The sequence below is a fragment of the Geodermatophilus sp. FMUSA9-8 genome, assembly GCF_037034165.1.
In the GTDB taxonomy this organism is placed as follows: Bacteria; Actinomycetota; Actinomycetes; order Mycobacteriales; family Geodermatophilaceae; genus Geodermatophilus; species Geodermatophilus nigrescens.
Genome location: NZ_JBAGKE010000001.1, coordinates 511375 through 568174, shown reverse-complemented (window position 1 = coordinate 568174; position 56800 = coordinate 511375). Strand labels below are relative to the sequence as shown.

The 56800-nt window shown below is 77.4% G+C and carries 51 protein-coding genes and 1 pseudogene (2 of these 52 running past the window's edge); 24 read left to right on the top strand and 28 right to left on the bottom strand.

Features of this window, described 5'->3' with window-relative positions; all coding sequences use genetic code 11:
* Positions 1–915, bottom strand: the 5' portion of a protein-coding gene (locus tag WA616_RS02745; protein WP_336027102.1) for a M1 family metallopeptidase. It extends 525 nt beyond the left edge of the window; only the first 915 of its 1440 coding nucleotides appear in the window; it begins with the start codon at positions 913–915; its stop codon lies beyond the left edge, outside the window.
* 143 nt (positions 916–1058) lie between these two features.
* On the opposite strand from WA616_RS02745, the gene WA616_RS02740 reads away from it, so the two are divergent.
* Both WA616_RS02740 and WA616_RS02735 read left to right on the top strand, forming a co-directional pair.
* Positions 1059–1724: a QsdR family transcriptional regulator gene (locus WA616_RS02740; protein ID WP_336027099.1), complete on the top strand. Its 666-nt coding sequence runs from the start codon at positions 1059–1061 to the stop codon at positions 1722–1724.
* Positions 1721–2827 carry an alpha/beta hydrolase fold domain-containing protein gene (locus WA616_RS02735; protein WP_336027097.1) on the top strand — a complete coding sequence of 369 codons (1107 nt, stop codon included), beginning with the start codon at positions 1721–1723 and terminating at the stop codon, positions 2825–2827. Before WA616_RS02740 ends, WA616_RS02735 begins: the two co-directional genes overlap by 4 nt.
* Before the next feature lie 18 nt (positions 2828–2845).
* On the opposite strand, the gene WA616_RS02730 is transcribed toward WA616_RS02735, so the two are convergent.
* Complete coding sequence (locus tag WA616_RS02730; protein ID WP_336027095.1) at positions 2846–4561, bottom strand: GAF domain-containing SpoIIE family protein phosphatase; 1716 nt, start codon at positions 4559–4561, stop codon at positions 2846–2848.
* A gap of 164 nt (positions 4562–4725) precedes the next feature.
* Here WA616_RS02730 and WA616_RS02725 point away from each other — a divergent pair, with 164 nt between their 5' ends.
* Positions 4726–5880, top strand: coding sequence for a glycerophosphodiester phosphodiesterase (locus WA616_RS02725; protein WP_336027094.1), 1155 nt, complete (start codon positions 4726–4728; stop codon positions 5878–5880).
* A 24-nt stretch (positions 5881–5904) separates the two neighbouring features.
* Here the strand turns inward: WA616_RS02725 and WA616_RS02720 are convergent, their stop codons facing one another.
* Complete coding sequence (locus WA616_RS02720; protein WP_073420060.1) at positions 5905–6495, bottom strand: peroxidase-related enzyme; 591 nt, start codon at positions 6493–6495, stop codon at positions 5905–5907.
* A gap of 75 nt (positions 6496–6570) precedes the next feature.
* Here WA616_RS02720 and WA616_RS02715 point away from each other — a divergent pair, with 75 nt between their 5' ends.
* Positions 6571–7722 (top strand): DUF4185 domain-containing protein, encoded by a 1152-nt coding sequence (locus WA616_RS02715; RefSeq protein ID WP_336027092.1) that lies wholly within the window; start codon positions 6571–6573, stop codon positions 7720–7722.
* Positions 7723–7859: 137 nt separating this feature from the next.
* Here WA616_RS02715 and WA616_RS02710 read toward each other — a convergent pair whose 3' ends face one another.
* The 5 genes from WA616_RS02710 to WA616_RS02690 form a co-directional block, all read right to left on the bottom strand.
* Complete coding sequence (locus tag WA616_RS02710; RefSeq protein ID WP_336027089.1) at positions 7860–9455, bottom strand: diguanylate cyclase; 1596 nt, start codon at positions 9453–9455, stop codon at positions 7860–7862.
* 76 nt (positions 9456–9531) lie between these two features.
* Complete coding sequence (locus WA616_RS02705) at positions 9532–11076, bottom strand: ATP-dependent DNA ligase (protein WP_336027087.1); 1545 nt, start codon at positions 11074–11076, stop codon at positions 9532–9534.
* 59 nt (positions 11077–11135) lie between these two features.
* Positions 11136–12101, bottom strand: a complete 966-nt coding sequence (locus WA616_RS02700) for a patatin-like phospholipase family protein (protein ID WP_336027084.1) — start codon at positions 12099–12101, stop codon at positions 11136–11138.
* Positions 12102–12210: 109 nt separating this feature from the next.
* Positions 12211–13086: an acyl-CoA thioesterase gene (locus tag WA616_RS02695; RefSeq protein ID WP_336027083.1), complete on the bottom strand. Its 876-nt coding sequence runs from the start codon at positions 13084–13086 to the stop codon at positions 12211–12213.
* A 9-nt stretch (positions 13087–13095) separates the two neighbouring features.
* A complete protein-coding gene (locus WA616_RS02690; RefSeq protein WP_336027082.1) occupies positions 13096–14289 on the bottom strand; it encodes a GAF domain-containing protein in 1194 nt (397 codons plus the stop codon).
* A gap of 106 nt (positions 14290–14395) precedes the next feature.
* Here WA616_RS02690 and WA616_RS02685 point away from each other — a divergent pair, with 106 nt between their 5' ends.
* The 6 genes from WA616_RS02685 (at position 14396) to WA616_RS02660 (ending at position 20693) form a co-directional block, all read left to right on the top strand.
* The gene (locus WA616_RS02685; protein ID WP_336027079.1) at positions 14396–16231 is read left to right on the top strand and encodes an NAD(P)/FAD-dependent oxidoreductase; all 1836 of its coding nucleotides are present in this window, start codon (positions 14396–14398) and stop codon (positions 16229–16231) included.
* A 116-nt stretch (positions 16232–16347) separates the two neighbouring features.
* A complete protein-coding gene (locus WA616_RS02680; protein WP_336027078.1) occupies positions 16348–16734 on the top strand; it encodes a DUF6394 family protein in 387 nt (128 codons plus the stop codon).
* 13 nt (positions 16735–16747) lie between these two features.
* Positions 16748–18532, top strand: coding sequence for a potassium channel family protein (locus tag WA616_RS02675; protein ID WP_336027077.1), 1785 nt, complete (start codon positions 16748–16750; stop codon positions 18530–18532).
* A gap of 33 nt (positions 18533–18565) precedes the next feature.
* On the top strand, positions 18566–19774 hold the full coding sequence (locus WA616_RS02670; protein ID WP_336027076.1) for a low temperature requirement protein A: 1209 nt from the start codon (positions 18566–18568) through the stop codon (positions 19772–19774).
* Positions 19775–19870: 96 nt separating this feature from the next.
* Positions 19871–20407, top strand: a complete 537-nt coding sequence (locus WA616_RS02665; protein ID WP_336027074.1) for a universal stress protein — start codon at positions 19871–19873, stop codon at positions 20405–20407.
* Positions 20376–20693: a hypothetical protein gene (locus tag WA616_RS02660; protein ID WP_336027072.1), complete on the top strand. Its 318-nt coding sequence runs from the start codon at positions 20376–20378 to the stop codon at positions 20691–20693. Before WA616_RS02665 ends, WA616_RS02660 begins: the two co-directional genes overlap by 32 nt.
* Before the next feature lie 33 nt (positions 20694–20726).
* Here WA616_RS02660 and WA616_RS02655 read toward each other — a convergent pair whose 3' ends face one another.
* Positions 20727–21254, bottom strand: coding sequence for a putative immunity protein (locus WA616_RS02655; protein WP_336027070.1), 528 nt, complete (start codon positions 21252–21254; stop codon positions 20727–20729).
* Between the two features lie 262 nt (positions 21255–21516).
* On the opposite strand from WA616_RS02655, the gene WA616_RS02650 reads away from it, so the two are divergent.
* Positions 21517–22185: a hemerythrin domain-containing protein gene (locus WA616_RS02650; RefSeq protein WP_336027068.1), complete on the top strand. Its 669-nt coding sequence runs from the start codon at positions 21517–21519 to the stop codon at positions 22183–22185.
* On the opposite strand, the gene WA616_RS02645 is transcribed toward WA616_RS02650, so the two are convergent.
* Entirely contained in the window at positions 22155–24485 is a 2331-nt protein-coding gene (locus tag WA616_RS02645) for an ATP-binding protein (protein WP_336027067.1), read from the bottom strand. The two genes, WA616_RS02650 and WA616_RS02645, sit on opposite strands and share 31 nt — an antisense overlap.
* Positions 24486–24577: 92 nt before the next feature.
* On the opposite strand from WA616_RS02645, the gene WA616_RS02640 reads away from it, so the two are divergent.
* Positions 24578–26116 carry an APC family permease gene (locus WA616_RS02640; RefSeq protein ID WP_336027066.1) on the top strand — a complete coding sequence of 513 codons (1539 nt, stop codon included), beginning with the start codon at positions 24578–24580 and terminating at the stop codon, positions 26114–26116.
* Here WA616_RS02640 and WA616_RS02635 read toward each other — a convergent pair.
* Both WA616_RS02635 and WA616_RS02630 read right to left on the bottom strand, forming a co-directional pair.
* Positions 26082–27290: a lycopene cyclase family protein gene (locus tag WA616_RS02635; RefSeq protein WP_336027065.1), complete on the bottom strand. Its 1209-nt coding sequence runs from the start codon at positions 27288–27290 to the stop codon at positions 26082–26084. The two genes, WA616_RS02640 and WA616_RS02635, sit on opposite strands and share 35 nt — an antisense overlap.
* A gap of 92 nt (positions 27291–27382) precedes the next feature.
* Positions 27383–28804, bottom strand: coding sequence for a cation:dicarboxylate symporter family transporter (locus WA616_RS02630; RefSeq protein WP_336027064.1), 1422 nt, complete (start codon positions 28802–28804; stop codon positions 27383–27385).
* Positions 28805–28931: 127 nt separating this feature from the next.
* On the opposite strand from WA616_RS02630, the gene WA616_RS02625 reads away from it, so the two are divergent.
* Together WA616_RS02625 and WA616_RS02620 are read left to right on the top strand one after the other, a co-directional pair.
* Positions 28932–30554: a sensor histidine kinase gene (locus WA616_RS02625; RefSeq protein ID WP_336027063.1), complete on the top strand. Its 1623-nt coding sequence runs from the start codon at positions 28932–28934 to the stop codon at positions 30552–30554.
* Positions 30551–31258, top strand: a complete 708-nt coding sequence (locus WA616_RS02620) for a response regulator (RefSeq protein WP_336027061.1) — start codon at positions 30551–30553, stop codon at positions 31256–31258. Before WA616_RS02625 ends, WA616_RS02620 begins: the two co-directional genes overlap by 4 nt.
* A gap of 60 nt (positions 31259–31318) precedes the next feature.
* On the opposite strand, the gene WA616_RS02615 is transcribed toward WA616_RS02620, so the two are convergent.
* Positions 31319–31702, bottom strand: a complete 384-nt coding sequence (locus WA616_RS02615) for a YchJ family protein (RefSeq protein WP_336027060.1) — start codon at positions 31700–31702, stop codon at positions 31319–31321.
* 71 nt (positions 31703–31773) lie between these two features.
* The gene (locus tag WA616_RS02610; protein WP_336027058.1) at positions 31774–33414 is read right to left on the bottom strand and encodes a glycoside hydrolase family 13 protein; all 1641 of its coding nucleotides are present in this window, start codon (positions 33412–33414) and stop codon (positions 31774–31776) included.
* A gap of 201 nt (positions 33415–33615) precedes the next feature.
* Here WA616_RS02610 and WA616_RS02605 point away from each other — a divergent pair, with 201 nt between their 5' ends.
* The gene (locus WA616_RS02605) at positions 33616–33804 is read left to right on the top strand and encodes a hypothetical protein (RefSeq protein ID WP_073420038.1); all 189 of its coding nucleotides are present in this window, start codon (positions 33616–33618) and stop codon (positions 33802–33804) included.
* A 192-nt stretch (positions 33805–33996) separates the two neighbouring features.
* Positions 33997–35025, top strand: a complete 1029-nt coding sequence (locus WA616_RS02600) for an LLM class flavin-dependent oxidoreductase (RefSeq protein ID WP_336027055.1) — start codon at positions 33997–33999, stop codon at positions 35023–35025.
* 4 nt (positions 35026–35029) lie between these two features.
* Here WA616_RS02600 and WA616_RS02595 read toward each other — a convergent pair whose 3' ends face one another.
* Positions 35030–35992: a YihY/virulence factor BrkB family protein gene (locus WA616_RS02595; RefSeq protein ID WP_336027054.1), complete on the bottom strand. Its 963-nt coding sequence runs from the start codon at positions 35990–35992 to the stop codon at positions 35030–35032.
* Positions 35993–36105: 113 nt separating this feature from the next.
* On the opposite strand from WA616_RS02595, the gene WA616_RS02590 reads away from it, so the two are divergent.
* On the top strand, positions 36106–36405 hold the full coding sequence (locus tag WA616_RS02590; RefSeq protein ID WP_073420035.1) for a PspC domain-containing protein: 300 nt from the start codon (positions 36106–36108) through the stop codon (positions 36403–36405).
* Between the two features lie 31 nt (positions 36406–36436).
* Here WA616_RS02590 and WA616_RS02585 read toward each other — a convergent pair whose 3' ends face one another.
* A complete protein-coding gene (locus tag WA616_RS02585) occupies positions 36437–39154 on the bottom strand; it encodes a LuxR family transcriptional regulator (protein ID WP_336027050.1) in 2718 nt (905 codons plus the stop codon).
* A 202-nt stretch (positions 39155–39356) separates the two neighbouring features.
* Here WA616_RS02585 and WA616_RS02580 point away from each other — a divergent pair, with 202 nt between their 5' ends.
* Complete coding sequence (locus tag WA616_RS02580) at positions 39357–39845, top strand: VOC family protein (RefSeq protein ID WP_336027048.1); 489 nt, start codon at positions 39357–39359, stop codon at positions 39843–39845.
* 73 nt (positions 39846–39918) lie between these two features.
* Positions 39919–40779 (top strand): SGNH/GDSL hydrolase family protein, encoded by an 861-nt coding sequence (locus WA616_RS02575; RefSeq protein ID WP_336027046.1) that lies wholly within the window; start codon positions 39919–39921, stop codon positions 40777–40779.
* Between the two features lie 28 nt (positions 40780–40807).
* On the opposite strand, the gene WA616_RS02570 is transcribed toward WA616_RS02575, so the two are convergent.
* Both WA616_RS02570 and WA616_RS02565 read right to left on the bottom strand, forming a co-directional pair.
* Entirely contained in the window at positions 40808–41683 is an 876-nt protein-coding gene (locus WA616_RS02570; RefSeq protein WP_336027044.1) for an MFS transporter, read from the bottom strand.
* A gap of 74 nt (positions 41684–41757) precedes the next feature.
* A pseudogene (locus tag WA616_RS02565) lies at positions 41758–42027 on the bottom strand (hypothetical protein); the annotation flags it as partial.
* Between WA616_RS02565 and mug the strand changes: the two are divergent.
* Entirely contained in the window at positions 42026–42538 is a 513-nt protein-coding gene (gene mug, locus WA616_RS02560; RefSeq protein ID WP_073420032.1) for a G/U mismatch-specific DNA glycosylase, read from the top strand. The pseudogene WA616_RS02565 and the gene mug overlap by 2 nt on opposite strands.
* A gap of 1 nt (position 42539) precedes the next feature.
* Here mug and WA616_RS02555 read toward each other — a convergent pair whose 3' ends face one another.
* Positions 42540–45416, bottom strand: a complete 2877-nt coding sequence (locus tag WA616_RS02555) for a BTAD domain-containing putative transcriptional regulator (RefSeq protein WP_336027041.1) — start codon at positions 45414–45416, stop codon at positions 42540–42542.
* Positions 45417–45591: 175 nt separating this feature from the next.
* On the opposite strand from WA616_RS02555, the gene WA616_RS02550 reads away from it, so the two are divergent.
* The gene (locus WA616_RS02550) at positions 45592–46923 is read left to right on the top strand and encodes an FAD-binding oxidoreductase (RefSeq protein WP_336027039.1); all 1332 of its coding nucleotides are present in this window, start codon (positions 45592–45594) and stop codon (positions 46921–46923) included.
* A 57-nt stretch (positions 46924–46980) separates the two neighbouring features.
* Here WA616_RS02550 and WA616_RS02545 read toward each other — a convergent pair whose 3' ends face one another.
* Positions 46981–47133, bottom strand: a complete 153-nt coding sequence (locus WA616_RS02545) for a hypothetical protein (protein WP_175562833.1) — start codon at positions 47131–47133, stop codon at positions 46981–46983.
* Positions 47134–47423: 290 nt separating this feature from the next.
* Between WA616_RS02545 and WA616_RS02540 the strand changes: the two genes are divergently transcribed.
* On the top strand, positions 47424–47864 hold the full coding sequence (locus WA616_RS02540) for a DUF5709 domain-containing protein (RefSeq protein ID WP_336027037.1): 441 nt from the start codon (positions 47424–47426) through the stop codon (positions 47862–47864).
* On the opposite strand, the gene WA616_RS02535 is transcribed toward WA616_RS02540, so the two are convergent.
* From WA616_RS02535 to paaA, 6 genes are all read right to left on the bottom strand, one after another.
* Complete coding sequence (locus WA616_RS02535) at positions 47861–48259, bottom strand: thioesterase family protein (RefSeq protein WP_336027035.1); 399 nt, start codon at positions 48257–48259, stop codon at positions 47861–47863. The genes WA616_RS02540 and WA616_RS02535 overlap by 4 nt on opposite strands.
* 4 nt (positions 48260–48263) lie before the next feature.
* Positions 48264–49340 (bottom strand): 1,2-phenylacetyl-CoA epoxidase subunit PaaE, encoded by a 1077-nt coding sequence (paaE, locus tag WA616_RS02530; RefSeq protein ID WP_336027033.1) that lies wholly within the window; start codon positions 49338–49340, stop codon positions 48264–48266.
* An 80-nt stretch (positions 49341–49420) separates the two neighbouring features.
* Positions 49421–49924, bottom strand: a complete 504-nt coding sequence (gene paaD, locus WA616_RS02525) for a 1,2-phenylacetyl-CoA epoxidase subunit PaaD (protein WP_336027032.1) — start codon at positions 49922–49924, stop codon at positions 49421–49423.
* Positions 49921–50829, bottom strand: a complete 909-nt coding sequence (paaC, locus tag WA616_RS02520) for a 1,2-phenylacetyl-CoA epoxidase subunit PaaC (RefSeq protein ID WP_336027030.1) — start codon at positions 50827–50829, stop codon at positions 49921–49923. Before paaC ends, paaD begins: the two co-directional genes overlap by 4 nt.
* Positions 50830–50879: 50 nt before the next feature.
* Positions 50880–51248, bottom strand: a complete 369-nt coding sequence (paaB, locus tag WA616_RS02515) for a 1,2-phenylacetyl-CoA epoxidase subunit PaaB (protein ID WP_442901964.1) — start codon at positions 51246–51248, stop codon at positions 50880–50882.
* Positions 51245–52222, bottom strand: a complete 978-nt coding sequence (paaA, locus tag WA616_RS02510) for a 1,2-phenylacetyl-CoA epoxidase subunit PaaA (RefSeq protein ID WP_336027028.1) — start codon at positions 52220–52222, stop codon at positions 51245–51247. Before paaA ends, paaB begins: the two co-directional genes overlap by 4 nt.
* A gap of 109 nt (positions 52223–52331) precedes the next feature.
* On the opposite strand from paaA, the gene paaK reads away from it, so the two are divergent.
* Both paaK and WA616_RS02500 read left to right on the top strand, forming a co-directional pair.
* Positions 52332–53669: a phenylacetate--CoA ligase PaaK gene (paaK, locus tag WA616_RS02505; protein ID WP_336027026.1), complete on the top strand. Its 1338-nt coding sequence runs from the start codon at positions 52332–52334 to the stop codon at positions 53667–53669.
* Positions 53666–54265 (top strand): TetR/AcrR family transcriptional regulator, encoded by a 600-nt coding sequence (locus WA616_RS02500; RefSeq protein ID WP_336027024.1) that lies wholly within the window; start codon positions 53666–53668, stop codon positions 54263–54265. The genes paaK and WA616_RS02500 overlap by 4 nt, the downstream gene beginning before the upstream one ends.
* 6 nt (positions 54266–54271) lie before the next feature.
* Here the strand turns inward: WA616_RS02500 and WA616_RS02495 are convergent, their stop codons facing one another.
* Entirely contained in the window at positions 54272–54403 is a 132-nt protein-coding gene (locus WA616_RS02495) for a hypothetical protein (RefSeq protein WP_281248075.1), read from the bottom strand.
* 120 nt (positions 54404–54523) lie between these two features.
* Positions 54524–56800 carry the 3' portion of an ATP-binding protein gene (locus WA616_RS02490; protein WP_336027021.1) on the bottom strand. 294 nt of this gene lie beyond the right edge of the window, so 2277 of the gene's 2571 nt are visible here — the last part of the coding sequence; its start codon lies beyond the right edge, outside the window — the gene reads right to left on this strand; it ends in the stop codon at positions 54524–54526.

Here is a 56800-nt window from a genome sequence, read left to right as displayed (position 1 = left end):
GATCGCGCCGAACGAGCTGAACGGGTACTCGCCGAGCAGGCCCTCGAAGAAGGCGACCATCTGCGGCTGCAGCGCCAGGCTGGCCGCGGTGGTGGCCGCCCGGGAGGGGCTCAGGCCCGTCTCGACGTAGTTCAGGATCGGCAGCCCGTCCGGCCCGGTCTGCGTGGTCGCGGTGTAGTCGCCGATCGACGCCGTCGCCAGGTAGCTGGCCATCGGGTCGTCGGCCGACCAGGTCCACGTCGTGCGCCCGCCGCTGGTGACCGGGGCACCGACCGGCTCGCCGTTGGCGATCGCCGTCTTGCCCTCGGGCACGGTGATCCGGAAGTCGTAGGTGGCCTTGTCGGTGGGGACGTCGTTGACCGGGAACCAGGTCGGGGCTCCCTCGGCCTCGTTCGCCACCAGCACGCCGTCGGCGAAGGTCACCCAGCCGTACTGGGCGCCGGTGTTGTCCAGCGGCTGCCCCGGGTAGCCGCTGTAGACGACGGTGACCCGGTGGTCCGTGCCGGCCTTGAGCTTCGGCGCGACGGTGACCACCAGCTCGCCGCCGCGGCCGTCGGGGCCCGGGGGGAGCTGGGTGAAGCGGGCCGGCTTGCCGTCGACCAGGACCGACGACGCCGTGAGCCCGCGCAGGTCGAGGGAGAAGCTCGCCAGGTCCTGGGTGGCCCGGAGGCTGACGACGGCGGTGCCGTCGAGGCGGCCGTCGGCGTACCAGGACAGGCCGAGGTCGTAGTGCTGGACGTCGTAGCCGCCGTTGCCGGCGGCGGGGAAGTACGGGTCGCCGCCGGAGGTGCTCCCGTCGGTGTAGCGCGGCGTGCCCGGCGCACCGGGTGCCGCGGAGGCGGGGCCCGCGACGGCGACGAGGGAGGCGGCCGCGACGAGCGCGGCGGCGGTGCGGACGGTCGGACGGATGCGCATGCAGGTCCTCTCCGAGGGGCCCGGGTCGGGCCGGATCGGGTCACCGTAGGAGGCGCACGTTCGCGGCTCATTCCCGGGAGGTGTCCCGCAACATCCCCGAATTCGTTGCGTCCGCGTGACCTGCGCCACTACGGTCGCGCGGCATGACGGCGGCAGCGGACGCCGGGACGCGCCTGCGCCGGGCGCTGTCCGGCACCGGCGACGACGAGGGCCCCGTGCGCGCCTTCCGGCGGGCGCGCCGCACCTTCCTGTCCGGCGAGCGGGTGGACATGGGGCCGCTGGCCGCCGAGCTCGGCGTCGACCGCGCGACGCTGTTCCGCTGGGTCGGCAACCGTGACCAGCTCCTCACCGAGGTCATCTGGTCGCTGTTCCTGCCCACCTGGCGCCGCGCGCTCGACGACGCCACGGGCACCGGGGGCCCGCGGCTGGTCGACGCGCTCACCCGCTTCACCCGCGACGTCTGTGCCTCCGCGCCCTTCCGCGCACACCTGCGCCGCGAGCCCGAGCGGGCGCTGCGCCTGCTCACCACCCGCTCGGCCGACTACCAGGTGCGGGTCACCGGCGCCTTCGCCGCGCTGCTCGAGGACAGCGGCGCCGCCCTGCCCCTGCCGGTCCCCGACACCGCCTACGTGCTCACCCGCGTCGCCGAGTCGTTCATCTACGCCGACCTGATCGCCGGTGCCGAGCCCGACGCCGCCAAGGCCGCCGTCGTCTACGCCGCGCTGCTGCGCTGCCCGGCCCCGCGCCCCGGAGAACCGCACCCCGGAGAACCGCCCACCGGAGAACCGCCCACCCAGGAGGAACCGTGACGCTCACCCCGGACCGCACGTCCGCCCCGCTGCCCGGCCGCCTCGGCGACCCCGCCGCCGAGTACCGCACCGACGACCGCGCCGACCGGCGCCTGCGCGAGACGCTCGCCCGCTACGGCCTCGACGCGCAGGCAGCGCCGCCGCCGTTCGGCCCGGAGGCCCCGCTGGAGGACAAGCTCGTGTTCGTCCGCGGCGCCCACGACGGCTTCGAGGGGCTCTACGCCGCGGTGGCCGCGGAGGAGACCCACCGCGACGACGTCACGCGCACCGTGCACGCGGCGCCCGGCCGCGACGGGCACGACGTCCCGCTGTACGTCTTCCGGCCGGCCGGCGTCGAGGGCCCCCTCCCCGGCGTGGTCTACATCCACGGCGGCGGCATGACGATCCTCGACTGCGACAACCGGCTGCACACCCGCTGGTGCGAGGACCTCGCCGCCGAGGGGCTGGTCGTCGTCGCCGTCGACTTCCGCAACGCGGTCACCGCCACCGGCCATGCGCCGTTCCCGGCCGGCCTGCACGACTGCGCCGACGCGCTCACCTGGCTCGACGCGCACCGGGACGAGCTCGGCGCGACCTCGCTGGTGCTGCAGGGAGAGTCGGGCGGGGCGAACCTGTGCCTGGCCTCGGCGCTGCTGGCCAAGCGGGAGGGCCGGCTGGACGCGATCGCCGGCGTCTACGCGATGGTCCCCTACATCTCCGGCGCCTACGGCTGGGACGACGACGCCAAGCGCGCCGAGCTGCCCTCGCTGGTGGAGAACGAGGGCTGGTTCCTCAACACGCTGATGATGGCCATGCTGGTCTCCACCTACGACCCCTCCGGCGAGCACACCCGCGACCCGCTGGCGTGGCCGTACTTCGCCTCCGTCGAGGACCTCACCGGCATGCCGCCGCACGTGGTGTCGGTCAACGAGCTCGACCCGCTGCGCGACGAGGGCATCGCCTACTACCGCAAGCTGCAGGCCGCCGGGGTGCGCGCGGTGGGCCGGGTGGACCTGGGGCTCACCCACGGCGCCGACTCGATCTTCAAGACCGCCGTGCGCGACGTGTACGACGCCACGGTCGCCGACATCGCCCGGTTCGCCCGCAGCGTGGCACCCGCCTGAGCGGGGCGCTGCTCGCCGTCAGCGCACGCGGACGGCGAGCAGCGCGACGTCGTCGTCGGTGGAGCCGGGCACGCCCTCGAGCAGCCGGTCCAGCAGCGCGTCGAGGGGCCGGTCGCCGGCCTCGGCGAAGGCCGCGGCGAGCCGGCCGATGCCCTCGTCGAGGTCGGTGCGCCGCCGCTCGACCAGGCCGTCGGTGTAGAGCAGCAGCGTGCTGCCGGGTTGGAGCCGGGCGCGGTGGCTGTGCCGGGGCCGCTGCGGATCCAGCCCGACGAGCAGGTCGGTGGCGGCGGTGAGCACCTCCACGCGGCCGTCGGGGGAGCGCAGCAGCGGCGGCGGGTGCCCGGCGTTGGTCCACGACAGCACCCGGTCGCCGTCCGAGCGGTCGACCCGGGCGACGGCGACGGTGGCCAGCGCGCCGGTGCGCAGCCCACTCACCGCGGCGTCGAGCCGGGACAGCGCCAGCGACGGCGGCTCGCCACCCTCGAAGGCGAACCCGCGGAGCATCGCCCGCAGCTGCCCCATGGTGGCGGCGGCCCGCACGTCGTGGCCGGACACGTCGCCGATGACCAGCACCGTGGCGCCGTCGGAGTCGTCGAAGGCGTCCCACCAGTCGCCGCCGACCTGCGCGCCGGCGCTGCTGGGCAGGTAGCGGGCCGCCAGCTCGAGGCCGGGCGGGGACGGCAGCTCGCCGAGCAGCGCCCGCTGCAGCGTGGTGGCCACCGACTCCTGCCGGGCCAGCAGCGCCGCGCGGCTCACCGCCTGGGCGGTGTAGCGGGCCAGTGCCAGCACCAGCCCCTGCTCGACGGCGGAGAACTGCCGGGGCTGCGCCCACACCAGGCTCAGCGTGCCCGGCACCGAGCCCGCGACCGGCAGCGGCAGGTGCGCGGAGGCGCCGGCCGGCGTCGGCGAGGGGACCGGGGGGTGCGCGTCGGGGAAGCGCTCCGCCGCGGCCGCGGCGTCGGGCAGGAACACCGCCCGCCCGGTGGCCAGCGCCGCCGTCGGCGGGGAGTCGACGCCCAGCGGGAGCGACGGCAGGTCGCCGTCGGCCGGGGCGCCGTCCGCCACGACCTGCAGCCGCCGTCCGGCCGGGTCGACGAGGGCCAGGCAGGTCCACGAGGTGCCCAGCGCGTCGGCCGCGGCGGCGGTCACCGCGGCCGCGACGTCGGGCAGGGTGGCCGCGTCGGCGAGCGCCTCCGCGAAGCGCAGCAGCAGCCGGTTCTGCTCGCTGGTGCGCCGCGCACCGGCGATCGCCGCCCGCAGGCGCAGCTCCGAGGCGGCCAGCCCGGCGATCTGGGTGAGCACCTCGACGTCGGTGTCGGTCCAGTCGCGCGGGCGCCCGTCGATGGCGCAGACCGCGCCGACCACGTCACCGTCGGGCCCGACCAGCGGCACGCCGCAGTAGGCGACGACGCCGAGGTCGGCGATCGCGCCGTTGCCGGCGAGCACCTCCACCTCGCGGGCGTCGCGCACGACCAGCGGCTGCGCGGAGGCGCGCACGTACTGGCAGAACGAGTGGCTCAGCGGCGTGCGGCGGCGCTGCTGCCAGGCGCCGGGCAGGCCGACGGCCCCGGGGAACACCTGCTCGTCGGGGCCGACGAGGGTGACCAGCGCGGTGGGGACGTCGAGCATCGTGCGGACCAGCGTGGCCAGCCGGTCGAGGTCGGCGTCGGCGACAGCCGGATCGTCGGCCGGGTCGTCGGCCGGGTCGCCGGCCGGGCCGTCCTCGCTGTCCACGAGATCACGGTAGTCGCCGGGGCGGACACCCCGGCCGCCCACCGGGGCGGATCGGTCCTCCACGGGGTGTTCGCCGCGCCGTCGGCAGGGCGTCCACCCCGACAGGATGGGCTGCCTTGCGGGCCGCCCGGCGAGGGCCGCCGGCCGAGCCCGCGGAGGCCCTCGTGACCCGTCTCTCGCGTCGCCGCGCCGGCATCGCCGGCGTCGCCGGCGCACTGTTCGCCGTCCTGCTCGGATCCGCCGTCCCGGCGTCCGCCGCGCCCCCGGGCGGCGCGCCGGGCGGCGGACCCACCCCCGGGGAGGGCGAGCTGCTGGTGATCGGCCACCGCGGCGCCTCGGGGTACCGCCCCGAGCACACGCTGGCGGCCTACGAGCTCGCCGCCCGGATGGGCGCGGACTCCATCGAGTGCGACGTCGTCAGCACCGCCGACGGCGTGCCGGTGTGCCGCCACGAGAACGAGATCGGCGGCACCACCGACGTCGCCGACCACCCCGAGTTCGCCGACCGGCGGACCACGAGGACCGTCGACGGCGTGGAGCTGACCGGCTGGTTCACCGAGGACTTCACGCTGGAGGAGCTGCGGACGCTGCGCGCGGTCGAGCGGCTGCCCGAGGTCCGCGAGCAGAACACGCTCCACGACGGCCTGTACCCGGTGCCCACGGTCGAGGAGTTCCTCGACCTGCGCGCCGACCTGAGCCGGGAGCTGCGGCGCGAGATCGGGGTCCACGTCGAGACCAAGCACCCCACCTACTTCGACTCGATCGGCCTCTCCCTCGAGGAGCCGCTGGTCGCCGAGCTCCGCGACGCCGGCCTGGACAGCCCTCACTCGCCGGTGTTCCTGCAGTCGTTCGAGACGGCGAACCTGCGCGCCCTCGACGCGCTGGTCGAGGTGCCGCTCGTGCAGCTGCTGTCGGCGAGCGGCGCGCCCGCCGACCTGGTGGCCGCCGGGGACCCGCGCACCTACGCCGACCTCTCCACCGCCGGGGGCCTGGCGGAGATCGCTGCGTACGCCGACGCCGTGGGCCCGGAGAAGGACCAGGTGATCCCGCGGCTGGCCGACGGCAGCCTGGGGAAGCCGTCGTCGTTCGTGGACGACGCGCACGCGGCCGGTCTGCTGGTGCACCCGTACACGTTCCGCACCGAGAACACCTTCCTGCCCGCCGACCTGCGCGAGGGCGCGGACCCGGCCGCCCACGGGCGGGCCGTGGAGGAGCAGCTGGCGTTCTGGGCGACCGGCATCGACGGGGTGTTCACCGACCACCCCGACACCGCCGTCGTGTCCCGGGAGCTGTTCACCCGGGGTGAGCGCGCCGCCTGAGCGCGCGCGTCCCCCGACGGCGGCTCACCGCTGCCGGGGGACGCGGCCCAGCAGGTGGAACTCCGGGTTGGGCGGGATGGCGGCGAAGTGCGCCAGCCGGTTGGACAGCGCGAAGAACGAGGTGATCGCGCCGACGTCCCAGACGTCCTCCTCGGTGAGGCCGTGCCCGCGCAGCCGGTCGAGGTCGTCGGCGGTGACGGCGGCGGGCTCGGTGGCCAGCCGGACGGCGACGTCGAGGACCGCGTGCAGCCGCGGCGACACGGGGGCCTTGCGCCAGTCGACGGCGACCAGGTCGGCCAGCAGCGGGTCGCGGGTGCGGATGCGGGCGATCGCCCCGTGCGCGACGACGCAGTAGGCGCAGTCGTTGGCCGCGCTGGTGGCCACCACGATCAGCTCCCGGTCACCCGTGGACAGCCCGGGGGTGTCCTTCTCCATGAGCGCGTCGTGCATCGCGAAGAACGCGCGGGCCTCGTCCGGGCGCCAGGCCAGGGCGGCGAAGACGTTCGGCAGGAAGCCCGAGCGCTCCTGCACCTCGGCGTAGCGCTCCGCGAGGTCGGCGGGCAGGCCGGCGGGGTCGGCGACGGGGAAGCGGCTGATCGGGGTGTCGGCGGTCACGCCGCGCAGCCTCCCGCGCCGCCCTGCCCGCCGTCGACTGCCCGCCCGTCGGCGCCGCCGGGCAGAGTGGGGGCCGTGTCCCGCCGGAGGTCGGTCCTGCTCGCGCTCGCCGTGCTGGCCGGCGGGTGCACGGCGGCCGAGCAGCCGGCGGTCACCCCGCCCTACCGGCTCGAGCCGGCGTGCCCGGCGCCCACGTCGCCGACGGTGGTGTCCGCGGCGCTGGTCAACGAGGTGGTGGCGGTCAGCGACCTGCCGTACTGGCAGGCCGGCGACGTCGGCGCCAGCGCCCGGCTCTCCGACGGCCGGCTGGTGTGGGTCTTCGGCGACACCGTGCGCGCCGACGGCGTCGAGCCGCGGCTGGTGGCCAACTCCGTGCTGCTCACCTCGGGCACCTGCGTCGCGCAGCTGCTGCCGCCGGGGGAGGGGCCGGTGGTGCCCGACGTGGCCGCCGGCCAGGTGCAGTGGCCGATGTCGGTGGTCGTGCTGCCGCCCTCGCCGGGGCTCGCCTACCGGGGCGTCGACGACGTCGTCGTCGTGATGAGCGCGCGGACCGAGCGCGGCGACGGCACCGGCGGCCTGCTCGACTTCCGCTTCCGCGGCACCTCCGCCGCGGTGTTCACCGTCACCGACGGCGGGGCGCCGCAGCCGCTCGAGGTGCTGGAGGTGACGCCCGACGACCCGTCGACGACGCAGGTCAACTGGGGCGCGGCCGCCACCGTGAGCGGCGGGTGGGCCTACGTCTACGGCACCCGGCTCACCGGGGAGCCGCTGGTGTTCGGCCGGGAGCTGTACGTCGCCCGGCTGCCGGTGGCCGACCCCGCCGACCGCTCCCGCTGGCAGTTCTGGGACGGCGCCGCGTGGCAGGCCGACATCGCCGCCGCCGCGCCGGTGCTGCCCGCCGACGGCGGGGTGTCGCAGACGCTGTCGGTCGACCGGGTGGGGGAGACGTGGGTGGCGGTGTCCAAGCGCGGCGGCGACCTCGCCGACTTCGTCTACACCTGGACCGCGCCGGAGGCGACCGGCCCGTGGACGCCGAGCCGGGCGCTGCCGGCGCCGGCCGGCTACGACACCGGGCGGCTCACCTACGCGCCGCTGGCCCACCCGGAGGTCCCGCTGGCGTCGGGCGGGCTGCTGGTGTCGGTGTCGCGCAACACCACCGACCTGGCCCAGCTGCTCGCGGAGCCCGAGGTGGGGCGGCCGCTGTTCGCCGAGGTGCCCCGGCCCTAGGCCGGGCCCCTGCCGGCGACGTGCACCTGTGGTGCGTTCCGGGGCCGGAGTACGCCATCGGCGCACACCACCGTCCCGGATCCGTCGGATGCCTGACTCGGACGCGCTCCCGACCGCGGTGCGCCGGGGGTGGGGCGTCAGCCGGCGGTGACGACGCGGTCGCGGCCGGCGCGCTTGGCCCGGTACAGCCGGGCGTCGGCGAGGCCGAGCAGCTGGGCCGGCGTGCGGTCGATGACCTCCGCGGTGCTCGCGGCGCCGACGCTGATCGTCACCGGCAGCTCTCCGGTGAGCGGCGCCCACGGGTGCGCGGCGACCGCGCGGCGGACGTCCTCGAGGTGCGCGGCGGCCCGGTCGGCGTCGGTGCCGGCGAGCACCAGCACGAACTCCTCGCCGCCCAGCCGGGCCGCGAAGGAGGTGGCGCCGGGCAGCGCGGTGTCCTGCAGGAGGCCCGCGACCGTGCGCAGCACCTCGTCGCCGACGGCGTGCGAGCAGGTGTCGTTGACCCGCTTGAAGTGGTCCAGGTCGAGCAGCGCGACGACCACCAGCTCGTCGGCGGTGGCCGGCGCGGCCAGCAGCCGGGGCAGCTCCTCGTCGACGTGCCGGCGGTTGTACAGGCCGGTCAGCGGGTCGCGCAGCGACAGCTCGCGCCAGCGGCGGCTCTGCCGGCGGGCCTCGGTGGTCTCGTACATCGCCTGGAGTGTGCGGGCGCGGGCCTCGCGCTGCGCCGACTGCTGCTCGACGAGCTCGGCGACGTAGCGCTTGTGCTCCTCGAACGCGGCGCGGTGGTCGCCGGCGGCGGCGTGCAGCTCGGCCTGCTCGGCGCGGGCGCGCACCCGGATGGAGGCCAGCCCGTGCTCGGCGCACCGGCGCAGGCACTCGGCCAGCGTGCGGCCGGCGGCGTCCACCTCGCCGCGCAGACGCTGCACCTCGGCGAGGGTGAGGAGGAAGTCGGCCCCGGCGTCGCCGTCGTGCGAGGCGTCGAGCGCGCGCAGCCCCGGCAGCAGGGCGGCCTCGGCCTCGTCCAGCCGGCCCAGGCCCATGAGCGCGCGGGCCACGGTGTCGAGCCGGCCGACGTCGAGGGGCACGTCGTGCTCGGCGGCGAGCGCCTGCAGCCGGTCGCTGTGCTCGAGCGCCGACTCGAACCGGCCGGAGAGGGTGTCGGTGTAGGCGCGGTTGTTGAGGATGCGCAGCTGCCGGTCGACGTCGCCGAGGTCCTCGGCCAGCCGGAGCACCGCCGCGTAGCGCTCGGGGGCGGCCGGGTCGCGGGACAGGCCCAGCACGTCGGCCATCCGGACCAGGTGGTCGACCCGGAGCGCCGGCAGGTCGTCGTCGTCGAGCAGGTCGACCGAGACGACGGCGTGCTCCAGCGCGCCGGCGAGGTCGCCGAGCTCCTGGAACACGGCGGTGAGCACGAAGGAGCTGCGGGCCAGCAGGTGGCGGTGGGCGGTGTCGGTGGCCCAGCGGTGCACCTCCTGGGCGGTGCGGCCGGCGTCGGAGACGGCGCCGCGGCGGCGCAGCAGGTCGGCGCAGACGAGGCGGGCGCGCTGCTCGAGGTCGGCGCGGCCGAGCTCGCGGGCGGTGGCGAGCGCGGCCTCGGCGCGGTCGGCGGCGGAGCCGGCGTCGAAGCGGGACAGCGTCTCGAGCTCGTCCAGGACGGCGGCCAGCGCCGCCCCGGCGTCGGCCCGCGGGGGTACCGCGGGCACCGGGTCGTCCCGGACGGCCAGACTGGTCACGGCCTCGGGATCGGCAGCCCCGGCTGCGGTACTGAGCCGTCCCGGATCAGGACCACCCCGACGGGTGAGCACCGGCTCAGCCCCCGGCCAGGAGGGCGCGGACGGCGTCGACGGTGTCGGCGTCTGCGGCGGTGCGGTCGGGCCGGTAGCGCAGCACCCGGGCGAAGCGCAGCGCGACGCCGCCGGGGTAGCGGGTGCTGCGCTGGGCGCCGTCGAGGGCCACCTCGACCACCACCTCGGGCCGCAGCTCCAGGCCCCAGTCGTGCTCGGTGCGGGCGTGCGCGGGGAAGGTGGCGGTCTGCCAGTCGAGCAGCTCGTCGGTCATGCCCTTGAACGTCTTGCCGACCATGAGCGGCTCGCCGCCGTCGGGGTCGCGGGCGCCGAGGTGGATGTTGGAGAGCTTGCCGGTGCGCCGGCCGTACCCCCACTCCACGCCGAGGACGACGAGGTCGAGGGTGTGCACCGGCTTGACCTTCTGCCAGGCGCGGCCGCGGCGGCCGGCGGCGTAGGGCGCGTCGAGGGCCTTGACCACCACCCCCTCGTGCCCGGCCGACAGCGCGTCGTCGAGCACGGCAGCCGCCTGCTCGGCGGTGGGCCGCCGCGCGCCGGGCATCCGCAGCGGGGCGGCGTCGTCGGCGGCGAGCAGCCCGTCGAGGACGGCCAGCCGGGTGGCCAGTGGCTCGTCGAGCAGGTCGCGGCCGTCGAGGTGCAGCACGTCGAAGAAGAACGGCGAGAGCAGGACGGCGGCCGCGTCGCCGGGGTCCGTGCCGTCGCTGCCGAAGCGGCTCATCGTGTCCTGGAACGCGCGGGGGCGGCCGTCGTCGTCGAGGGCGAGGGTCTCCCCGTCGAGGACGGCGGTGCGGCAGGGGAGCGCACGCACCCGCTCGACGAGCTCCGGGACGCCGCCGGTCACCTCGCGCAGCGTGCGCGTCCACACCCGGACGTCGTCGCCGTCGCGGTGCACCTGGATGCGGGCGCCGTCCAGCTTGTGCTCCACGGTCACCTCGCTCCCGAGGTCACCCAGCGCCGCGTCGAGCGAGGATCCGGGGCTCGCCAGCATCGGCCGTACCGGGCGGCCGACCCGCAGGCCGACGGCGGCCAGCGCCTCCTCGCCCCCGGACAGGGCGGTCGCGGCGGTCTCGTCGAGCCGGCCGGTGAGCATGGCCGCCCGGCGCACCACCGCGGGCGGTACCTCCGCGGCGGCGGCGACCGCGTCGAGCAGCACGCCCTCCAGCGCGCCCTGGCGGAGCTCCCCGCCGAGCAGCCGGGCGAGGAAGCGCTGCTCGTCGGCGGTGGCGGCGGCCAGCACCTCGCCCAGCAGCGCGGCGCGGCGGGCGGTGGCGCCGGACCCGGTGGTGCCGGCCAGCGCGGTGAGCGCGGCGTCGACCGCGGCGACGGTCAGCGACGGCGCGTCCGCCGGCGGCGGCACCGCGCGGGACAGCGTGCGCCAGCCGACGCCGACGCGGCCCTGCGGCAGCTCACCGGCCAGCCACGCGGCGACGGGGCCGACCTCACCGGGGCCCGCGGCGCGCAGCGCGCCGGCGATCGCGGCCGCCTTCGCCGTGCGGGCGCGGGTGGCCGCCACCGCGGCCGAGGCGGCGACGACGTCGGCGAGCAGCACGCCACCATGCTGGCAGCCGGGTACGACAGCGCCGGTCTCCCGCGCGGGCACGGACGCGGTCAGCGCAGCGCCAGCTCGGTGCCGGCCGAGAGCCACCGCGCCGTCACCTCGCGGCCCGCGGCCAGCAGCGCCCGCGCGCCGCCGGTGTCACGCGGGCCGGTGGGCAGCCGGTCGAGCAGGCCCGCCGCCCAGGCGTCGGCGACGTGCGGCAGCACCTGCATCCGCGGGTCGGCGAGCGCGCCGGCCACCGCGGCCCGGTTGGCCACCGTGCGGGCCACGGTGAACGCCTGCAGCACGGTGTCCAGCGCGCCGGGGCCGGCCTCGACCGGCGCCACGTAGGGGTCGCGGTCGGGATCGGCGGGCACGCCGCAGGCCAGCGGGCCGGCGGCGCGGGGGTGCGCGGCGCAGCGGCCCTCGACGGCGGTGACCGGCGCCAGGCCGCAGTCGAGCACCAGCACGCGGTCGTCGGGGCCCGCGTCGGCGAGCGCGCCGGCCACCGGGACGCCGTCGACGATGCCGCCGTCGACGTGCAGGTGCCCGTCGGGCAGCCGGACGGGTGCGAACAGCCCGGGCAGCGCGCAGCTCGCGGCGAGCACGTCGCCGACCGGGCCGGTGCGGTGCCGGGCCGCCGCGCCGCAGTCGAGGCAGGTGGTCGTGACCGACAGCGGCACGGCGAGCTCGCCGAGGTCGTGCGCGGGCACGTGGTCGGCGACCAGCCGGCGCAGCGGCCGGTCGTCGAGGAAGCCGGCGCCGCGGCGCAGCGAGCGGACCAGGCCGCGGGCGCGGGCGGGCCAGCCCGGGCGCAGCACCCGGCCCATCGCCGGGTCCGACCACAGCTCGGTCAACCGCGCGGCGCGGTCGGGACCGGGCGCGGCGGCGAGGAAGGCGGCGTTGACCGCGCCCACCGAGGTGCCGTGCAGGGCGTCGACGGCGAGGCCGGTGTCGAGCAGGGCGCGCAGGGCGCCGGCCTGGAAGGCGCCCATGGCGCCGCCGCCGCCGAGCACGAGGTGGGTCCGCGGGGTCACCGGACCCATGGTGCACCGGAGGTGGCCGGTGGGAGGCCGTGCGGTGTCGCGCGCCTCAGCGCGCGGTGCGCAGCATGCCTCAGCGCACCATGCCTCAGCGCACCATGCCTCAGCGTGCGGTGCGCACCATGCCCTCCTGGGCCACGGTGAGCACCAGCCGCCCACCGCGGTCGAACACCCGGCCCGAGCACATCGCCCGCCCGCCGCCGGCCCAGGTGCTCTCCTGCTCGCAGAACAGCCAGTCGTCGGCGCGGGCCGGGCCGTGGAACCAGACGGCGTGGTCGAGGCTCGCCGTCGCCAGGCCCGGGGCGCCGATCACCGTGGCGTGCGGCGCGACGGCGGTGGCCAGCAGCAGCATGTCGGTGGCGTAGGCCAGGGCGACGGCGTGCGCGAGCGGCTCGTCCGGCAGCGGCTCGCGGGAGCGGAACCAGAAGCGCTGGCGGGGCGGCGCGGGCTCGCCGCGGCCGGCGGCGACGCGGGGCAGCGGGCCGTCGAAGCGGAAGTCGAACGGGTGCCGCCGGTCCAGCCAGTCCAGCCACGCGCGGACGGGGGCGGGGGCGTCGGCCAGCGCCTCCTCCGGCCGCGGCAGGTCCTCCGGCGGGGTCGCGGCGAGCGCGGGCACCTGGTGCTCCGGGCCGGCCTGCGGCCGGGTGAAGGAGCAGGTCAGCTCCAGGATGGCGGCCTCGCCCTGCCGGGCGGTCACCTCGCGGGTGGTGTAGCTGCCCCCGTCCCGGACGCGGGTGACGGCGAGGTCCACGGCCGCCGACGGGTCGCCGGGGCGGACGAAGTAGGCGTGCAGCGAGTGCACCGGACGGCCGGCGTCCACCGTGCGCGCGGCGGCGGCCAGCGACTGCGCCACCACCGCGCCGCCGAACGCGCGCTCCCCGGCGGGGCCCCCGCGCGGCGCGGCGCGCAGGACGTCGTCGCCGGAGTCGGTGAGGTCGAGCAACGCGGCCAGGGGTGCGCGGGGGGAGGGCGGCGGCACGGCGGGGAGTCAAGCACCCCCGCCGGTCACCGTGAGGGCGACGCCCCCGGCGAGCCGGTAGGGCGCGAGTGCCACCAGGTCGCCGACGACGCGGCGCAGCCGGGACACCTCGGCCCGCGCGGCGACCACGTGCCCGTCGTCGCCGAACAGCGCCCGGCCGAGCGCCGCGGCGTCGAGCCCGGCCGGGCCGGCGGCGGCCACCAGGGCGAGCACCTGCGCCTGCCGGCGGGTGAGCCCGGCCGACCAGGAGCCGTCGCCGCCGCGCACCCGCAGCACGGGCGCCGCGGTGAGGTCGAGCTCGGCCGACACCGGCGCGCGGGCCTCCGCGGGGCGCAGCAGCCAGCCCTCGCCCAGCCGCTCGGGCGTGCACAGCCCGAGCCCGGCGACGGCGAGCGGCCGGCCGGCCCGCGGGACGGCGACCCGGGCGCCCGCGGCGACACCGGAGCGGGCGGCGACCCAGCCGTCGTCGTCGACGAGCAGCAGGGGCCCCCGCGCGGTGCCCAGCACGGGCCCGGCCGCGCGGCGCAGCCGGTCGAGGTGCTGCTCGTGCCGCCGCCACAGCCCGGTCTCGGCCAGCCGCACCGAGGTCTCCACCAGCGCCCCGATCGCCGGGTGCAGGGTGAGCGCGGGCCCGCTGACGTCGACGACCCCGAGCAGCTCCCCGGTGACCGGCGAGTGCACGGGCGCCGCCGAGCAGTACCAGGGGTGCTGGGCGGCCTCGAAGTGCTCGGCGGAGAACAGCTGCACCGGCGCCGCCTCGGCCAGGGCCGTCCCGATGGCGTTGGTGCCCACGGCGGCCTCGGTCCAGGTGGCGCCCTCGGCGAAGCCGAGCCGGTCGGCGTGCCGGCGGGTGGCCGCCGACCCGTCCCGCCACAGCACCACGCCGTCGGCGTCGGTGACGACGACGAGGCCGTGCGAGGCCTCCGCGACGCCGACGAGCACCTGCCGCAGCTCGTCGACCACCGCCTCCAGGCCGGAGGTGCGGCGGCGGGCCTGCACCGCGTCGGCGGGCAGCGGGTCGCGCGGCCGGGGCCGGTCGGGGTCCATGCCGAGCCCCAGCACGCGCGACCAGGACCGCTCGACCACCCGGCGCGGGCGCACCGGCGGGCGGCCGCCGGCGAGGACGGCGTCGTGCACGCGGGACAGCACGCGGGCGTGCGTGGACAGGTCGGTGCCGGGCGCGACCGCCGACCACGCGGGCACCGGCGCCTCCTCGGCGTGCAATGCGCTGCAACGCTCCCGCCGCAGGTCCGGCGGGTGCTGTGCTGCACATCACACCACGTGTGCTGCTCTGCAGGGAGGACCCCGCATGACCTCGACCCTCGACACCCCGTCCACGGCTCCCTCGACCGCCCCGGCCGCCCGCGCCCGGGCCTGGTTCGCCGACCTCGAGGACGCGCTGCGCGCCCGCGACGTGGACCGCGCCGCCGGGCTGTTCGCCGCCACCAGCTTCTGGCGGGACCTGGTCGCGTTCACCTGGAACATCACCACCGTCGAGGACCGGGCCGGCGTCACCGACCTGCTCACCGCCACCCTCGACCGCACCGACCCTTCCGGGTTCGCCGTCAGCGAGGAGCCGACGGAGGACGACGGCGTGACCACCGCCTGGTTCACCTTCGAGACGGCGGTCGGCCGGGGGCGGGGCCTGGTCCGCCTCGTCGAGGAGGACGGGCAGCCGCGGGCCTGGACCTTCCTCACCACGCTGTACGAGCTGACGGGCCACGAGGAGCCGCGCGGGCCCGGCCGGCCGAAGGGTGCCGAGCACGGGATCAACCGGGAGCGGCTGACCTGGGCCGAGCGCCGGGCCCGGGAGGACGCCGAGCTCGGCCGCACCACCCAGCCCTCCGTCCTCGTCGTCGGCGGCGGCCAGGGCGGCGTCGCGCTCGGGGCACGGCTGCGCCAGCTCGGCGTCCCGGCCCTCGTCGTCGACCGGCACGCCCGGCCCGGTGACCAGTGGCGCGGCCGCTACAAGTCCCTCTGCCTGCACGACCCGGTCTGGTACGACCACCTGCCCTACCTGCCGTTCCCCGACAACTGGCCGGTCTTCGCCCCCAAGGACAAGATCGCCGACTGGCTCGAGTCCTACGTGCGCGTCATGGAGATCCCGTACTGGGGCTCCACCGAGGTGCGCAGCGCCGCCTACGACGAGGCGGCCGGCGAGTGGACCGTGCAGGTGGTCCGCGACGGCGAGGAGCTCACCCTCCGGCCGAAGGAGCTCGTGCTGGCCACCGGCATGAGCGGCAAGCCGAACGTGCCGGAGATCCCGGGGCAGGACGTCTTCCGCGGCGAGCAGCACCACTCGTCGGCCCACCCGGGGCCCGACGGGTACGCCGGCAAGCGGGTGGTCGTCATCGGCAGCAACAACTCGGCCTTCGACATCTGCGGGGCGCTGTGGGAGCACGGCGCGCAGGTGACGATGGTGCAGCGCTCCTCCACGCACATCGTCAAGAGCGACAGCCTCATGGAGATCGGCCTGGGCTCGCTCTACAGCGAGGAGGCGGTGGCCGCCGGCATGACGACGGAGAAGGCCGACCTGACCTTCGCCTCCATCCCGTACCGGATCCTGCACGAGTTCCAGATCCCGGCCTACGAGCAGATGCGGGAGCGCGACGCCGACTTCTACCGCCGCATGGAGGAGGCCGGCTTCTGGCTGGACTGGGGCGACGACGGGTCGGGCCTGTTCATGAAGTACCTGCGCCGCGGCTCGGGCTACTACATCGACGTGGGCGCCGCCGACCTGGTGGCGAACGGCGACGTCGCGCTCGTCCACGGGCAGGTCGTGCGGCTCACCGAGGACGCCGTCGTCCTGGACGACGGGACGGAGCTCCCGGCCGACCTCGTCGTCTACGCCACCGGCTACGGGTCGATGAACGGCTGGGCGGCCGACCTCATCAGCCAGGAGGTCGCCGACCGGGTCGGGAAGGTGTGGGGCCTGGGCTCGGACACCACCAAGGACCCGGGCCCCTGGGAGGGCGAGCAGCGCAACATGTGGAAGCCCACCGCCCAGCCGGGGCTGTGGTTCCACGGCGGCAACCTGCACCAGTCGCGGCACTACTCGCTGTACCTCGCGCTGCAGCTGAAGGCGCGCCAGGTGGGCATCCCGACGCCGGTGTACGGCCAGGCGGAGGTGCACCACAGGCGGTGAGCGGCCCGGCGCCGGGGAGCCCCGCGCTCCCCGGCGCCGCCGCCCGCCGCCCCCCGGCGGGCGGTCCGGTGCGGCACTAGTGTCCGGACGGTCGCACCCACCGCCGCGGGAGTCGCATGAACCTCGAGAAGGTCGTCTTCGGCTTCTTCGTGCTGCTCGCCGCCACCATCAACTTCGGCTTCTTCATCGGCGACATCGACGACCCGGCCGTGCACAACGTCTACGAGCTGTTCGCGGCGCTGGTGGTCAGCCTCATCGCCACGGTGCTCAAGTTCGGCGACCGCACCCAGATCGGCGCCGTGCACCTGGCCACCAGCCTGGTCGCGGACCTGCAGCTCATCGCCGCCACGATCACCTGGGCGTGGGCGGTGCACGTCTCCGCCGAGGGTCTGACGGCCACCGCCACGGCGAGCATGGTGTCGCTGTCGGGCGGGGCGCTGGTCGCCAACGTCGTCTCGGTGGTGCTGCTGGTCATCGAGACCGTGTCCTTCCAGCGCCACTGAGCGGACGCCGACCGTGGAGACCGCGCCGCCGCCCCCGGTGACCACCCGCGGCCGCCGCGCGCGCCGCCGTCCGGTCGTGCCGCGGGCGGAGGGCTCGGCGACGGTCTTCACCGTCCTGCGGCGGATGCGCGCGCCGCTGATCACGCTGATCGTCATCTTCTTCGTCAGCGTGCTGGGCCTGTCGCTGATCCCGGGCGTCGACGCCCAGGGGCAGCCGGCCCGCCTGAGCCTCTTCGACGCCTTCTACGTCATGAGCTACACCGCGACGACGATCGGCTTCGGCGAGATCCCGTTCGCCTTCAGCTACGCCCAGCGCATGTGGACGACAGCGACCATCTACCTGACCGTCGTCGGGTGGGCGTACGCGATCGGGTCGCTGCTGGCGCTGGTGCAGGACCGGGCGTTCCGCCAGGCGCTGGCGCTGCGGCACGTGTCGCGCAAGGTCACCCGGCTGCGCGAGCCGTTCCTGCTCGTCGCCGGCTACGGGCAGGCGGGGGAGGACCTCGGCGCCTCCCTCGACGCGCTGGGCCGCCGGTTCACCGTCGTCGACATCTCCGAGACCCGCATCGACGCCCTCGAGATCGCCACCTACCGCGGGGACGTGCCGGGGATCGTCGGCGACGCCCGCGACCCGCACGTCCTCGGCGTCGCCGGCCTCGGGCACCCCTGGTGCGAGGGCGTGCTCGCACTGACCGGCGACGACGAGGCCAACCTCGCGGTGACGATGGCCGCGGCGCTGCTGCGCCCGGAGCTGCCGGTGGTGTCGCGGACGACGTCGCCCATGGTGGCCGAGCGGATGGCGGGCTTCGGCTCGCCCACCGTCGTCAACCCCTTCGACCGGTTCGGCGACCACCTGCGCCTCGCGCTGCGGACCCCGGCGTCCTACCAGCTCATGACCTGGCTGGAGAGCGGCCCGGGCGCGGAGATCACGCCCCGTGGGAAGGCCCCGGCGCCCGGGCGGTGGGTGGTCTGCGGCTACGGGCGCTTCGGCCGGCACTTCGCCGCCGACCTCCGCGCCGAGGGCCTGGAGGTGACCACCGTCGACCCCTCGCCGGAGGAGGAGCCGACGATCGTCGGCGACGCCGCGGACCTCGACGTCATCCGGTCCGCCGACCTCGCCGGCGCCGTCGGCCTGGTCGCCGGCACCGACAACGACACCACCAACCTGTCGCTGATCGCCGAGGCCCGGCGGATCAACCCCGGCCTGTTCGTCGCCGCCCGGCAGAACCAGCCGGCCGACGCCGCGCTGTTCGCCGCGATGGAGGTCGACGCGCTGCTGGTCCCCACCGAGGTGGTCGCCCACGACGCCTACGCCCGGCTGAGCACCCCGCTGCTGTGGCGCTTCCTGCGCGAGCTGCCCGGGCAGAGCGACGAGTGGTCGGCCGGCGTCGTGGACCGGCTGCTCGACGCGTGCGGCACCCACCTCGAGGCGCTGTGGAAGGTGCGCCTCACGCCGGACGACGCCCCCGCGCTCCACCCCCGGCTGTCCCGGGGCGGGTTCCGCCTCGCCGACCTGCTGCGCGACCCCGCCGACCGCGACCGGACGCTGCTCGCCGTCCCGCTGCTGGTGCTGCGCCGGGGCGAGGCCCTCCTGACCCCGGACGGCGACCTGGAGCTCGAGCCCGGCGACGAGCTGCTGTTCGCCGGCCGTGCCGCGGTGCACCGCGAGGTGGAGGCGACGCTGTTCATCGACGGCGTGGCCGACTACCTGGTCACCGGCCACCGGGTGCCGTCGAGCTGGATCTGGCGCAAGCTCAGCCGGTCGGCGCCGACTCCGGACGCAGCCGCCGCGTCCTGACCTCGCGGCGCCGACGTCCGCGAGGGGGGACGCATGTCCGAGCAGGGACCGGGCCGGCGCCTGGTCGAACGGCTCACCGGCCGCTCCGACCCCGTCCGGCCGCCGGGGCTGCGCACCGACGACGACCGCTCCGCCTCCCGGCTGGAGCTGTTCTTCGACCTGGCCTTCGTCCTGGTGCTGGCCGAGCTCGCCAAGGCGCTGCGCGAGGACGTCACCGTGCACGGCTACCTCGTCTTCGCCGGGCTGTTCGGCGCGGTGTGGTGGTCGTGGGTGAGCTCCACGCTCTACGCCAACCGCTTCGACCACGACGACGTCGTCTACCGGGTCTACAAGCTGGCCAGCATGGCCGCCGTCGTGGGCCTCGCGGCCTCGGCGTCGGAGGCCACCGGCGAGCGGGCCACCGTCTTCGTCGTCTGCCAGCTCGTGCTGCGCGGCCTGCTGCTCCTGCAGTACCGCCGCGCCCACGTGCACGTGCCGGAGGCGAGGCCGGTCACCCGGCTCTACCTCGCCGGCGCGGCGGCCGGGGCGGCGTTCTGGGCGGTGTCGCTGGCGGTGCCGCGGCCGGCCGCCTACGCGTTCTGGCTCGCCGCGGTGCTCGTCGAGGCGCTGGTGCCGCTGCTCGCGACGCGGACCTCGGCCGAGGTGCCGGTGCACGTCGAGCACCTGCCGGAGCGGTTCGCGCTCTTCGTCATCCTCGTGCTCGGCGAGCCGGTGGCGGCCGTGGCGCACGGCCTCTACGACGCGACGTGGACGGCGAACTCGGTCGTCGTGGCGGCGCTGGCCTTCGTGCTCGCCGCGGCGCTGTGGTGGAGCTACTTCGACCTCGCCGGGGCGCGCGCCAAGCGCCTGCTCGACGAGTCCGGGGAGCCGCGCGCCACGCACGCCCTCGACGTCTACGTCTTCGGGCACCTGCCGCTGACGCTGGCGCTGGCGACCGTGGGCGCGGGGATCGAGCTGGCCGTCGTCGAGGCCGGCGACGTGCCGCCGGGCACGCGGCTGCTCGTCGCGGGGGGCGTGGCGCTGTACCTGGCGTCGGCGAGCGTGACGGCGTCGGCGATGACCGGCGACGTGCGCCGCGGGTGGTGGTGGCCCCTGGCTGCGGCAGTGGTGGCCGGCCTCGACGCGCTGCTCGACCTGCCGGCCGTCGCCGTGATCGGCGCGCTGGCCGCGCTGGTGGTCGTCGTGGTCGTGGCCGGATCGGTGCAGCGGGCGACGGGGCAGCTGGAGGCCGAGGAGGTCTGACCGGCGCGGCAGGGACCTCCGGCCCTGCCGCCCGCGGTCGGGGAGGGCTGCACTGGGACGGGGGCCGGACGCCGACCCGCCGGGAGGTGCGCTGCCGTGGACACGACGCCGGGGCTCGACGGCGGGGTCGTCGTCGGGGTGGACGGGTCGGCCTGCGCCCGGACGGCGCTGGCCTGGGCCGGCGCGCTCGCCGCGCGGGCCGGGCTGCCGCTGCTCGTCGTGCGGGCGTGGAGCCTGACCACCGCGCCGCGGCCGGCCACCTGGGAGTGCGGCTACGTGCCGCCGGTGGCCGACTACGAGGCGGCGGTGCGGCAGGCGCTGGCCGACGACGTCGCCGCGGCCGGGGTGCCCGCGGGCGTGCCGGTGGAGTGCCGCGCGGTGCACCGGGCGCCGGTGGACGCGCTGCTGGACGCCGCGGAGGGGGCCGCGCTGCTGGTGGTCGGCGCCCGTGGCCGCGGCGCCGCGCGCGGGCGGCTCCCCGGGTCGGTGGCGACGTCGGTGCTGCGGGCGGCGTCGTGCCCGGTGACCGTCGTGCGCCCGCAGGGGACGACGCACGGGACGACGCCCGGCCCGGGACCGGGCGGCAGCAGGGAGGAGCGCCATGACCAGGTCCAGCACGCCGGGCTCGGGTGACGACCGCCGCCGGGAGATGACGGCGGAGGAGAAGCTCATCGCCCAGTGGGAGGCGCAGCACGACGTCGCGGCCCGCGGGCACCGCTGCGACCCGATGGGGCTGCAGCACCAGCTCAGCCGGGAGCGGCTGGCCGACCGGGTGCGCCCGCCGCGCCGGGACGGGGCGCCTGCCGGGGCGACGGCGAGCGCCGCCGCGGCGCCGGCCGAGCCCCCGCCGGTGCCCGCGGCGCCGACGGCGCGGCGCCACCCGTGGCGGCGGTTCCACCACCACGCCTCGGAGCACTGAGCCTCGGAGCACTGAGCCCTCTCCGCAGGGCGCCTACCGCAGGGCGCCGTCGAGCTCCCGGACGAGCGCGCCGACCCGCCCGCCGCCGGCCGGGGCGGGCGGGTAGCGGCGCAGCACGCCCGCGACGACGGGCCCGGCGGTCCGCCGGGCGCGGTCGAGGACGGCGGCGGGGTCCTCGCCGTCGAGTTCGGCCGCGCGGGCGGCGTGGGCGGCCGAGCCCAGGACGTGGGCGACCTGGGTGGCCCGCGCGATCGGGTGCAGGAACGCGGCGCCGGCCGCGGCCATCGCCGACCGGGCCGCCTCGGCCGCGGCGGGCTGCCCGGCCTCCCGTGCGGCGGTCGCCGCCCGCTGCGCGGCCCAGGCGGCGTCGCGCAGCGCCGTCGTGCGCTCGCCGCCGTCGGCGAAGGCCTGGGCGGCGTCGATGGCGGCGCGGGGGCGCGGGTCGCCCGGCCGGTCCCGCTCGAAGCGGGCGAGGGCGGGCCGGGCGCACGCCGCAGCGAAGCCCGCGACCGCCCGCAGCTCGGCCCGGGTCAGCGCGACCTCGGGGGCGTCCTGGCTCACGCCGCCCGTCCTCGGGGGTGGGGACGTCGAGGTGTCGCCGTGTCGCGCTGTCGACCGGTCGCGCTGTCGACCGGTCGCCGTGTCGGGACGTCGAGGTGTCGCCGGGTCGAGGTGTCGGCGGATCGAGGTGTCGGCGCGTCGAGCTGTCGGCGCGTCGAGCTGTCGCCATGTCGACCCGCCGGGGTGCCGTGGGCAGATCGTGGGTCCGCTGTGGGGGCGCTGTGGGTGGGTCGTGCCGGGCGCCGCCGACAGGCTCGACGCCATGACGCACACCGCTCCCGCCGTCCCGATGGCCGACGTCCGTGACATGTACGTGGTCCACCGCGCCTTCCGCCGCGAGCTGCGGCTCGTCCCCGGGCTCGTGCGGGCCGTCGCGCCCGGGGACACCGCCCGCGCCGCCGTGCTCGCCGCGCACACCCGGATGTTCCTGCAGGGCCTGCACCTGCACCACACCGCCGAGGACGACCTGCTCTGGCCCACGCTGCTCGAGCGCTGCCCGCCCGACGCCGCGCTGATCGAGCGGATGGAGGAGCAGCACGCCGAGGTCGAGCGGCTCACGGAGGCGCTCGGGCCGGCCCTGGACCGCTGGGAGGCCGAGGCCCGCCCCGCCGTCGCCGAGGAGGTCGCCGGCACCGTCGACGCGCTGCGCGAGGTCCTGCTCGTCCACCTCGAGGAGGAGGAGCGCGAGATCCTCCCGCTCGCCCGGCGGCACGTGACGCAGGAGGAGTGGTCGCAGCTCGGCGAGCACGGCAAGGGCCAGATGGCGGCGCGCGACCTGCCGCTGCTGTTCGGCGCACTGCTGGAGGAGTGCGACCCCGAGGAGCGGGAGATGATGCTGCACGTCGTCCCGTGGCCGGTCCGGGTGCTGCTGCGCACCGTGTTCGCCGGCCGGTACCGCCGCTACGTCAGCCGGGTGCGCGGGACCCGCTGAGCTCCGGGCCGGGCTCCGGGCCGGGTTCCCGGGCCGAGGTCCCGGACCAGGGCCGGGACGTCCTCCGGGCGCAGCAGCCGGCCGGCGTCCCAGGCCCGCCCGAACGCCTCCGCGCCCAGCGCCGCGCGCACCTCCGGCAGCACCTGCGCGGCGAGCTCGACGTCGGGCGGGAACGCCACCGCGACCGCCGCCGCCTCCGCCGTCGCCGAGCCGGCCGCGAACAGCCGGGCCGCCAGCTCCGGGCGCCCCCGGGCAGCGGCGACGGCGGCCAGCCCGGGCAGCGTGTAGGCGAGCGTCCAGGTGGTGCGCACCTCGGCGGCGAGCACGGCCGCCTCCGTCCACCGGGCCAGCGCCTCCTCGCCGTCACCGGCCAGCCAGGCGAGGGAGGCCTGCACGTTGAGCACCGTGGCCAGCGTGAACGGGCTGCCCAGCTCCCGGGCGAGCCCCTCCGCCCGGGCGAGCTCGGCCGTGCCCCCGCCGAGCTCACCGGCGCGCAGCAGCAGCTGCCCGCGGGCGGTCACCGCGTGCGCCCGCGCCCACGCCTGCCCGCTCGCCTCCGCCAGCCGGAGCGCCTCGTCGAGCTCGGCCGCGGCGGCGTAGAGGTCGCCGGTGAAGACGGCGGCCGAGCCGGTGAGCACCCGGGCGAGCGAGCGCAGGTCGGCGGCGCCCGCGGTCCGGGCCGCCGCGGCGGCCGCCTCCCGCGTGCCGGGGACGTCCCCGGCGGCGTACCGGAGCGCCGCCGTCGCCAGCAGCAGCCGGGCTCCGTCGTCGGGGGCGAGCCCGTCGGGGGACACCCGGTCGAGCCACCGCAGGCCCTCGGCGGCGTTGCCGCGCACCGCCCAGTAGAGCCAGGTCGCCTCCATGAGCGCGGCGACGTCGGCGGCGCGGCCCGCCGCGGTCAGCCGGCCGAGGGCGACGCCGAGGGTGCCGTGCTCGCGCTCCAGCCGGTCGAGCCACGCGCCCTGCTCCGCGCCGGGCAGCCCGGTGCGCGCCCCCTCGGCCAGGGCGAGCACCGCCGCGACGGCGCGGTCGGCGACGGCGTCCGCCTCTCCGGACGCGGCCAGCCGCGCCGCGGCGTACTGGCGCACCGGCTCCAGCAGGCGGTAGCGCGCGTGCGGCCCTCCCTCGGCGACGACCAGCGACTGCTCGACCAGCCCCGCGAGCGCGACGACGGCGTCCTCCCCGCCCGACACCGCCCGCGCCAGGTCGAGGTCGAAGCCGCCGGCGAGGACCGACAGCCGGCGCAGCAGCGCCTGCTCGCCGGCGGTGAGCAGGTCGTGGCTCCAGTCGAGGGCGGCGGCCATCGTCCGCTGCCGCTCGGGCAGGTCGCGCGAGCGGCTGCGGCCGAGGGCGTCGTCGAGCCGGCCGAGCAGCGCCGACGGCGGCAGGTAGCGGGCGTGCGCGGCGGCCAGTTCCAGCGCCAGCGGCAGGCCGTCGAGGCGCCGGCAGATGGCGGCGACGTCGGCCGCGGTCGCGTCGTCCAGGGACAGCGGCCGGCCCGCGGCGGCCGCGCGGTCGAGGAAGAGCCGGGCGGCGGGGGAGGCGGCGACGGTGCCGGCGTCCGCGTGGGCGGGGACCGGGAGGGGGCCGAGCGGGTACTCGCGCTCGGCCCGGACGCGCAGCGCGGCCCGGCTGGTGGCGAGCACGCTCAGGCCGGGGCAGCGGGCCAGCAGCGCGGCGACCTCGGGCGCGGCGTCCAGCACGTGCTCGACGTTGTCCAGGACCACCAGGCAGCGCCGGTCGCCCAGGCGTGCGGCGACCGCGTCGGCCGCCGGGCCGGCCGGCTGCCGGCCACCGAGCACGCGGGCGAGCTCGGGCAGCACCGACCGCGCCTCCCGCACCGGCGCGAGCTCCACCACCGCGACGCCACCGGGGAACCCGGGCGCCAGCGCCCGGGCCGCCGCCAGGGCCAGCGTCGTCTTCCCGACGCCGCCCGGGCCGGTGAGCGTGAGCAGCCGGGTGGTCCCCGACCGCAGCAGCGCCGTGACCTCCGGCAGCTCGGCGTCGCGCCCCACCAGCGGCACGGCGGGCACCGGCAGGCCGGGCGCCGGCGCCGGGTCCGCGGCGTCCGGGCGGGCGGCCGCGGCCAGGTCCGCGCGCTCGGCGTCGTCGAGGCCGAGCGCGTCGCCCAGTGCACGCAACGTGTGCGGGTGGGGACGGCGTCGCTCGCCGCGCTCCAGCGCGCCGATCGCCTTGCCCGTCAGGCCGGCCCGCGCGGCGAGCTCCTCCTGGCTGAGCGCCGCCCGCTCGCGGAGCCGGCGCAGCAGCGCGGCCAGGGGACCGGGGGACGGGGCGCTCACCGGCCGGGAGGGTAGCGGCGTCCCGGGTCGCCGGGGACCACGCCGTCCGCCACAGTGGGGCGCCCGCACCCCACACCCGGAAGGCCCCCACCGTGCGCCCCTCGGACGACGGCGACCCCCAGCTCGCGGAGTTCGGCTACCGGCAGCACCTGGACCGCAGCATCGGCCGGTTCTCCAGCTTCGCCGCCGGCGTCAGCTACATCTCGATCCTCACCGGCACGTTCCAGCTCTTCTACTTCGGCTTCGGCGCCGGCGGCCCGGCCTACGTGTGGTCCTGGCCGATCGTCTTCGCCGGCCAGCTGATGGTCGCGCTGTGTTTCGCCGAGCTCGCCGCCCGCTACCCGGTGGCCGGGTCGCTCTACAACTGGACCAAGCGCCTCGGCAGCGCGACGACGTCGTGGCTGGCCGGCTGGGTGATGCTCACCGCCTCGGTGGTCACCCTCGCCGCGACCGCGCTGGCGTACCAGATCACGCTGCCGCAGCTGTGGTCCGGCTTCCAGGTGGTCGGCGACGGCACCGGCACCTACGACGTCGCCGTCAACGCGGTGCTGCTCGGCGGGCTGCTCATCACCGTCACCACGCTCATCAACGCCTTCGGCGTGCGGCTGATGGCGCGGATCAACAGCACCGGGGTGTTCATCGAGCTCGTGGCCGCCGTGCTCATCGTCGTCGTGCTGGCGCTGGCGATCACCCGCGGCCCGCAGGACGTCCTGTTCGACACCGCCGGCCGCGGCGAGGGGCAGTCGCTGGGCTACCTCGGCGCCTTCCTCGTGGCCGCGCTCGCGTCGGGCTACGTCATGTACGGCTTCGACACCGCCAGCTCGCTCGGCGAGGAGACCATCGACCCGGGCCGCACCGCGCCGCGGGCGATCCTGCGGGCGATCACCGCCTCCTTCGTGCTCGGCGGGCTGATCCTGCTGTTCGGCCTGATGGCCGCCCCGAGCCTCGCCGACCCGCAGCTGGCCAGCAGCGGGGGCGGGCTGCAGTACGTGCTGCTGTCGGTGGCCGGCACGGGGCTGGGCAAGGCGTTCCTCGTCTGCATCGTCGTCGCGGTCACCGTGTGCTGCCTCGCCGTGCACACCGCGGCGATCCGGATGACGTTCGCGATGGCGCGGGACAACGCGCTGCCGGCGTCGGCCCGCCTGGCGCACGTCGACCCGCGGCGGCGCACGCCGGTCGTCCCCGCCGTCGTCGTCGGGGTGCTGGCCATCGGCGTGCTGCTGCTCAACGTCCGCCAGCCGCAGGTCTTCACCGCCCTCACCAGCATCGCCGTGGTGATGATCTACCTGGCGTACCTGCTGGTGACCGGCCCGATGCTGGTCGCCCGCCTGCGCGGCCGGTGGCGCCCGGCGCCGGGGCGCTTCTCGCTGGGCCGCTGGGGCCTGCCGGTGAACGTGCTCGCGGTGCTGTGGGGTGCCGGGATGGCGGTCAACCTCGCGTGGCCGCGCCGGGAGGTCTACAACGCCACCGGCGAGCAGCACTGGTACCTGCAGTGGGCCGCGCCGGTGTTCATCGGCGCGATCGTCGCGGTGGGCCTGGGCTGGTACCTGCTGCGTCAGCGGCGGCGCACCGGGGTGCTCCCGGAGCACGCCGCGGTCATCGACCCGACGCCGCCGCCCGCGCCCGCCTGAGCCCCGCCCCCAGCCGGGCCGCGGTCCCGCCCGCGACGCCGCGCAGCAGCCGGGCCCGCTGCGCTGCCGACAGCGCCCCGAACACCCGGGCCATCGTCCCGGCGACGGCGGACGGCGGCGAGCCCCCGTCCAGGTAGGGCGCCCACGCCTGCTCGGGGAGCGTGAAGAAGGCACCGAAGAACGCGTCGGTGGCCGCGGCGTCCATGGGCAGCAGCACCTCCAGGCCGAGGCCCAGCAGCGCCGCGGTGGCCCGCGGGCGCGCGGCGCGCACCACCGGGCGCGGGTCGCGGCCCGCGGCCAGCGCCCCGGCCACCCGCGGGCCCAGGCGCAGCGACGCCGCCACGCTGTAGCCGGTGGCCGGGTGCACCAGCCCGGCGGCGGCGCCCAGCGGGGTGCCGGGGCCCGCCGGGCGCGGGGCAGGGTCGAGCGGGATGGCCACCCGCTCGGCCCCGCCGGCCGGCCGCAGCCCGTGCGCCGCGAGCAGGGCGGCGAGCCGCGCGCGCAGGTCCGCCAGCGGCAGCGGCGGCCGCGCGGCGAGCGAGGTGGCCTCGAGCAGCACGGTGCCGTCGTCGAGGGGCAGGCCGTAGAGGAAGGCCGGGGGAGCGCCGGGGGCGGCCAGCGCCGTCCAGTCCATGAACAGGGCGCCGCCTGGCGGCACCAGGTCCGGCACGGGTCCGGCGACCACCTCGCCCCACGCCCGCTGCTGCGCCGTCGCGGGCCCGCCGCCCCGCGCGTCGAGCACGGTGCGGGCGGCCAGCCGGGTGCCGTCGGCGAGGACGGCGACCTCGCCGTCGGCGTCGTCGAGCAGGCCGCGGACCCGGCCGGGCACCACGCGCCCGCCGGCGGCGGTGAACCGGTCGAGCAGGGCGGCGTGCAGGGCGTCGTTGCGCAGCCGGGCGTAGCCGCGGGTCAGCCGCCGCTCGCCGCCGGACGCCGTCCGGACGACGGTGGGGGAGTACCGGGAGGCCATGGTCGTCCGCGCCGCGGCCGGGTCGAGGCCGAGCGGTCCGGCCTCGGCGTCGAGCTCGTCGGCCCACAGGCAGTAGGTGGCCGGCCAGGGCCGCACCGCGGGGGCGACCAGCGCCGTCGCCAGCCCCGCCGCGGCGCACGCGGCGGCCGCCGACAGCCCGGCCGGGCCGGCGCCGGCGACGACCACGTCGAGGGGGGCTGCCACCGCCGCAGACGACCACACCCCCGGCTCCGGCGCGCGGCCGGGGTCGGGGGTGGAGTCGGGATGCGGTCGGGGGTGTGACCGGGAGGACCCGCTCAGCGGGTCGAGGAGAGCGCCTCCTGCCGCAGCTCGGCCTGCGCGTCGCGCCGGCCGGGGCCGGCGTTCGTGGCGTCGGCGGGCAGGTCGCCGTGGTCGTCGTCGAGCATCGTCGCCTCGTCGAACGGCACCTGCCCGGACAGGGCCGCCGAGAGCTGCTCGCGGTCCAGCTCGCGGGTCCAGCCGGCCACCAGCACGGTGGCGACGGCGTTGCCGGCGAAGTTGGTGACCGCGCGGGCCTCGGACATGAACCGGTCGATGCCGACGATGAGGCCGACGCCGTCGAGCAGGTCGGGGCGGTGCGCCGACAGGCCGCCGGCGAGGGTGGCCAGGCCTGCGCCGGTGACACCGGCCGCGCCCTTCGAGGCGATGATCATGAAGGCCAGCAGGCCGACCTGCTCGCCGACCGACAGCGGGTCGCCCAGCGCCTCGGCGATGAACAGCGAGGCCATCGTCAGGTAGATGGCGGTGCCGTCGAGGTTGAACGAGTAGCCGGTCGGCACGACGATCCCGGCCACCGGCTTGCTCACGCCGGCGTGCTCCATCTTGGCGATCAGCCGCGGCAGCGCCGTCTCCGACGACGACGTCGAGACGATGAGCAGGAACTCCCGGCCCAGGTACCTGAGCAGCGAGAAGATGTTCACCTTCGCCGCCAGCCGCAGGAGCAGCCCGAGGACGACGAAGACGAAGACGGCGCAGGTGGCGTAGAAGCCCAGCATGATCACCGCGAGGCTCTTCAGCGCGTCGACGCCGGTCTCGCCGACGACGGCCGCGATCGCGCCGAACGCGCCGATCGGCGCCACCCACATGATCATCGCGAGGACGCGGAAGACCAGCTTTTGCAGGTGCCCGATGCCCCGCAGGAGGGGCTCGCCCGAGCGGCCCATCGCCTGGATGGCGAACCCGACGAGCAGCGCCACGAGCAGCGCCTGCAGCACCGAGCCGTCGGTCAGCGACGACAGCAGCGTCGTGGGGATCAGGCCGAGCAGGAAGTCGGTGGTGCCGCCGCTCTCCTCGGCGGTCTCGGCGAGCTCGGAGCCCCGGCCGCGCAGCTCGTCGGACAGCGCGAGCCCGTCGCCCGGGTGCAGCACGTTGCCGACGACGAGGCCGATGGCCAGCGCCACCGTGGACATCAGCAGGAAGTAGCCGAGCGCCAGCCCGCCGACCCGGCCCACCTTGGCCGCCTGCCGGATCGACCCGATGCCCAGGACGATCGTGCAGAAGATGACCGGCGCGATCAGCATCTTGATCAGCGCGACGAACGCCGTCCCGATCCACTTCAGGCCGACGGCGAACTCGGGGAACACCAGGCCGACGGCGATGCCGAGGGCGACGGCGGCGATGACGGCGATGTAGAGCCAGTGGGTGCGGTCGCGCCTGGTGCGCGCCGGGGTGTCGCCGGCCGCGGTGCCAGCTGCCATGTCTGCTCCTGGGGGAGACGTCGGGACGGTCGGGTACCAGTGGGCCGGACCCCGTGACCGCCGTCACCCATGTGTTCATTGCGTACGTGAGCCACGTCGCAGCCGCGGGCGCGGGACACTCGCGGGCGTGCCCCGCCTCCTGCCCCGCCGCCGCACGGGCGGCAGCCTGGCCCGGCAGCTGCTGGCGCTGCAGGCGCTGGTGCTGCTGACCGTGGTGGCGGCCGCGGCGTTCGTCGCCTGGCGCGACGCCCGCGCGGCGCTGCAGCGCGGGGCCGAGCAGCGCACCACGGCCGTGGTGGAGAGCCTGGCCGACTCCCCGCTCGTGGCCGACGCGGTCACCGGCGGGGACCCGACGGCGGTGCTGCAGCCGTTCGTGGAGCAGGTGCGCGCCGACACCGGCCTGTCCTTCGTCACCGTCATGGCGCCGGACCGCACGCGGTTCACCCACCCCGACCCGGCGGAGATCGGCCGGCCCTTCCTCGGCACGGTCGGGCCGGCGCTGGCCGGCACGACGTTCACCGAGACCTACACCGGCACGCTCGGCCCGTCGGTCCGGGCCACCGGCACGGTGTTCGACGCCGACGGCGACGTCGTGGCGCTGGTGTCGGCCGGGCTCACCGTCGACGTCGTGGCCGCCGACCTCGCCGAGGCCGTCCCCGGCATCCTCGGCACCGCCGCGGTGACCCTCGCCGTCGGCGGCCTGGGCAGCGCCGCGGTGGCCCGGCGGCTGCGGCGCCAGACCGGCGGCCTGGACGCCGCCACCCTCGCCCGGATGCTCGAGCACCACGAGGCGGTGCTGCACGCCGTCCGGGAGGGGCTGCTGCTCGTCGACGGGCGGGGCCGCGTGGAGCTGGCCAACGACGAGGCGCGCCGCCTGCTCGGCCTGGCCGGCGACCCGGCCGGCCGCCCGGTGGCCGACCTGGGGCTGCCCGGCGAGCTGGCCGCCGCGCTGGCCGACCCGCGCCGCGGCGTCGACGAGGTGCACCTGACCGATGAGCGCGTGCTGCTCGTCAGCCGGATGCCCACCCGGACGCCCGGCCTCGGCGACGGCTCGGTGGTGACCCTGCGCGACCACACCGAGCTGCAGGCGCTGGCCGGCGAGCGCGACAGCGTGCGGGCCTTCGCCGAGTCGCTGCGGGCGCAGGCGCACGAGGCGGCCAACCGGCTGCACACCACCGTGTCGCTGGTGGAGCTCGGGCGCAGCGCCGAGGCGGTCGAGTTCGCGACCGCCTCGCTGGCCTCGGCCCAGGAGCTCACCGACCGGGTCGTCGGCGCCGTCGAGGAGCCGGTGCTCGCCGCGCTGCTGCTGGGTAAGGCGGCCACCGCCGCCGAGCGCGGCGTGGCGCTCGAGGTCGACCCCGGCACCGCGGTCGGCGTCACCGGGCTGCCCGCCGGCGACCTGGTGACGATCGTGGGCAACCTGCTGGACAACGCCATCGACGCCGCGCTGTCCGGGGAGCCGCCGCGGGAGGTGGCCGTGGGACTGGCCGTCGACGGCCACCGCCTGGAGATCCGGGTCGAGGACAGCGGCCCGGGGCTGAGCGCGGAGGAGGCGGCCGAGGCCTTCCGGCGCGGCTACTCGACCAAGGACGACGCCGGCGCACCCGACGGGCTCGGCCGCGGGCTGGGCCTGGCGCTGGTGCGGCAGGCGGTGCACCGGCACGGCGGCACGGTGACCGTGCGGCCCGGCCCGGGCGCGGAGTTCACCGTCTCGCTGCCGCTGGCCGTGCCCGCCGAGGTGGCCCCGTGACGGGCAGCGCGACCGGCACCGTGGGCGGGCCGGCGCCGGTGCGGGTGCTCGTCGTCGAGGACGAGCCGGTCGCGGCCGAGGCGCACCGCGCGTACGTCGAGCGCACCGTGGGGTTCACCGCCGTGGGGGTCGCGGGCACCGGCGCCGCCGCGCTCGACGCCCTGTCGCGCACCGCCGTCGACCTGGTGCTGCTCGACCTGCACCTGCCCGACGCCTCGGGCCTGGAGCTGTGCCGGCGGATCCGGGCGGCCGGCGCCGACGTCGACGTCCTCGCCGTCACCTCCGCCCGGGAGCTCGCCACCGTGCGGGCGGCGGCGGTGCACGGCGTCGTCGGGTACCTGCTCAAGCCGTTCACCTACCCGGCGCTGCGCGACCGGCTGGAGGCCTACGCCGCCTACCGCGCGCAGCTGCGGGCCGGCGGGGAGGCGGCCGGGCAGGCGGAGATCGACCGGGTGCTGGGCGCGGTGCGCCCGTCGCGCTCGGCGCCGCTGCCCAAGGGCATGGGCCGGGAGACCCTCGACGCCGTGGTGGCCGCGGTGCGCCGGGCGCCCGGGGTGTCGGCGGCGGAGACGGCGGAGCTCATCGGCGCCTCGCGGATCACCGCCCGCCGCTACCTCGAGTACCTGGCCGAGACGGGCCTGGTCGACCGGGTGCCCCGCTACGGCGGTGCCGGGCGGCCGGAGCTGGAGTACCGCTGGCGGTGACCGCCCCGGCCGGGCCGCTCGGGCCGGGCCGCTCGGGCCGGGTCGCTCAGGCCGGGCCGCTCAGACCGGGTCGCCGTCGACGTACACCCAGCGGCCGTCCCGCCGGCGGAAGCGGCTGTGCTCGGCCTGCACGGTGTCCTGCCCACCGGCGCGTGCGTGCGCGCGGAAGGTGACCGTGCCCTCGGCGTCGAACAGCCCGCCGCCGGTGGTGGCGAGCACCTCCAGGCCGGTCCAGCGCACGCCCGGGTCGAGCTCGAGCGTGGGTGGCCGGGTGGCCGGGTCCCAGGTGGCGAGCAGATAGGCGGGGTCGCCGACGGCGAAGGCGCTGTACCGCGAGCGCATGAGCTGCTCGGCGGTGGCCGCGGCCGCGCTCCCGTCGTGGAGGCGGCCGCAGTCGTCCGCGTAGGGCAGGCCGGATCCGCAGGGGCAGCGCGTCGGGGTCACCGTCGCAGTCTGGCCCCTCCGCAGGGTCCCGCCGGGAGCTCGCGAGTGGCGGGGGGCGGAGGGGTCCTTCCTCAGTCCTCGGCGATCCAGACGGCGGTGTCCGGCGGGAGCGCCACCGAGCGGGCCGAGGTGTGCACGCCGGGGCCGGACTCCAGCAGCACCCGGCCGCGGGAGCGCACCAGCACCGGCTCGCTGCCCATGTTGACCACGCAGCGGACCGTGCGGCCCTCGCCGGTGCACCGGACGGTGAGCACGTCGCCGCGGCTGCTGACCGTGGCCTCGCCGGTGCCGAGCGCCGGCTGCTCGGCGCGGACCGCGAGCGCCTCGCGGTAGAGGTGCAGCACGGAGGAGGAGTCGCGGGTCTGCCGGGAGACGGCGTACTGCCGCCACTCGGCCGGCACCGGCAGCCACGGCTTCGCCGCGCGGGCGGGGGAGAAGCCGATGCCGGGGGTGGCGTTCCACGGCATCGGGACGCGGCAGCCGTCGCGGCCGGCGCGCTCGCCGTTGCTGCGGTGGAAGATCGGGTCCTGCTTGGCCTCGTCGGGGACGTGCGCCTGGGGCAGGCCCAGCTCGTCGCCAGCGTAGACGTAGGCCGAGCCGGGCAGCGACAGCAGCAGCAGGGCCGCGGCGCGGGCGCGCGCCAGGCCGGTCTCGCCGCCGCCGAAGCGGGTGACCATCCGGTCCTTGTCGTGGTTGCCCAGCACCCACGACACCGGGGCGCCGACCTTGCCGAAGGCGTCCAGGGCGCTGCCGATCGCCTCGGTGAAGGCGGTGGTCTCCCAGCGGGACTTGAGCAGCCGGAACGACAGCGACTGGTGCAGCTCGTCGGGCCGGGAGTACAGGGCGACCTCGTCGAGGTCGGCCAGGCACACCTCGCCGACCAGCATGGTGTCCGGGTACTCGTCGCAGACCGCGCGCCAGCGGCGCCACACGTCGTGGACCTCGGGCTGGTTCCAGGTCATGGCCTGCTCGGGGCCGTGCCCGAACAGGGTGGGGGAGTAGGTGCCGGGGTTGTCGCGCAGCCCGGCGTCCTTGTGCAGGCCGTAGGCGACGTCGACGCGGAAGCCGCTCACGCCGCGGTCGAGCCAGAAGCGCAGGGTCCGCTCGAAGTCGTCGGCCACGACCGGGTCGCGCCAGTTGAGGTCGGGCTGCTCGGGCGCGAACAGGTGCAGGTACCAGCGGCCGTCCGGGGTGCGCGACCAGGCCGGCCCGCCGAACAGGGAGCGCCAGTTGTTCGGCGGCTCCTCCGACGGCGGCCGGAAGTGGTAGCGCGACGCCTCGGGGCAGTCCGGGTCGGCCAGCGCCGCCTGGAACCAGGGGTGCTGGTCGGAGGTGTGGTTGGGGACGACGTCGAGCACGACCCGCAGGCCGAGCTTCCGCGCGTCCGCGACCAGGGCCTCGACGTCGGACACGTCGCCGTACTCGGGGTCGACGGCCCGGTAGTCCACGACGTCGTAGCCGCCGTCCGCGCCACCCGAGGGGTAGTGCGGGTTGATCCACAGCGCGTCGACGCCCAGCCAGGAGAGGTAGGGCAGGCGGGCGCGCAGGCCGGCCAGGTCGCCGATGCCGTCGCCGTTGCCGTCGGCGAACGAGCGCAGGTACACCTGGTAGACGACGGCCGAGCGCCACCAGGGCTGCTCCTGGACGGGAGCCGGCCGGGACCACGGCTGCTGGCCGGCGGCGGTGCCGGCAGCGACGAGTCGAGCGGACATGCGGGAAGGATCGGCCCATCCGGCCGTCCGGTCGCCCACCGCTGATCACGAAGGGTGAGACGCACCTTGTCAGGTGTCGCCGAATCGGCTGGTGGCGGTGTCGTCGGGCACATCCCGGATGCCCCGGACGGGTGACGGTGTTGCACCAGCCGTCCCACGAGTCACGAGCCGCCCGACGGGGCGGCACAGGAAGAACGCGCCATGACCAGCACCCCGGCCGCTCCCGCGGCCGACCGCGCCGTCTGCCACCGCCACCCCCGGCACGTCTGGATCGCCAGCTGCCCCGACTGCACCTCCTGGCACCTCGCCGGCCTGCGGGCCGGACGGCAGGACCGCCCGGCGGTGCCGCGCCCGCGCCCGGACGACGACGCCCGCACGCACGCCGCCTGACCGCACGTCGCTCCACCGCACTCCGCTCCACCGCACGGCGCTCCACCGCACTGCCCGACGCGCCCCTCCGGCTCCCCCGCCGGAGGGGCGCCGTCGTCTCCGGGGAAGGTCCGGGACGCCACCCTGGTTCACTGTGGTTGAACGTTTGACGACAGCGGGGCGGGTGTCCCGCGCGACCGGAGGAGGAGCGCCGTGCACCTGGGCGTCGACAGCTTCGTGGCGGCGGTGACGGACCCGTCCACCGGGCGGGCCGTCGGGCCCGAGGAGCGCATGGCCGACCTGCTCGAGGAGATCGAGACCGCCGACCGGGTGGGCCTGTACTCGTTCGGCATCGGCGAGCACCACCGCCCCGAGTACTACGATTCCGCGCCGCCGGTCATCCTCGCCGCCGCGGCCGCCCGCACCTCGCGCATCCGGCTCGGCAGCGCCGTCACCGTGCTGTCGGCCGCCGACCCGGTGCGCGTGTTCCAGCAGTTCGCCACGCTCGACCTGATCAGCCGGGGCCGCATCGACCTCGTCGTCGGCCGCGGCTCGTTCACCGAGGCGTTCCCGCTGTTCGGCCTGTCGCTGGCCGACTACGACGAGCTGTTCGACGAGAAGCTCGACCTGCTGCTGCGCATCCGCGAGTCCGAGCGGGTCACCTGGTCGGGCCGGCACCGCCCGGCGCTCACCGGCCAGGGCGTCTACCCGCGCCCGCTGCAGGACCCGCTGCCGGTGTGGGTCGGCGTCGGCGGCACCCCGACGTCCTTCGTCCGCGCCGGGCTGCTCGGCCTGCCGCTGATGGTCGCGATCATCGGCGGCGAGCCCCGCCAGTTCGCGCCGCTCGTCGACCTCTACCGCCAGGCCGGCGAGCGGGCCGGCCACGCGCCCGAGCGGCTGCAGGTGGGGCTGCACGTCTTCGGCTTCGTCGCCGACAGCACGAAGGCCGCCGCCGACACCGTGTACCCGGGCTGGCACGAGATGTTCACGAAGGTCTCCCGCGAGCGCGGCTTCGCCCCGCCGACCCGGGCGCAGTTCGACGCCACCAGCGGGCCCGACGGCGCCTTCTTCATGGGTGACCCGGACACCGTCGCCGAGAAGCTGGTGCGCATCTCCGGCCAGCTCGGCGGCGTCGACCGGGTGTCGATCCAGATGACCAACCCCCGGCTCGCCCACGCCGACCTGCTGCGCGGCATCGAGCTGCTCGGCACCGAGGTGGCCCCGCGGGTGGCCTCCTCCTGAGCGCTCAGGCGTCCTCCGGGTAGGGCGGGGCGCTGTCGGCGACGACGGCGCCCCGCTCGCCCAGCGGCCGGTCGGGCCCGACGGTCGAGTCGCGCTCGGTCTGCCGCTCGGCCTCGGCGTTGACCACCGCGCCGAACACGACCAGGAACACGCTCAGCCACAGCCACACCATGCTGATCGCCACGCCGGCCAGGGAGCCGTAGGTGGCGGTGTAGTCGCCGAGGCCCTGCACGTAGGCGAACAGCGCCAGCGACGTCGCCACCCACAGGCCGGTCGCCAGCACCGCACCCCCGCTGATCCAGCGCCACCGCGCCTGCCGCCGGTCGGGACCGACCCGGTAGAGCACCGCGCACACGAACACCATGAGCGCGGCGACGCCGACCCAGACGAGCAGCGGCTCCAGGTTCCGCACCGCGCGGGGCGCGGCGGACAGGACCGACGCCACCAGCCCGCGCACGGCGATGGCAGCGCCCAGCAGCACCGCCCCGCCCAGCACGAGGAGGAGGCCCAGCCCGCTGCGGCGCAGCACGCCCCGGGTCTCGCGCTCGTGGTAGGCCAGCGTCAGCGCGTCGACCAGGTAGGTGGCCGCCGTCGTCGCCGTCCACAGCGCGGCCGCCAGCCCGGTGAGCCCGCGGAGGGTGAGCACCTGGCCGGACGCGGTGGTGATCGTGGTGAGCTGCTCGGCGACGAGCGGCTCGAGGTCGTCGGGCAGCACCGCGGCCATGTCCGAGAGCTGGCGCAGCGCCGAGCCGGGGGAGTTGAGGGCGCCGTAGATCGACAGCGCCGTCACCAGCACCGGAGCGATCGACAGCAGCGCGAAGAAGGCGACGGCGGACACCTGCACCATCAACCGCTCGCCGAACGCCTGGCGCAGCGACCGGCGCAGCACCTGGAGCCAGCCCCGGGGCGGGATCCGGTGGGGGGACGAGGCGTCGTGCGCGACGCCGGTGCCGGAGGCGTCGGCCATGCACGGAGTGTCCCGTCGGGGGAGCGCCCGGGCATCCCCGGAGCGCGCGGATCCGGGGCGGTCCAGGGGATCGCCGGATACCCCGCCGGTGCGCCCGGCGGCAGGCTCGGGACATGACATCGACACCGCAGACCGCCCTCCCCCCGACCCCCCGCCGCGAGCTCCGCCGCGCCCGGTCCGGCGCGATGCTGGGCGGCGTCAGCGCCGGCCTCGCCGACTACACCGGCGTCGACACGGTGCTGTGGCGCGTCCTGTTCGTCGCGCTGACCCTCGCCGGCGGCGCCGGGATCGTCCTCTACGCCGCCCTGTGGGTGCTGACCCCGCCGGTGCCCCTGGCCCCGGGCGAGCAGCCGCGCCGGGTCGACGAGGCGGTCGAGCGCCTCTCCGGCAGGCTCGGCGGGACGCCCCGCTGACCGTCCCCCCGGGCACCCTCCGGCCCGGCGCTCAGCCGGGCGGGAACAGCCGGGCCAGCTGGACGCGGGAGCGCAGGCCCCGCTTGCGGTAGACGCCGCTCAGGTGGTGCTCCACGGTCTTCGGACTGAGGAACAGCTCCGCGGCGATCTCGCGGTTGGAGGCGCCGCCGGCCGCGAGCGCGGCGATCCGCACCTCCTGCGGGGTCAGCGGCTCCTCCGGCAGCGCCCGGCGGGGCCGCGCGGTCCGCCCGGTGGCCCGCAGCTCCTCCTCCGCCCGCCGGGCCCAGGCCGTCAGCTCCATCTCCGCGAACGCGTCGGCGGCCGCGGTGAGCTCCTCGCGGGCGGCCACCCGGCGGCCGGCCCGGCGCAGCCGCTCGCCGAGCAGCAGCCGGGTGTGCGGCTCCTCGAACCGGTCGGGCCCGGCGGCGTGCGCGGCCAGCGCGTCCCGGAAGAGGGCGACCGCCGCGTCGTCGTCGGGGCAGGCCAGGGCGTGGCAGCGGGCCACGAGCGCCGCGGTCGCCGGGGACGGGGACCGCGACACGGCGCCGTAGCGGGCGGCGAGGTCGGCTGCCTCGGTCCGCCGGCCGAGCCCCGTCCACGCCTCCACCAGCAGCGGCGCCACCCCGAGCGGCTCGCCGAGCGCCCCGCTGCCGCCGTCGGCGGCCAGCCGCTCCTCCAGCAGCCGCGCCGTCGTGGTCAGGTCCCCGCGGCACAGCGCGCACGCGGCGGCGGACAGGGCGAGGTGCGCGGCGACGCCGGCCGTCCCGGCGCGGACGACGAGCGCGCGGGCCCGCCCGAGGTGCCGCTCGGCGTCGTCGTGCCGGCCGCGGGCGGCGTACTCCCAGGCGAGCAGCTCGTGCGCCGGCGCGGCGTCGGCGACGTACCCCAGCTGCCCGGCGAGCTCGACGGACTCCCCGGCGTCGGCGAAGGCGCCCGCATGGTCGCCGAGCAGCTGCACCCGGCCGTGCGCGGTCATCGCCAGCACCGCGACCAGGACACCGAGCGCCCCGGCGGCCCGCGCCTCGCGCACCCGCCGCTCGACCACCGGCACGAGGGTCAGGGGGTCGGCGAGCCACCCGACGGCCAGCACCAGCAGGGGGAGCAGCCGGGGCTCCGCGCGCAGCCCGGCCGTGTCCTCCATCGTGCGCACCGACCGCTGCAGCAGTGCCCGGCCGGCGTCGAGGTCCCCGCCGGACACCGCGGCGAGCCCGGCGACCCACGCGGCGAGCGCGCGCTGCAGCGGATCCGCGTCGTCCGCGACGGCGGCCGCGCGCCGGGCCGCCGCCCGGATGCCGGCGACGTCGCCCAGCCGGTGCCCGACGACGGCGAGGTCGGTGAGCGCCCAGACCGCGGTGCGGCCCTCCGCGAGCCCGGCCGCGGACTCCAGCAGGTCGCGGGCGGCGGGCACCGAGCCGGTGTCCTGCTCGACCCGGCCGAGCACGGCCAGCACCTCGCCGCGGACGGCCGGTGCGGCCGGGCCGCGCAGGACGGCGTCCCCCAGGGAGCGGGCGCGCGCCGTGTCCCCGCCGAGCGCCGCGTCCCGGACGGCCCCGGCGAGCAGCGCGGCGGAGCGGGCGGCGTCGCCGGTGAGCGCGGCGGCCCGCTCCAGGGCGGCCGAGGAGGCGGCGAAGCCGCGACGCTCCCGCGCCCGGCCGGCCACGGCCGCGAGCTCGCCGGCCAGGGCCTCGTCGGGGCCGGTGGTGGCCAGCGCGCGGTGCCAGGTGCGGGCGACGTCGTCCCCGTCGGGAGTGGCCTCGGCGAGCAGCCGGTGCGCGCGGCGCCGCTCCGCCGGGGAGGCCCGGCTCCACGCGAGGCCGCGCAGCAGCGGGTGCCGCAGGTCGAGCACCCCGCCGGACCGCACGAGGACGCCGCGCCGCTCGGCCTCGTCGAGGGCCGCGTCGGCGTCCAGCCCCGCCCGGGCCAGGGCGGCGGCCACCGTGGCGGCGCGGCCGTCCTCGGAGGCGGCCACCAGCAGCACCGCCTGCCGCGCGCCCGCGGGCAGTGCGGCCAGTTCCGGCCCGAACGCGCCGGAGAGCCCCGGGCCGGCCGGCAGCTCGGCGGGCAGCGGCTCCGCACCGGACCGCTGCGCCGGGGACAGCGCCGCGGCCACCTCCCGCAGCGCGAGCGGGTTGCCGCCGAGCCGGGCGGCGAGCCGGCGGGCGACCGGACCGGCGACGGCGCCGGCCAGCAGGTCCGGGACGGCGGGGGGGTCGAGGTCGGCCAGGCGCAGGACGTCGTCGCCGGCGACGGGCTCCGGCCCGGGGCGCCGGGCCACGACGACGGCGACCCGGTCGGCGTGCATCCGGCGCGCGGCGAACAGGACGGCCCCGGCCGACTGCGGATCGGCCCACTGCAGGTCGTCGACGGTGACCAGCAGCGGGGCCTCCGCGGCGGCCGCGGCGAGCAGCGACAGGGTGCCCGCGGCGACGAGGTGCCGGTCGCCCGGGACGCCGGCCGGCCCCCAGCCGAGCGCGGCGGCCAGGGCACCGGCCTGGCCGGCCGGGACCTCCCCGAGCAGCGGCCGCAGCGGTGCCAGCAGCTCGCCGAGGACGGCGTATGGCAGCGCCGCGTCGGACTCGATGCCGCGGGCGGTGACCCGGCCGAAGCCCGCCGCGCGGGCGGCGGCGGTGCGCAGCAGGGCGGTCTTGCCGACGCCGGGCCCGCCCTCGACCACGAGCAGCCCGGCGCGGCCCGAGCGGGCGCCGTCCAGGAGCCGGTCGAGGCGGCCGACCTCCGCCGCGCGGCCCACGAGGTCGGGGGTTCTCCCCGACGCGACCGCTCGCCCGCCGGCCGCACGCTCGTCCGGCAGGAGACCCTCGGGAGGACGCCATGACCACGACACCGGGCCGGACCCTATCGCCGCTCACGCTGCAGCTGAGGTGTCTCGCGCGCCTGTTCGGGGCGCCGCTGTACCCGCTGCCGCGGCCGCCGCGGCCGCCGCGGGGGTCCCGGTGACCGCCCCCGCCGTCGACCACCTGACCCTCACGGTGACCGACCTCGACGCGAGCCAGCGCTTCTACGGCGAGCTGCTCGACCTGCTCCGGCTGGCCGACTTCGGGACCGTGCGGGTGCTCGTCCACCCCGCCACCGGCTTCACGCTGTCGCTGGCCCTCAACGGGGGTGCGGGCGGCCGCTTCGACGAGCGGCGCACCGGCCTCGACCACGTCGGCCTCGCCTGCGGCTCCCTGGCGGAGCTGCGGGCGCGGGAGGCGCAGCTGGCGGCCATGGGCGCGACGTACACGCCGATCCGGGAGATGCCCTTCGGCTGGCACCTCAACCTGCGCGACCCCGACGGCATCGCGCTGGAGTTCACCGTGCCGAACGCGGTGCTCGCCGCGGCGTACGCGGAGCTGCGGGAGCCCGGGCTGACGCAGGAGCGGCTCGACGTCCGGGCGCGCGAGGTGCTGGCCGCCGCCGGGGTCGACGCCGTCGGAGGGTGAGCACCGTCACCCGATCGGGTCGCCGTCGTTGAGCACGGCGTCGTCGTCCCCCGGCCCCGATGGAGTGGTCCGCTTGCGCCGCCTGATCGCCGTCCTGTTCGCCGCCCTCGCCGGCGTGGTCCTCCTGGTCCCGCCCGCGGCGGCCGCCCCGCCGCCGCGCGAGCCCCTGGACCACGTCGCCCTGGGGGACTCCTACAGCGCGGCCTCCGGTGTCCTGCCGCCGGACCTCACCGCCGCGCCGCAGTGCCTGCGGTCGACCCGCAACTACCCGCACGTGCTGGCGCAGGCGATCGGCGCCCGGCTGACCGACGTCACCTGCGGCGGCGCCGACACGGACGACTACTTCGAGGCGCAGCACCCGGGCGTGCCGCCGCAGCTGGAGGCGCTGTCGGCGGAGACCGACCTGGTCACGATGACCATCGGCGGCAACGACAGCGGCGTGTTCATCCAGTCGCTTCTGCGCTGCTCCGCTGCCGGCCTGCTCACGCTCGGCCAGGGCAGCCCCTGCCGCGACACCTACGGCAGCTCGTTCGAGGACACCGTGCGCACCACCACCTACCCGGCGCTGGTGCGGGCGCTGAGCGCGGTGCGCGAGGCGGCCCCGCGGGCGCGGGTGGCGATCCTCGGCTACCCGTGGATCCTCCCGGCCTCCGGCGGCTGCTTCGACCGCATGCAGGTGGCCGCCGGCGACGTCCCGTACCTGCGCTCGCTGCAGGCGACCCTCAACGACGCCGTGGCGCGCGCGGCGCGGGAGACCGGCGTGACCTTCGTCGACCTCGCGCCGGTCTCCGAGGGCCGGGACGCGTGCGCGCCGCTGGGCGTGCGCTGGGTGGAGCCGGTGCTGCAGGGCACCAACGCGGTGATCGTGCACCCCAACGCCCTCGGCGAGGCCGGCATGGCCGCCCGGGCGCAGGAGGTGCTGCGGCTGCGCTGACCCGGGTCGGCCGGGACCCCGTCCGGGCTCAGCGCCGCGGGAGGGCCAGGGCCGCCACGAGCCCGGCGGCCACCACCGCGGTGCTGACCCCGAACGCCACCTGGTAGGAGGCGACGTCCGTCAGCCAGCCGGCCACCAGCGGCCCGGCGACGGCGCCGAGGTCGGCCGACATCTGGAACACCGCCACCACCCGGCCGCCGCGGGCGGGGCTCACGTCACCCACCAGCGCCGCCGGCACGCTGGCCAGCAGCGCCGCGGCCAGGCCGTAGGTGGCCATCGAGAGCAGGAAGACGCCGGTCTGCGGGGGCAGCACCAGCAGCGCCAGCGCCGCGGTGCCGGTGGCCGACCCGAGCAGGAGCGCCGGCCGCCGTCCCCAGGTGTCGGCCAGCCGGCCCGAGCGCAGCAGCGCCAGCGCCTGCGCCGCCGAGCCCGCCAGCAGGCCCGCCCCGGCCCAGGCGGCGCCGCGGCCCAGCTCCTCGGTCACGTACAGCGGCACCAGCGAGTTGCGCACCCCGAACAGCACCCAACCGACGCCGAGGTTGGCGACCAGCGCCGCCACGTAGGCCCGCGAGCGCAGCGCCGCGCGCAGCGGCAGGGCGTCCGGCGCGGTGGGGGCGGGAGCCGGGGCGGGCGCGCCGGCCGGGGCGCGGAGCAGGACGAGCGCGACGGCGCCGGCCACCAGCAGCGCCGCCGCGTAGAGGAAGAACGGCAGCCGCGGCGACACCTCGGTGAGCAGCCCACCGGCCGCCGGCCCCGCGATGCCGCCGAGGATGAAGCCGCCCTGGTAGGTGGCGGCGGCGCGGCCGCGGTGGGTCGGCGGCGCCACCCGCAGCAGCAGCGCCAGCGCCGCGACGGTGAACATGGCGCTGCCCACCCCGCCCGCGGCGCGCAGCACGAGGAACACCGGGAACGACTCGCCAGGCCCGCCGCGCCGGTGGTCAGTGCGACGATCGCCAGGCCGGACGCCAGCACCACCCGCTCGCCGAGCCGCTCGACCAGCGACCCGCCGCCGAACGCGGAGACGAAGCGGAAGAAGGCGAAGGCGCTCACCGCGAGCCCGACGGCCGTCGTCCCCACGCCGAAGGCGCGGGTGAACAGCGGGATCGCCGGGGCGACGATGCCGAACCCCAGCGCCACGACGAACGCGACGACGGCCAGCACGCCCACCTCGCGCGGCAGCGCCGCGTCCCCCCGTCCCCGCACCGGGCGATGCTCGCAGGCGCCCGCGCGGGGAGACTCCCGGGGCATGGGGACCGGAGCGCGGGCCAAGCCGCTGCGCGACGTCGTCGCCCCCGGCCTCGACGTCCTGTTCTGCGGGATCAACCCGTCGCTGCTGTCGGCCGAGCGGGGCCACCACTTCGCCCGGCCGGGCAACCGGTTCTGGCCGGCGCTGCACCTGGCCGGGCTCACGCCGCGGCGGCTGGCGCCGGAGGAGGACGGCGAGCTGCCGCGGTACGGCCTCGGCGTCACCAACCTCGCCGACCGGCCCACCCGCACCGCTGCCGAGCTCACGCCCGAGGAGCTGCGCGACGGGCTGCGGTCGCTCACCGCCCTGGTGGCGGAGTACCGGCCGCGGGTGCTGGCGGTCCTCGGCGTCACCGCCTGGCGGCTGGCCACCGGCCGCCCGCGCGCCGGGTGGGGGCGGCAGGAGGAGTCGCTGGCGGGGGCGCAGACCTGGGTGCTGCCCAACCCCAGCGGCCTCAACGCCCACCACCAGCTGCCCGACCTCGCCCGGCTCTACGCCGGGCTGCGCCCGTGACTCAGACGGTCGCGCCCGCCAGCCGGCCGACCAGCGCCACCGCGCCGCCCGCGTCCAGCGCCGCGCCCTCGGCCTGCGCGGCCACCAGGTCGTCGGCCGGCAGCGCCGCCTGGGTGGCGGCCACGTAGCGCTGCCCGTCCATCGGGTCCATCCGCAGCGGGTCGTAGCCGACCAGCCGGGCGTTGGCCTGCACCGCGCCGAGCAGCACCCCGCCGGCCCACGCGTCGCCGGACGCCGTGGCCGCGCCGACCGCGGCGAGCAGCCCCGCCAGGGTGCCGGTGGCGTCGCCCTCGCGGTGGGTCAGGTCGACCATCCGCCACAGGTCGGCCAGCGCCTCGTCCGCGCGGCCGGCGTCGGTGAGCACCTTCGCCCGGATCCACAGCACCGACGAGTGCGCCCACGAGTGCCCCAGCCCCAGCGCGAGCTGCTCGGCCCGGCCGAGGTGCTCCAGCGCGCCCGGGACGTCCCCGGCCACGCGGGAGAACTGGCCGAGCGTCATCGCGATCTCGGCCTGCACCCACTCGATGCCCGGCGCCTGCGCGAGCTCGAGGCCGCGGGCGATGTCCTTGGGCGTCTGCCCGTCGGGGTCGGCCTGGCCGAGCAGGGCCCGCACGAAGCCGCGCAGCACCAGGGCGAGCGCCAGCACGCCGTCGGACCCGTCGTCGGCGACGTCGACGATCTCGTTGGTGCGCGCCCAGATCGAGGCGACGTCGCCGGACAGGTAGGCCAGCAGCGCGTCGCCGAGCAGCGCGCCGCTGCGCACGGACGCCGGCGCGCCCGGGGTGGCGTCCAGGGCGGCGGCCAGCCAGCGGCGGCCCTCGGCCACGTGCCCGCGGCGGTACCACCACCACGACAGCGCCGACCCGATCCGCAGCGCGGCCTCGCCCTGCCCGGTGGCCAGCGCGTGCCCGAGCGCGGCGCGCAGGGCGGGCTGTTCGGCGTCGAGCCGGCGGGCGCTCGCGGTCCACTCGGGACGGCGCAGCGTGGGCTCGAGCCGCTCGGTCAGGTCGACGGCGAAGCGGGTGAGCCGGTCGCGCAGCCGCCGGCCGAAGGCGTCGTCGAGGCCCTGCTCGGCGTACTGGCGCAGCGTCTCGAGCATCCGGTAGCGCCCGGTGCCGTGGTCGAGCTCCACCAGCGACTTGGCCACCAGCACCCGCAGCAGCTCCAGCGCGCCGCCGTCGACCTCGGGACCGGCCACGGCCTCGACCAGGTCGGGCCCGAACGTGCCCGGCAGCACCGCGACGGCGCGGTAGACGGCGAGCTCGGGCGGGGAGAGCAGGTCGACGCTCCACTGCACGGTGGCCGCGAGCGTGCGCTGGTGCGGCACCGCGGTGCGCCAGCCACCGGACAGCAGGGCGAACCGGTCGTCGACCCGGCCGGCCACCTCCGCCAGCGGCAGCGTGGTCAGGCAGGCGGCGGCCAGCTCGACGGCCAGCGGCAGCCCGTCGAGAGCGGCCACCAGGTCGCGGACCTGCCGCAGGTCGTCCTCCGACGGGTCGGCCAGGTGCGGGGCGACCAGCCGGGCGCGGTCGAGGAACAGCTGCTCGGCGTCGCTGCCCGGGGCGCCGGCCGGCATCGGCCCGCAGGGCAGCACCGCCTCGCCGGGCAGGCCCAGCGGCTCCCGCGAGGTGGCCAGCACCCGCAGCTCGGGGCAGCGCGGCAGCAGCTCGGCGCAGGCGGTCGCCGCCGCCTCGACCACGTGCTCGCAGTTGTCGAGGACGAGCAGCAGCGGCCGGTCCTGCAGCGCGGTGGCGACCGCGCCGAGCGGGTCGCCCCCGGCGAGGGTGACGCCGAGGACGCCGGCCACCTGCGCGGCCACCAGGTCGGGGTCGGTGACGCCGGCCAGCTCTACCAGCACCGCCGGCGGCGCCCCGGCCGGGCGGCGGCGGGCGGCCTCCAGCGCCAGGCGCGTCTTGCCGCTGCCGCCGGGCCCGACGAGCGTGACCAGCCGCGGGCCGGCGAGGGCGGCGCCGAGCTGGGCGAGCTCGCGCTCCCGGCCGACGAACGCCGTCAGCGGTACCGGCAGCGGCGGCAGCGGGCGGGCGGCGGGGCGCTCGGGGGCGGGCGCCGCCTCGGCGGCGGGGGCGGGCGCCGGCCGGACCGTGCCCGACCCGGCCAGTGCCGGGTCCTGCCGGAGGATCTGCGCGTACAGCGACTGCAGCGGCCGGCCCGGGTCGACGCCGAGGCTGTCGGCGAGCAGCCGCCGTCCCTCCTCGTAGACCTCCAGCGCCTCCGCCTGCCGGCCGCACCGGTACAGCGCCAGCATCAGCGAGCCGCGCAGGCCCTCGCGCAGCGGCTCGGCGCGCAGCAGCTCTCGGACGTCGTCGACGATCTCGGCGTGCCGGCCCAGCCGCAGGTCCAGCTCGGCGGCGAGCTCGCGGGCGGCCAGCCGCAGCTGCTCCAGCCGCTCGGACTCCTCGGCGGCGAACGTCGCCGACACGTCGGCGTAGGCCGGGCCCCGCCACAGCGCCAGGCCCTCGGTGACCGCCTCGCGGGCGGCCGCCGGCTCGTCGCGGGCGGCGAGGTCGCGGGCGGTGCGCAGGAGCTGCACGAACCGGACGGCGTCGACGTCCTCCGGCGCCACCTCCAGCCGGTAGCCGGGTTCCCGGGTGACCAGCACCGTCCAGCGGCCGCCGGTGACGTCGGGCTCGAGCTCGCGGCGCAGCCGGGACACGATCGACTGCAGCGTCGCCGACACCGCGGCGGGCGGGTTGCCGCTCCACACCCGGTCGACGAGCAGGTCGACCGGCACGGTGCGGCCGGGGTCGAGGAGCAGCGCGGCGAGCACCGCGCGGTGCTTGGGGGACTGGGGGGCGAGCAGGGAGCCGTCGCGCCGGACCTCCACGGGGCCGAGCACGCGGAACGAGGTCGCGGACATCGCGGCGCAGCCTAAGTTCCGGAACCCGCGCGTGGTGCCCTCCGCTGCGTCCCTCGTCCGTTCCGTGACCTCCGGGTCCGCGCCCGTGAGCAGGCACCCAAGCGCGCACCAAGGACACACCAAGGGCGGCGGCCGACGCTCTCCCCGCACCGCACCCCTGCACCCTGGAGAGACAGTGACGTCCGCGACCGCCGCCCCGCCCGCCCTGCCGCCCGACCTGACCGCGACGCTGCGCTCCCGCCTGTCGCACGGCGCCCGGCTGACCGAGGGGGCCGGCGCCGCCGGGGCGATGGTGCAGGTCGCCGAGGTGTCCGACGTCGTCGCCGCCGTGCGGCTGGCCGGCCGGCACGGGGTGGCGCTCGCCGTCCGGGGGCCGGGCCGGTCCGGCGGGCCGGGCGCATCCGGTGGGGCGGGCCGCCCCGGCGGGCCGGCGCGGCGGCTGACCGTCGACCCCGACCGGCTCGCCCAGGTCACCGTCTCCCCGGCCGGCTGGGCCCGGGTCGGGTCCGGGGTGAGCTGGCGCGAGCTCGCGGGCGAGGCCGGCCGGCACGGCCTCACGCCGTTGACCGGTGGCTCGGCCTCCGAGCGGGTGGCGGACACGGTCACCGGCGGTGGCGTCGGCCCGCTCGCGCGCACGTACGGGCTGGCCGCCGACCGCGTCCGCGCCGTCGAGGTGGTCACCGGTGACGGCGCGCTGCGCCGGGTGACGCCGGACGACGAGCCGGAGCTGTTCTGGGGCCTGCGCGGCGGCGGCGCGGCGCTGGGTGTGGTCACCGCCGTCGAGCTCGACCTGCTCGCCGCGGGGCCGCGCTACGGCGGGCAGCTGCGCTGGGTCCCGGCCGACGCCGCGCGGGTGCTCGACGCCTGGCGCGCCTGGACCGCGACGCTGCCCGCGCAGGCCGGCACCTCGCTGGTGCTGTCCCGGCCGCGGCACGGGGAGGGCGGCGTGGCCGTGCGCTTCGCGTGGGCGGGGGACCCGGAGGACGGCGTCGCCGTGCTCGACGGGCTGCTCGGCCCGCTGGCCGCCGGGGGGCGACCGCTGGACTCCGAGATCGCGCCGCGCGGACCGGCCGGGCTGGCCACGCCGCAGCAGGTGACGGACCCCGGCTCCTCGCTGCTGGCCGACCGGCTGCCCGACGACGGCGCGGGCGCCGTGCTGCGGGCGGTGCGGGGGAGCCGTCCCCGCACGGTGGAGCTGCGGCTGCTCGGCGGGGCGCTCGGGTGGGTGCCCGAGCGGCCGAGCGCGGTCTGCCACCGCGACGCGCGGCTGGCGGTGCTCGTGACCGGCGGCGCCGGCAGCGAGGACCGCGCCGCCACCCGCGCCTGCACGGACGACGTCGCGGCCGTGTTCGGCCCCGACCTGGGCGGCCGGGAGCCCGCGCACGGCTTCGCCGCGGTGCCCGACGTGCTGGCCCGGACGCCGACGCCCGCCGTCCGGGATCGGCTCGCCGCGCTGGCCGCCGACGCCGACCCGCACCGGGTGCTGGAGGGTGCGGCGCCGCGCTGAGGCCGGCGGCTCAGGCGGCCGGCCGCCGCCGGATCAGGCGGCGGGTCAGGCGGCGGGTCAGGCGGTGGCGGTCGTCGCCAGCAGGCGGCGCAGCGCCTCGTCGAAGTAGTCCTCGTACAGCTCGCGCACGAGGTCCATCCGGTCCTCGGCGACGGCGGCCTCGACCCGCCGGGCGTAGTGCTCGTGCAGTTCGGTCAGCGACGTGTCCACGGGGTCTCCTGGGAGGTGGGCTCGCCTCCAGTGTCCGGCCGCGGGCGCGGTCGGTGCCGCATCCGGGGCTGCTCGCTCCGTCACACCCGCCCTCGCGCCGTGACCTCGCGCGATGCCGTCGCGCGTGCCCCTCCCGCCGTGGTGCCCGACCTCGCCCCGCAGCGCGAGGTCGGGCACCGCGCGGCGAGGTCGGGTGAGTGCGACGGGCCTCCCGTCGGCGGCACCGCGCGTGGCAGGGTGAGCGCCCCGGACAGCGCCGTCCGTCCCGACCGCACCCCGAGGAGACAGGCGTGGACCGCGAGAGCTACGGCACCGACGGCACCGATCCCGAGGAGGCCACCGGCCTGCTCGAGCGGGAGGACACGCTGGAGGACGGGGACGACCCGCTCGACACCGGCTGGTCCCCGCCCGAGCGGCCCTGGGGCGTGCAGGAGTGGGGCACCACCGACCGCGAGGAGGCCTCCGGCGAGGGCCTCGACGGCCAGCTCGCCCGCGAGCTGCCCGACGGCTCCGGCGACGACGACGGGGACGAGCTCGGCGACCTCGCCGGCGGCGACGGCGAGCTGCGCGACGACGAGGTGGGCGACGCCCGCGCCGGCCGGCTGGCCGACCTCGACGACGACGGCGTGGCCGACGGCGAGGACGAGCTCCTGGCCGACGACCTCGGCATCGACGGCGGAGCGGCGTCCGCCGAGGAGGCCGCCGTCCACGTGGTGCGCGGCGACCGCTAGCCCGGCGGCCGGGTGAGGCGGGCGGCGAGGACCTCCTCCGCCAGCACCGCCTGCCCGGTGGTGCCGTGGCCGAGCTCGCGGCCGGCCGCGTCCTCCGCCCGGCAGGCGCAGGTGACCCGGTTGCCCGCCACCGCGGTGCACGTGGCGGTCACCCGCACCCGGTCGCCGGGCCAGGCCGGCGCCAGGTGCTCCACCGACACCGCCGTGCCGACCGCCGCCTCGCCCGGCTCCAGGTGCCGCAGCAGGAGCACCCGGCCGGCCTCCTCGAAGTGCTTCGCCATCGAGTACGTGGCGTAGACGGGGTGCACCGGGCCCAGCCGGTCGAAGTCGACCGTCATCGCCTCGGTGACGACGACCTCGAGCACGGCGACGTCGCCGACGGCGGGCGGCCGCACGGCGTCAGGCGTCGAAGTCGACGGTGACGGCGTCGGAGCGCGGCAGCGTCTGGCACGTGAGCACGTACCCCGCCTCGACCTCGCGCGGCTCCAGCGCGTAGTTCCGCCGCATCTCCACCTCGCCGTCGGTGACCCGGGCGCGGCAGGTTCCGCACACGCCGCCCTTGCAGGCGAACGGCAGGTCCGAGCGCACCCGCTGGGCGGAGTCCAGCACGGTCTCCTCCCGCGGCAGCGCCAGCGTGGTGGACCGTCCGTCGAGGACGACGGTCACCTGGCTGCTCGGCCCCTCGACGGTCGCGTCGTCGCCGCGCACCGGCTCCGGTGGGACGTCGTCGACGAAGAACAGCTCCTGGTGCACCCGCTCGGCCGGGACGCCGAGCTCGGCCAGCAGCGCGCGGGCGTCGGTGACCATCCCGTGCGGCCCGCACAGCCACCAGTGGTCCACCCGCTCCACCTCGACCAGGTTCGACACCAGGCTGCGCAGCCGGTCGCCGTCGAGCCGGCCGCTGGTCAGCTCGGCGTCGCGCGGCTCGCGGGAGAGCACGTGCACCAGCTGCAGCCGGGGGCCGTGGGCGTCCTTCAGGTCGGCGAGCTCGTCGGCGAACATGACGGTGTTGGTGCGGCGGTTGCCGTAGAAGACGGTGACGGTCGACTCGCCGTCGCGCAGCACCGTGCTCGCCAGCGACAGCGCGGGCGTGATGCCGGAGCCGGCGACGACGAAGACGTGGTCGGCCGGCGTCGACAGGTCGGCGGTGAAGGTCCCCGACGGCGGCAGCACCTCGATGGCGTCGCCGGGGCGCACCTCGTGCACCAGCCAGGAGGAGAAGAAGCCGCCGGGCACCTCGCGGACGCCGACCCGCGGCGCGGCGCCCACCGGCGCGCAGATGGAGTAGGAGCGGCGCTCGTCGCGGTCGCCGTCCACCCGCCGGAGCGTCAGCGCCTGCCCGGGCCGGAAGGCGTAGTCCTCGGCCAGCTCGGCGGGTACGTCGAAGGTGACGGCGACGGCGTCGTCGGTGAGCCGCTCGACACCCGCGACGGTCAGTGGGTGGAACTGCGGCCGGCGGCGCGGGGGCGCGCTCACTCCGCCCTCGGTGCCGCTCCGCGGTCGCTCCGCTCCTCGCTCGCTGGCGCTCGCTGCGATGCTCACTCCCTGTCGCGGCACTAGATCTCCTTCACGTGCTCGAACGGCTCCCGGCAGCTGCGGCACCGGCGCAGCGCCTTGCACGCCGTCGCGCCGAACTCGCTGATCTGCTCGGTGTCGGCCGACCCGCACAGCGGGCAGGACGCCGTCCGGCGGGGAGGCCCGAGCTGCAGCGGCACGGGCCCGGCGGTTCGCTCGGGGGCGGGGCCGGGCGGGGCGATGCCGGCCTCGGCGAGCTTGCGGCGGCCGTCCTCGGTGATCCAGTCGGTGGACCAGGCCGGCGACAGGACGGTGCGTACCTCGACGTCGTCGAAGCCGGCCGAGTGCAGCGCGTGCAGGAGGTCGGCGCGCATGACGCCCATCGCCGGGCAGCCGGAGTAGGTGGGGGTGATGTCGACGACGACGGTGCCGTCGTGCACCCGGACGTCGCGGAGCACGCCCAGGTCGGCGAGCGTCAGCGCCGGCAGCTCGGGGTCGGTGACGGTCTCCGCGACGGCGCGCGGGTCGGCGATCACGGCGCTCACCAGGTCGCCGCCGGGTGCTGGCGCGCCAGGCCTTGAAGCGTCGCGAGCAGTGCCGTCAGCTCCTCGCCGTGCCGCCCCTCCCGGCCGCGCGGGGCGGCGTCGTCCGGCCACGGCGGCACGGTCAGGGTGGCGCGCTCCAGCACGGTGGTGAGCACCTCGCGCACCTCGTCGCGGACGGCGGCCGGGTCGACGGCGACGCCCGCGGCGACCAGCCGGCGCTCGACGTCGGTGGCGGTGAACAGGTCGGCCATCAGCGGCCACACCGCGGCGACGCCGTCCTGCGCGCGGCGGTGCGACTCGGGCGTGCCGTCGCCCAGGCGCAGCACCCAGCGGGCGGCGTGGTCGCGGTGGTAGGCCAGCTCGTGCACGCCCTTGGCGGCGATGGCCGCGAGCACCGGGTCGCGGGACTCCCGCAGCCGCGCGAACACGGCCAGCCGCACGGTGGACGCGACCAGCAGCCGCACCATCGTCCGCGCGAAGTCGCCGTTCTCCGCCTCCACCAGGCCGGTGTTGCGGAACTCGTCGGCGTCGCGGAAGTAGGCGAGGGCGTCCTCGTCGGGGATCGACGCCGTCGCCAGCGACCGGGAGCGGCCGAGGACGCCGGCCGAGCCCGCCCGGGCCAGCAGCAGCCGGGCCTGGCCGAGCAGGTCCAGGCCGGTGTTGCCGAGGGCGACCTCCTCCTCGAGCTCCGGCGCGTTGGTCATCCACTGCGTGAGCCGCTGCGCGAGCACGAGGGCGTCGTCGCCGAGCATCAGGCAGTAGACGCCGAGGTCGGCGGGGTCGACGCCGTCGGGGACGGTGGTGTCGACGCCGGCCAGCGGCTCGTCGAAGCCGGTGCCGAAGGCCCAGTGCCCGGCGTCGTCGTGCGCGTTGGTCAGCGCGTCGTAGACGGTCTCCTCGTGCATGCCTGCCCTCCCTGGGGCCGATAGCGCTACAAAGGCCGACAGGGGCCCGCTCACATGTGGGGGACGTTCTCGGGGATCTCGTAGAACGTCGGGTGGCGGTAGACCTTGTCGCCGCTCGGGGCGAACATCGGGTCCTTCTCGTCGGGGCTCGAGGCGGTGATGTCGGCCGCCTTCACCACCCAGATGCTCACGCCCTCGTTGCGCCGCGTGTAGAGGTCGCGGGCCGCGTGCACGGCCATCTCGTCGTCGGGCGCGTGCAGCGAGCCGACGTGCACGTGGTTCAGGCCGCGCTTGCCGCGCACGAACACCTCGTACAGCGGCCAGTCCCGCCTCACCGTCCGCGGGCGCGGCTCGACCGGCACCTCGGGACCGGTGGGGACGGCGCCGTGCCCGCCCTCGGCGGTGACGTCGGTGCTCATGCCGCGGATCCGGCGTGCTCGGCGGCGTGCTTCGCGGCGTAGGCCGTCGCGGCCTCGGTCACCCAGGCGTTGTCGTCGCGGGCGGCCCGGCGCCGGCGGATGCGCTCGGCGTTGGCCGGGCCGTCGCCGGCGATCACCCGCTTGAACTCCGCCCAGTCGATGGGCCCGGAGCGCCAGTGCCCGCTCTCCTCGTCCCACCGCAGGTCGGGGTCGGGCAGCGTCACGCCGAGCACCTGCGCCTGCGGCACCGACATGTCCACGTAGCGCTGCCTCAGCTCGTCGTTGCTGTGCCGCTTGATGCCCCACGCCATCGACTGCGCCGAGTTGGGGCTGTCGTCGTCGGGCGGGCCGAACATCATCAGCGAGGGCCACCACCAGCGGTCGACGGCGTCCTGCACCATGGCCCGCTGCTCGGGGGTGCCGCGCATCATCGTCATCAGCAGCTCGTAGCCCTGCCGCTGGTGGAACGACTCCTCCTTGCAGACGCGGATCATCGCCCGGGCGTAGGGCCCGTAGGAGGAGCGGCACAGCGGCACCTGGTTGCAGATGGCCGCGCCGTCGACCAGCCAGCCGATGACGCCGACGTCGGCGTAGGTGAGCGTCGGGTAGTTGAAGATCGAGCTGTACTTCTGCCGGCCCTCGATGAGCTTGTCGGTGAGGTCGGCCCGGTCGGCGCCGAGCGTCTCGGCCGCGGAGTACAGGTACAGCCCGTGGCCGGCCTCGTCCTGCACCTTGGCCAGCAGCACCGCCTTGCGCCGCAGGCTCGGGGCGGCCAGCAGCCAGTCGCCCTCGGGCTGCATCCCGATGATCTCCGAGTGCGCGTGCTGGGCGATCTGGCGCACCAGCGTCTTCCGGTAGCCCTCGGGCATCCAGTCGCGCGGCTCGACGCGGTGGTCGGCCGCGATCGTGGCGTCGAACTGGGCCTGCAGGGCGGTCTCGTCCACCGCGGGCCGGTCGAGCGTCGGCGCGGACATCGGGTCTCCCCTCGAGCTATTTACTGACCGTGCGGTCGGTAATAGTGTGCCGCAGCGTGCTGCACGACACAAGCGGCGCGATCGGTGCACGGCCGACGAGGAGGCAGGCATGACGACGGCGACCGGCGATCTGCGGCGGCTGGGCGAGGCCCCCGACCCCACCACCCTCGACCCGGCCGAGCGCATGGGCGTCGACGAGCTGCGGGCGGTGCAGCTCGAACGGCTGCGGGAGTCGCTGCGGCACGCCTACGCCAACGTGCCGCACTACCGGCGCGCGTTCGACGAGGCCGGCGTCCACCCCGACGACTGCCGCGAGCTCGCCGACCTCGCGCGGTTCCCCACCACGAGCAAGGCCGACCTGCGGGAGAACTACCCCTTCGGCATGTTCGCCGTCCCGCGCGAGCAGGTGCGCCGCGTGCACGCCTCCAGCGGCACCACCGGCCGGCCGACCGTCGTCGGCTACACCGGGCGCGACCTGGAGACCTGGGGCGCCGTCATGGCCCGCTCCATCCGCGCCGCCGGCGGGCGGCCCGGCGACGTGCTGCACAACGCCTACGGGTACGGCCTGTTCACCGGCGGCCTGGGCGCCCACTACGGCGCCGAGGCGCTGGGCTGCACCGTCGTCCCCGTGTCCGGCGGCATGACGCCGCGCCAGGTGCAGCTGATCACCGACTTCGCGCCGCGCGTGATCATGGTGACGCCCAGCTACATGCTCACCGTGATCGACGAGTTCGAGAAGCAGGGCCTCGACCCGCGCGCCTCCAGCCTGGAGATCGGCATCTTCGGCGCCGAGCCGTGGACCGAGCAGATGCGCCGGGAGATGGAGGAGCGCCTCGACATCCAGGCCGTCGACATCTACGGGCTGTCGGAGGTGATGGGCCCGGGCGTGGCGCAGGAGTGCGTGGAGACCAAGGACGGCCTGCACGTGTGGGAGGACCACTTCTACCCGGAGGTCATCGACCCGGTCACCGGCGAGGTGCTGCCCGAGGGCGAGGTGGGCGAGCTGGTGTTCACCTCGCTCACCAAGGAGGCGATGCCGGTCGTGCGCTACCGCACCCGCGACCTCACCCGGCTGCTGCCCGGCACCGCGCGCCCGGGCATGCGCCGCATGGAGAAGGTCACCGGCCGCACCGACGACATGATCATCCTGCGCGGGGTGAACCTCTTCCCGACGCAGATCGAGGAGGTCGTGCTGCGCACGCCGGGGCTGGCGCCGCACTTCGCGATGGAGCTGACCACCCGCGGGCGGATGGACCACCTCGTGGTGCGCGTCGAGGCCCGCCCGGACTGCCCGCCCGAGCGCCGCGAGCAGGCCGCCGCCGAGGTGGCGACGGGCGTCAAGGACACCGTCGGCACGAGCATCGAGGTGCTCGTCGTCGACCCCGAGACGCTGCCCCGCTCCATGGGCAAGCTGCAGCGGATGACCGACCGGCGGGAGCGCGCGTGACGCAGGTGCGGGTCCGCCGGGGACGGCCCGGGCACTCGCTCGACAGCCTGCTCGACGTCGCCGTCGCGGTGTTCAACGAGCGCGGCTACGACGCCACGAGCATGGAGGAGCTGGCCGCGCGGCTCGGGGTCACCAAGTCGGCGATCTACCACCACGTGCCGAGCAAGGTCGAGCTGCTGCGGATGGCGCTGGACCGGGCGCTGGACGCGCTGTTCGCGGTCACCGCGGAGCCGGGGGCGGTCACCGGGCGGGCCATCGATCGGCTGGAGCACGTGGTGCGCGGCTCGGTCCGGGTGCTCGCCGCGGAGCTGCCGTTCGTCACCCTACTGCTGCGGGTGCGCGGCAACTCCGCGGTCGAGGAGGCGGCCCTCGCCCGGCGGCGGGAGTTCGACCGGGTCGTCACCGACCTGGTCCGCGCCGCCGAGGAGGAGGGCGACGTGCGCCCCGACGTCGACCCCGCCGTCACCAGCCGGCTGCTGTTCGGCACGGTCAACTCGCTCACCGAGTGGTACCGGCCCGGCGGCAGCCTCTCGGCCGACGACCTCGCCGACGCGCTGGTGACGACGGCCTTCCGGGGGCTGCGGACGCGCCCCTGAGGGCGGTCAGCCCCGGTCGCGGCGGGGTCGGTAGGGCGCGCCCGGGTTGAACACCTCGAGCGTGTAGGCGTCGAGCCGGCGCAGCAGGGCGCGGGCTCGGGTCACGGGGGTGGCGTGCTGGGTCATCGGCGGGGTCATGGCGTCTCCAGGGGGACCTCGGGGTGGGGACGTCGTCGTCTCGGCCGCGTCCCACGCTCCCCGCGGCAGGTTGCGCCGCGGACACGTCCGGGTGAACGGACGGTGGACCGCACCGTGTCCTCAGACACTGCCTCCCAGCGCGTCCTCCAGCGCCGCCCACCCGTCCCGCCGGGCCCCGGCCGCCCGCTCGGCGGCGGCCCGCTCCGGGCCGAGCGCGGCGTCCACCGCCGCGGCGAGCTGCGCGGCCAGCGGGCGCAGGAACGGCCACACCCGCAGGCCCAGCAGCCGCCGGGTCGCGTCGGCGGAGCCCGCGAGGCGGGCCGCCTCCTCCGGCCGGCCGGTCAGCAGCGCCACCCCGGCCAGCGCCTCCAGGCAGTTCGCGAGGCCCTCCCGGTCGGCGAGCGCCCGGTGCAGCGCGGCGGCCTCCCGCAGGTGCGCCGCGGCGTCGTCCGGGTCGCCGCCCAGCAGCGCGTCGAGGCCGAGCTGGTCCAGGACGGCGGCGGCGAGGTGGTCGTCGCGGCTCGCCCGCGCGGCCGCCAGCGCCTCGGTGTGCCGGGCGGTCGCGGCGGGCACGTCGCCGGCCAGCAGCTCGACGTCGCCGAGCGGCACCAGCGTGAAGCCGACCGCCCACGGGTCGCCGCTGGCCCGTGCCGCGGCCTCGGCCTCCTCCAGCTGCGGGCGCAGCGACGGGTCCTCCGGCGGGCGGGTCATCGCCAGCAGCGTCAGGCCCTGGGCGAGCAGCCACGGGTCGCCCAGCTGCCGCGCCTCGGCCACCAGCCCGGTCAGCTGCGGCACGGCGTCCGCCGGCCGCCCCATCGCGATCGCGGTGCTGCCGCAGGCCCAGCGCAGCGACGCCGCCGCGGCGGGGGAGAGCCGGCGGGCCGAGGGCAGCGCGGCCGTGCGGTCGGCGAGGTCGGACATGGCCGCGAGCCGGCCGCGCGCCCACCAACACCGGGCCAGCGGCGCGGCCAGGCCGACGACGAGCTCGGCGCGGTCGGCGGCCACCGCCCACTCCAGCGTGGCCTCGAGGTCGTCGGCCTCGGCCTCCAGGCGGGCCAGCCACGTCGCCCGGTCCGGCCCGGCCAGCCCCGCAGCCGCGGACTCGGCCACACCGGTGAGGTGGCGGGCCAGCCGCTCGCGGGCCGCGTCCTCCTCCCGGAGCTCGCGCAGCCGCTCGGCGGCGAAGGCGCGCACCACGTCGAGCATGCGGAACCGCGGCTCGCCGTCGGCGGCGTCCCCGGGGGCGACGAGGCTCTGCGCCACCAGCGCCGACAGCGCCTCCACGACGTCGACGTCGCCGTCCACCGCGGCGACCGCCTCGGCGGTGTCCAGCGTGCAGCCGCCGGTGCACACCGACAGCCGGGCCAGCACCAGCCGCTCCTCGGCGCCGAGCAGCTCGTGGCTCCACTCCAGGGTGGCCCGCAGGGTGCGCTGGCGGTCGGGCAGGTCGGCCACCGGCGCCCGCAGGTCCAGCGCGCTGCGCAGCCGGCGCAGCAGCGCCCGCGGCGGCAGCACCCGCACCCGCGCCGCGGCCAGCTCGATCGCCAGCGGCAGCCCCTCCAGCCGGCGCACCAGCTCGCCGACGGCGGCCGCGTCCTCGCCCTCGGCGGTGAACGAGGGGTCGGCGGCCCGGGCGCGGGCGGTGAACAGCTCCACCGCCGGCGCCGCCGGGTCCGGGGCGCCGGGGGCGGGCACCGGGAGCGGCTGGAGCGGCACGTCGGTCTCGCCGCGCAGGCCGAGCACGCTGCGGCTGGTCACCAGCAGGTCCAGGCGGGGGCACCGCTCCAGCAGCGCGGCGAGGACCGGCGCGACGCCGGACACCTGCTCGGCGTTGTCGAGCACGAGCAGCGCCGACACCCCCGCGAGCCGCTCGGCGACGACGTCGACCAGCGGCCGGGCGCCCTCCGGCCGCACCCCGAGGACCCCGGCGACGGCGACCGGCACCCCCGCGGCGTCCCGGACCGGCGCCAGGTCGACGAACCAGACGCCGTCGCGCTCCGCCCGCACCGCCCCGGCGCCGGCCAGCGCCAGCCGCGTCTTGCCGATCCCGCCCGGGCCGGTGAGCGTCACCAGCCGCACCTCCGGCGCCCGCAGCAGCCCGGTGAGCAGGGCGAGCTCCGTCCCGCGGTCGACCAGCGGCGTCGGCGGCTCCGGCAGCCACCCCGGGGTGAGCCCGGGCACCGGCGCCCCGGGCGCGGGGCGGGCCGCGAAGCGCTCGGTGAGCAGGACGGCGAGGTCGTCGGCGACCTGCTCACCGAGCCGCGCGGGGTCGCCGAACGGCACCGTCGAGGCCCCGCCGGTGGCCTGCATCCGCTCGACCAGCGCGGCCAGCCGCGGGTCGCGGTCCGGCGCCGGGTCGCGCACGTACAGCAGCCGCGGCAGCCCGTCGGACAGGTC

What these genes read in the sequence shown, in the direction of transcription:
- WA616_RS02605 (WP_073420038.1), top strand. Translation starts at nt 33,616, where the DNA reads ATGACCAGCACCCCGGCCGCTCCCGCGGCCGACCGCGCCGTCTGCCAC.
- WA616_RS02555 (WP_336027041.1), bottom strand. Translation starts at nt 45,416, where the DNA reads ATGTCCGCGACCTCGTTCCGCGTGCTCGGCCCCGTGGAGGTCCGGCGC.
- paaC (WP_336027030.1), bottom strand. Translation starts at nt 50,829, where the DNA reads ATGCACGAGGAGACCGTCTACGACGCGCTGACCAACGCGCACGACGAC.
- WA616_RS02590 (WP_073420035.1), top strand. Translation starts at nt 36,106, where the DNA reads ATGACATCGACACCGCAGACCGCCCTCCCCCCGACCCCCCGCCGCGAG.
- WA616_RS02670 (WP_336027076.1), top strand. Translation starts at nt 18,566, where the DNA reads ATGTCCGAGCAGGGACCGGGCCGGCGCCTGGTCGAACGGCTCACCGGC.
- paaB (WP_442901964.1), bottom strand. Translation starts at nt 51,248, where the DNA reads ATGAGCACCGACGTCACCGCCGAGGGCGGGCACGGCGCCGTCCCCACC.
- mug (WP_073420032.1), top strand. Translation starts at nt 42,026, where the DNA reads ATGGGGACCGGAGCGCGGGCCAAGCCGCTGCGCGACGTCGTCGCCCCC.
- WA616_RS02630 (WP_336027064.1), bottom strand. Translation starts at nt 28,804, where the DNA reads ATGGCAGCTGGCACCGCGGCCGGCGACACCCCGGCGCGCACCAGGCGC.
- WA616_RS02595 (WP_336027054.1), bottom strand. Translation starts at nt 35,992, where the DNA reads ATGGCCGACGCCTCCGGCACCGGCGTCGCGCACGACGCCTCGTCCCCC.
- WA616_RS02685 (WP_336027079.1), top strand. Translation starts at nt 14,396, where the DNA reads ATGACCTCGACCCTCGACACCCCGTCCACGGCTCCCTCGACCGCCCCG.
- WA616_RS02495 (WP_281248075.1), bottom strand. Translation starts at nt 54,403, where the DNA reads ATGACCCCGCCGATGACCCAGCACGCCACCCCCGTGACCCGAGCCCGC.
- WA616_RS02610 (WP_336027058.1), bottom strand. Translation starts at nt 33,414, where the DNA reads ATGTCCGCTCGACTCGTCGCTGCCGGCACCGCCGCCGGCCAGCAGCCG.
- paaA (WP_336027028.1), bottom strand. Translation starts at nt 52,222, where the DNA reads ATGTCCGCGCCGACGCTCGACCGGCCCGCGGTGGACGAGACCGCCCTG.
- WA616_RS02740 (WP_336027099.1), top strand. Translation starts at nt 1,059, where the DNA reads ATGACGGCGGCAGCGGACGCCGGGACGCGCCTGCGCCGGGCGCTGTCC.
- paaK (WP_336027026.1), top strand. Translation starts at nt 52,332, where the DNA reads ATGACGACGGCGACCGGCGATCTGCGGCGGCTGGGCGAGGCCCCCGAC.
- WA616_RS02660 (WP_336027072.1), top strand. Translation starts at nt 20,376, where the DNA reads ATGACCAGGTCCAGCACGCCGGGCTCGGGTGACGACCGCCGCCGGGAG.
- WA616_RS02650 (WP_336027068.1), top strand. Translation starts at nt 21,517, where the DNA reads ATGACGCACACCGCTCCCGCCGTCCCGATGGCCGACGTCCGTGACATG.
- WA616_RS02680 (WP_336027078.1), top strand. Translation starts at nt 16,348, where the DNA reads ATGAACCTCGAGAAGGTCGTCTTCGGCTTCTTCGTGCTGCTCGCCGCC.